34 protein-coding genes are annotated in these 41,525 nt (G+C 52.9%); 28 read left to right on the top strand and 6 right to left on the bottom strand.

The features are described from left to right. Nucleotides 1–239 precede the first annotated feature (239 nt). The 5 genes from mnmA to recD2 all read left to right on the top strand — a co-directional run bounded on the left by mnmA (nucleotide 240) and on the right by recD2 (nucleotide 8,368). A complete protein-coding gene (mnmA, locus tag EKN00_RS08205; RefSeq protein ID WP_277749633.1) occupies nucleotides 240–1,361 on the top strand; it encodes a tRNA 2-thiouridine(34) synthase MnmA in 1,122 nt (373 codons plus the stop codon). 278 nt (nucleotides 1,362–1,639) lie between these two features. Then, nucleotides 1,640–4,369: an HAD-IC family P-type ATPase gene (locus EKN00_RS08200; RefSeq protein ID WP_127849651.1), complete on the top strand. Its 2,730-nt coding sequence runs from the start codon at nucleotides 1,640–1,642 to the stop codon at nucleotides 4,367–4,369. Nucleotides 4,370–4,506: 137 nt separating this feature from the next. Beyond that, the gene (locus tag EKN00_RS08195) at nucleotides 4,507–5,172 is read left to right on the top strand and encodes a histidine phosphatase family protein (protein ID WP_127849650.1); all 666 of its coding nucleotides are present in this window, start codon (nucleotides 4,507–4,509) and stop codon (nucleotides 5,170–5,172) included. A gap of 69 nt (nucleotides 5,173–5,241) precedes the next feature. Then, nucleotides 5,242–5,901, top strand: coding sequence for a tetratricopeptide repeat protein (locus EKN00_RS08190; protein WP_127849649.1), 660 nt, complete (start codon nucleotides 5,242–5,244; stop codon nucleotides 5,899–5,901). Further along, complete coding sequence (recD2, locus tag EKN00_RS08185; RefSeq protein ID WP_127849648.1) at nucleotides 5,891–8,368, top strand: SF1B family DNA helicase RecD2; 2,478 nt, start codon at nucleotides 5,891–5,893, stop codon at nucleotides 8,366–8,368. The genes EKN00_RS08190 and recD2 overlap by 11 nt, the downstream gene beginning before the upstream one ends. 892 nt (nucleotides 8,369–9,260) lie before the next feature. Here recD2 and EKN00_RS08180 read toward each other — a convergent pair. The 3 genes from EKN00_RS08180 to EKN00_RS08170 all read right to left on the bottom strand — a co-directional run bounded on the left by EKN00_RS08180 (nucleotide 9,261) and on the right by EKN00_RS08170 (nucleotide 12,319). Continuing rightward, complete coding sequence (locus EKN00_RS08180; RefSeq protein WP_127849647.1) at nucleotides 9,261–10,190, bottom strand: diacylglycerol/lipid kinase family protein; 930 nt, start codon at nucleotides 10,188–10,190, stop codon at nucleotides 9,261–9,263. Between the two features lie 230 nt (nucleotides 10,191–10,420). After that, entirely contained in the window at nucleotides 10,421–12,103 is a 1,683-nt protein-coding gene (gene rnjA / locus EKN00_RS08175; RefSeq protein ID WP_127849646.1) for a ribonuclease J1, read from the bottom strand. Nucleotides 12,104–12,106: 3 nt separating this feature from the next. After that, the gene (locus EKN00_RS08170; protein ID WP_127849645.1) at nucleotides 12,107–12,319 is read right to left on the bottom strand and encodes a DNA-directed RNA polymerase subunit epsilon; all 213 of its coding nucleotides are present in this window, start codon (nucleotides 12,317–12,319) and stop codon (nucleotides 12,107–12,109) included. Nucleotides 12,320–12,594: 275 nt separating this feature from the next. On the opposite strand from EKN00_RS08170, the gene EKN00_RS08165 reads away from it, so the two are divergent. Continuing rightward, nucleotides 12,595–12,990 (top strand): hypothetical protein, encoded by a 396-nt coding sequence (locus tag EKN00_RS08165; RefSeq protein WP_127849644.1) that lies wholly within the window; start codon nucleotides 12,595–12,597, stop codon nucleotides 12,988–12,990. A gap of 66 nt (nucleotides 12,991–13,056) precedes the next feature. On the opposite strand, the gene def is transcribed toward EKN00_RS08165, so the two are convergent. Next, nucleotides 13,057–13,614 (bottom strand): peptide deformylase, encoded by a 558-nt coding sequence (def, locus tag EKN00_RS08160; protein WP_127849643.1) that lies wholly within the window; start codon nucleotides 13,612–13,614, stop codon nucleotides 13,057–13,059. Between the two features lie 379 nt (nucleotides 13,615–13,993). Between def and EKN00_RS08155 the strand changes: the two genes are divergently transcribed. The 12 genes from EKN00_RS08155 to holA all read left to right on the top strand — a co-directional run bounded on the left by EKN00_RS08155 (nucleotide 13,994) and on the right by holA (nucleotide 28,602). Then, a complete protein-coding gene (locus tag EKN00_RS08155; protein ID WP_127849642.1) occupies nucleotides 13,994–14,740 on the top strand; it encodes a P-type ATPase actuator domain-containing protein in 747 nt (248 codons plus the stop codon). Between the two features lie 129 nt (nucleotides 14,741–14,869). Beyond that, a complete protein-coding gene (locus EKN00_RS08150) occupies nucleotides 14,870–15,157 on the top strand; it encodes a UPF0223 family protein (protein ID WP_127849641.1) in 288 nt (95 codons plus the stop codon). 152 nt (nucleotides 15,158–15,309) lie between these two features. Continuing rightward, entirely contained in the window at nucleotides 15,310–17,157 is a 1,848-nt protein-coding gene (gene typA, locus EKN00_RS08145) for a translational GTPase TypA (protein ID WP_127849640.1), read from the top strand. A gap of 220 nt (nucleotides 17,158–17,377) precedes the next feature. Further along, a complete protein-coding gene (locus EKN00_RS08140) occupies nucleotides 17,378–18,559 on the top strand; it encodes an FtsW/RodA/SpoVE family cell cycle protein (protein WP_241559480.1) in 1,182 nt (393 codons plus the stop codon). After that, on the top strand, nucleotides 18,559–21,981 hold the full coding sequence (locus tag EKN00_RS08135) for a pyruvate carboxylase (protein WP_127849638.1): 3,423 nt from the start codon (nucleotides 18,559–18,561) through the stop codon (nucleotides 21,979–21,981). The genes EKN00_RS08140 and EKN00_RS08135 overlap by 1 nt, the downstream gene beginning before the upstream one ends. Before the next feature lie 62 nt (nucleotides 21,982–22,043). Further along, nucleotides 22,044–22,331 (top strand): YlbG family protein, encoded by a 288-nt coding sequence (locus EKN00_RS08130; protein WP_241559479.1) that lies wholly within the window; start codon nucleotides 22,044–22,046, stop codon nucleotides 22,329–22,331. An 18-nt stretch (nucleotides 22,332–22,349) separates the two neighbouring features. Next, entirely contained in the window at nucleotides 22,350–22,919 is a 570-nt protein-coding gene (gene rsmD / locus EKN00_RS08125) for a 16S rRNA (guanine(966)-N(2))-methyltransferase RsmD (protein WP_277749632.1), read from the top strand. Continuing rightward, nucleotides 22,916–23,407: a pantetheine-phosphate adenylyltransferase gene (gene coaD / locus EKN00_RS08120; RefSeq protein ID WP_127849635.1), complete on the top strand. Its 492-nt coding sequence runs from the start codon at nucleotides 22,916–22,918 to the stop codon at nucleotides 23,405–23,407. Before rsmD ends, coaD begins: the two co-directional genes overlap by 4 nt. After that, nucleotides 23,404–24,465 carry a SepM family pheromone-processing serine protease gene (locus EKN00_RS08115; protein ID WP_241559478.1) on the top strand — a complete coding sequence of 354 codons (1,062 nt, stop codon included), beginning with the start codon at nucleotides 23,404–23,406 and terminating at the stop codon, nucleotides 24,463–24,465. Before coaD ends, EKN00_RS08115 begins: the two co-directional genes overlap by 4 nt. Before the next feature lie 256 nt (nucleotides 24,466–24,721). Next, entirely contained in the window at nucleotides 24,722–25,393 is a 672-nt protein-coding gene (locus EKN00_RS08110) for a helix-hairpin-helix domain-containing protein (RefSeq protein WP_127849634.1), read from the top strand. Next, the gene (locus tag EKN00_RS08105) at nucleotides 25,390–27,555 is read left to right on the top strand and encodes a DNA internalization-related competence protein ComEC/Rec2 (protein ID WP_127849633.1); all 2,166 of its coding nucleotides are present in this window, start codon (nucleotides 25,390–25,392) and stop codon (nucleotides 27,553–27,555) included. Before EKN00_RS08110 ends, EKN00_RS08105 begins: the two co-directional genes overlap by 4 nt. Before the next feature lie 24 nt (nucleotides 27,556–27,579). Beyond that, the gene (gene holA / locus EKN00_RS08100; protein WP_421825670.1) at nucleotides 27,580–28,602 is read left to right on the top strand and encodes a DNA polymerase III subunit delta; all 1,023 of its coding nucleotides are present in this window, start codon (nucleotides 27,580–27,582) and stop codon (nucleotides 28,600–28,602) included. Nucleotides 28,603–28,683: 81 nt separating this feature from the next. Here the strand turns inward: holA and rpsO are convergent, their stop codons facing one another. Continuing rightward, a complete protein-coding gene (rpsO, locus tag EKN00_RS08095) occupies nucleotides 28,684–28,953 on the bottom strand; it encodes a 30S ribosomal protein S15 (RefSeq protein ID WP_127849632.1) in 270 nt (89 codons plus the stop codon). 246 nt (nucleotides 28,954–29,199) lie between these two features. On the opposite strand from rpsO, the gene rpsT reads away from it, so the two are divergent. The 8 genes from rpsT to EKN00_RS08055 all read left to right on the top strand — a co-directional run bounded on the left by rpsT (nucleotide 29,200) and on the right by EKN00_RS08055 (nucleotide 38,706). After that, complete coding sequence (gene rpsT / locus EKN00_RS08090) at nucleotides 29,200–29,454, top strand: 30S ribosomal protein S20 (RefSeq protein WP_127849631.1); 255 nt, start codon at nucleotides 29,200–29,202, stop codon at nucleotides 29,452–29,454. A gap of 263 nt (nucleotides 29,455–29,717) precedes the next feature. Beyond that, entirely contained in the window at nucleotides 29,718–31,400 is a 1,683-nt protein-coding gene (locus EKN00_RS08085) for a ribonuclease J (protein WP_127849630.1), read from the top strand. An 81-nt stretch (nucleotides 31,401–31,481) separates the two neighbouring features. Further along, nucleotides 31,482–32,411, top strand: a complete 930-nt coding sequence (locus EKN00_RS08080; protein WP_127849629.1) for a hypothetical protein — start codon at nucleotides 31,482–31,484, stop codon at nucleotides 32,409–32,411. A gap of 199 nt (nucleotides 32,412–32,610) precedes the next feature. Further along, the gene (gene tuf, locus EKN00_RS08075) at nucleotides 32,611–33,801 is read left to right on the top strand and encodes an elongation factor Tu (protein ID WP_127849628.1); all 1,191 of its coding nucleotides are present in this window, start codon (nucleotides 32,611–32,613) and stop codon (nucleotides 33,799–33,801) included. Between the two features lie 1,070 nt (nucleotides 33,802–34,871). Further along, nucleotides 34,872–36,152, top strand: a complete 1,281-nt coding sequence (gene tig / locus EKN00_RS08070) for a trigger factor (protein ID WP_127849627.1) — start codon at nucleotides 34,872–34,874, stop codon at nucleotides 36,150–36,152. 221 nt (nucleotides 36,153–36,373) lie between these two features. Next, nucleotides 36,374–37,609 carry an ATP-dependent Clp protease ATP-binding subunit ClpX gene (gene clpX, locus EKN00_RS08065; protein WP_127849626.1) on the top strand — a complete coding sequence of 412 codons (1,236 nt, stop codon included), beginning with the start codon at nucleotides 36,374–36,376 and terminating at the stop codon, nucleotides 37,607–37,609. A gap of 159 nt (nucleotides 37,610–37,768) precedes the next feature. Then, on the top strand, nucleotides 37,769–38,365 hold the full coding sequence (yihA, locus tag EKN00_RS08060; protein WP_127849625.1) for a ribosome biogenesis GTP-binding protein YihA/YsxC: 597 nt from the start codon (nucleotides 37,769–37,771) through the stop codon (nucleotides 38,363–38,365). 50 nt (nucleotides 38,366–38,415) lie between these two features. Then, complete coding sequence (locus EKN00_RS08055) at nucleotides 38,416–38,706, top strand: nucleoside triphosphate pyrophosphohydrolase family protein (protein WP_127849624.1); 291 nt, start codon at nucleotides 38,416–38,418, stop codon at nucleotides 38,704–38,706. 67 nt (nucleotides 38,707–38,773) lie between these two features. On the opposite strand, the gene EKN00_RS10855 is transcribed toward EKN00_RS08055, so the two are convergent. Then, nucleotides 38,774–38,950, bottom strand: a complete 177-nt coding sequence (locus EKN00_RS10855; protein WP_164848075.1) for an SPJ_0845 family protein — start codon at nucleotides 38,948–38,950, stop codon at nucleotides 38,774–38,776. 211 nt (nucleotides 38,951–39,161) lie between these two features. On the opposite strand from EKN00_RS10855, the gene EKN00_RS08050 reads away from it, so the two are divergent. Both EKN00_RS08050 and EKN00_RS08045 read left to right on the top strand, forming a co-directional pair. Next, a complete protein-coding gene (locus EKN00_RS08050; RefSeq protein WP_127849623.1) occupies nucleotides 39,162–40,631 on the top strand; it encodes an ABC transporter substrate-binding protein/permease in 1,470 nt (489 codons plus the stop codon). Continuing rightward, nucleotides 40,621–41,367: an amino acid ABC transporter ATP-binding protein gene (locus EKN00_RS08045; protein WP_127849622.1), complete on the top strand. Its 747-nt coding sequence runs from the start codon at nucleotides 40,621–40,623 to the stop codon at nucleotides 41,365–41,367. The genes EKN00_RS08050 and EKN00_RS08045 overlap by 11 nt, the downstream gene beginning before the upstream one ends. Nucleotides 41,368–41,525: the final 158 nt, after the last annotated feature.

Raw genomic sequence — 41,525 nt, 5'->3', positions numbered from 1 at the left:
TTGGGGCTTCAACCGGCCGCACGGAAAATCCCAGCCGCACGGAACGCGCACCGGCCCCGCCCAGTCGCGGCCCCTATGCCACTCAGTACCTATTACCACCAAAACAACTGAAGCTGCCGGACAACGACAATTTGCTTACTAATGGTAGGCAAAATTGGCAATGACTGCTATACTAGAATTTACTGGAATTCCGACCTTCAAATCGGTGATTTTAGAATCTAATTGAAATGATGGTGATTATTGTGGACAATTCCAACATCCGCGTTGTTGTCGGCATGTCTGGCGGGGTGGACAGTTCCGTTTCGGCACTGCTACTCAAGCAGCAAGGCTACGACGTGGTCGGTGTGTTCATGAAGAACTGGGATGATACGAACGATGACGGTGTTTGTACCGCCACCGAAGATTACGATGACGTCGCTAAGGTAGCTGACGAAATCGGTATTCCGTATTACGGCATTAACTTCGAGAAGGAGTACTGGGACCGCGTGTTCACATACTTCCTCGACGAGTACAAGGCCGGCCGGACCCCCAACCCTGATGTAATGTGCAACAAGGAAATCAAGTTCAAGGCTTTCCTCGACTACGCAGAGCAGCTTGACGCTGATTACATCGCGATGGGCCACTACGCACAGGTAACCACCGACGAGAATGGTGTAACCCACATGCTTCGTGGTGCTGATCAGGGTAAGGATCAGACCTACTTCCTCAGCCAGCTGTCTCAGGACCAGCTGAAGAAGTCGATGTTCCCAATTGGCCACTTGCAGAAGAAGCAAGTTCGGGCAATTGCTGAGGCGGCTGGTTTGGCCACCGCCAAGAAGAAGGACTCCACTGGTATTTGCTTTATCGGTGAGCGCAACTTCAAGCACTTCCTGAGCGAGTTCCTGCCAGCACAGCCAGGGACCATGATGACGCGCGACGGTCAGGTGATGGGTGAGCACAGTGGGCTCATGTACTACACCATCGGCCAGCGTTCCGGCCTTGGGATTGGTGGGAGCAGCGAGAACTCCGAGCCATGGTTTGTTACCGGCAAGGACATCAAGAAGAACATTCTTTACGTCGGCCAAGGCTTCAACAACCCTGACCTGATGGCGACCAGTTTGGATTGCTCCGGCATTTCCTTTGCAACTGGCACGTGCCCAGGCGACGAGTTCCACATTACCGCCAAGTTCCGTTACCGCCAGCCAGATACCGGCGTGACGGTGAAGATGACTGGTGCAGACACCGCAACGGTTACGTTTGACGAGCCCGTTCGCGCAATCACGCCTGGCCAGGCCGTTGTTTTTTACGACGGTGAGGAGTGCCTCGGTGGCGGGACAATCAATCACGCCTACAGTGAGGTCCAGGAGCTTCAGTACGTTTAATTATAAAACGATTAGATAAATGATGATGTGGATTTACGTAGAATCTGCGCGCCGTCATTTTTTGCAAAAGGCTTGACGATATTCGTCGAGTTATGCTACCACAATCGCCCGTATTTGGGTGGTTGTGGCTTTTTTTGTTTCTGCAAAATATTTTAAATGGTAGGCCTAACGAACTATCTCGCGGTGGCATTAGTATGATAGAATTAAATTAAGCAGGTAAAGGTGATTAGTTAAAGCAACTAATCACCACCAAAAATAAATTATTAGAGGGTGATTGAATGGACTCTTCTGAGTCAAAGTCCGGAAGACCGGACGGGAAACAACAATCTGCTAAACCGCCGTTATGGCAATTAAGTAGTGACGAATTAGCCGCGCAGTACAAGACGGATATGGATAACGGGTTAAGCTCAACCGAGGCGCAAAAGCGTCTGCGCGAGTACGGACCCAATGCCTTGGTGGCGAAGAAACAGTCAAAGATTTTGCGCTTTTTCAAGCAGTTTAACGACAGCATCAACTACATTCTAGCTGCCGCTGCGATTTTGACCTTCTTCATGCACCATTACTCCGACTCAGCGGTTATCGCGCTCGTAATCATTGCGAACGCATTTATCGGTTATTTCCAGGAGGAGTCAGCCGACAACGCGCTTGCGAAGATTTCGGAGCTGCTTGTTGCCAGCAATTATGTCTACCGTGATGGGGACAAACTTGAATTATCCTCGCATGATTTGGTCCCAGGGGATCTCGTTCAGCTGGAAGCCGGTGACGCGGTGCCCGCTGACATGCGGTTAATCGAGGCGGATAACCTCAGTGTGCAGGAATCTGTGCTGACGGGGGAAACCAATTCGGTTGAAAAGACGGAAGATCCGCTTGGTGCGGCATCAATTCCGCTGGCCGAACGGACGAACATGGTCTTCGCGTCCACCGCGGTGACTACCGGTTCTGGCCTCGGGGTGGTTGTTGCCACTGGGGCGGACACCGAAATCGGGCACATCCAGGACAGCGTCAAGACGATTAAGCCAAAGCCAACACCATTGGTCCGCAACCTGAATAAGCTTGGGTTGCAGTTATCCCTTGCGATTGTTGCCGTGGCGATTTTGCTGTTCATCGTTGGGCTGTGGACGAAGGTTTACAGTCTGCCAACTCTGACGATTGCCGTCATCACGATGGTCGTTGGGTCCATGCCTGAAGGGCTACCAGCCAGCACGTCAGTTGTGCTTGCGATGGGGACGCGCAAGCTAACCAAGCAAAACGCGATTGTGAAGACCTTGCCGGCCGTTGAAACCTTGGGTGCCGTCGATATCATTAACAGTGATAAGACGGGGACACTCACGAAGAACGAAATGACGGTTACCGACATTGTCATTGGGACGAAGCAGTACACCGTTGATGGGGTCGGTTATGCCGCCGCTGGGCACATCATGGACGCGCGCGGCGCAACGGTTGATTGGCAAAATAACCAGGACCTGAAGTGGCTTGTCCGGATTGCGGGGGAAACCTCCGATGCGGAATTCCACGATGAAGATGGTCAGTGGGTGCTTACCGGTGAACCAACCGATGGCGCACTCACCTCGCTTTACCACAAGCTGACCGGCAAGGACCCAGATCCGGACGAAATTGACTCACTGCCATTTGACTCGCAGTTTCGTTACTCCGCCCGCATGGCGATGGTTGACGGACAAAAGGTCCTGATGGTGAAGGGGGCTCCACAAACCTTGGCGCGCTTGGCCAACTCGCACGGTACCCCAGTTGATGATGCCGAAATAGAGCGCCAGGTAACCCGCCTTGCCAGCGATGGTAAGCGGCTGGTGGCGGTCGGCTATCAGGTTGTTCCAGACGGCGTGGATGAAATCGACCAGGACGTAATCGGTGAAGGCTTGCACTTCGTCGGTCTTGTCGGGATTATTGACCCGCCACGGCCAGAGGTTGCCACCGCGATCTCGGAACTGCGGATTGCCGGCGTGAAGGTTAAGATGATTACCGGTGATGACCCGCGGACTGCCAGTGCAATTGCTAAGCAGCTGAACATGGGTGAATCCATTGAGGCCATTACCGGTCCGGAACTGGAGAAACTCAGTGATGAGCAGCTCGAGGACCAAATTGACCGGTACACCGTTTTTGCCCGGGCCACTCCAGAGGACAAGCTCCGAATTGTGCGCGCTCAGCAGGCACAAGGCCACGTTGTCGGTATGACCGGTGACGGGGTGAACGATGCGCCAGCGCTGAAGCAAGCTGATATCGGGATTGCCATGGGGATTAAGGGGACCGAAGTCGCGAAGGGTGCAGCCGACATGGTTCTGGCTGACGACAACTTCACAACGATTCTGACATCGGTGCGTGAAGGGCGCCACGTCTTCGACAACATTCGGAAGACGATTCGCTACCTGCTCCCAACCAGTTTTGCTGAAGGGCTGGTTGTTGTGCTCAGTATCGCGCTTCAGCAAGACATGCCACTGTTTCCAACCCAGCTGCTCTGGATTAACATGGTGTCGGCGCTGACCATTCAGTTTGCCTTCATCTTCGAACCACCAGAAACAGGCATCATGGCGCGGGGACCACGGAACGTTAACGAAGGGATTTTGACCAAGTGGCACGGGGTCGAAATTGCGTACGTTGCGCTGCTCATTGCCGGTATGGGGATATTCATCTTCGACTGGCTGCACGGCCAGGGGATGAGCACCGTTGTTGGTTCTACAGTTACCCTGCAGATTGTGATCTTCGGGAAGATTTTCTACCTGTTCAATCTGCGTAACAGCCACCCGGTCATCTCGAAGTACTTCTTCCAAAACAAGATGGCCTTCTGGATCATCGGCATCCTGCTGCTGCTCCAGTGCGGGATTATCTACCTGCCGTTCATGAACGGTATTTTCCACACCACACCGGTTAACTTCTTTGTGGGCTGGATTATTCCAACACTGGCAGGGCTGGTTGTACTGATTATTACGGAAGCCGTTAAGTTTGGTCGCTTGGCCATTCAAAAGCGGATTGCTGATAACTCCAACAAGATTTAAGCAACGCCCCGGAACGCTGACGGATTTGCCGTCCAGCACATTCCGGGGTTTTTTTGTCCAAGCAAAATTGCCTGCAAGGGATGCGAAAACAGCATTACCGTGGGATAATGGAGGTTATCTAGGTAGGGGGAAAGATTTTGACGCGTTTATATTTTATTCGTCACGGTAAAACACAGTGGAACCTCGAGGGCCGGTACCAGGGCGCCGCGGGGGATTCACCACTGCTTCCAGAAAGTTTCGTGCAGATTGCGGCTCTGGCCAAGTATCTCGATGGCACCAAATTTGCGCACGCGTATGTAAGTCCCCTGCAACGGACCCGCACAACGGCCCAGACACTGCTGAAGGCACTGAACCACAAAGTACCACTAACGGTGATGCCGGCTTTGCGTGAATTCAATTTGGGTCTCATGGAAGGCCAGACGTTCGTCGACGTTGAGGCAAAGTGGCCCAAGGAGCTTCACGCATTCCGGCACGACCCGGCCAATTATGACCCGCGCGCCCTGCACGGTGAAAGCTTTCCGCAGCTGCTGGAGCGCATGACGCCGGCAATTCAGGCCGCGGTGGCAGCTGATGACACGGGGAAGGCCAATCTGCTCTTCATCGGGCACGGGGCCTCACTCGCCGCGCTCATTCAGCACCTGGTGGGCACACCGATTGCGGACCTGCGCAAGGACGGTGGCCTCACCAACAGCAGTCTCACCATTATTGAGACCGTGGAAGGACCAAAGCTGCCGTATAAGATGGTGAAGTGGAATGACACCCACTTCCTGCCGGGCAAGCGGGACGCAACTGACACAATTTAAACCGGCGTATGGCGCAAGCAAGTAGATATTTTGCTTGCGCTTTGCAATTGAACATGGTGGAGGTAAATCATGCAAGAAATCATTGATCAGTTCAATGGGGGCGATAAGGAAGCCGCAATCAGTGCCGCGGTGCATTACATTGACGAGCACCCACGCGAGGTGGACGCATACCGCATGCTGGCGGCGATGCTGATTAACATGAAGGCGTTCGACCAGGCAGATGAGCTCATCGTTAAAGCCCTCGGCCTCTTTCGCGATGACCCTGAGTTGCGCTACAACTGGGGTTTGTCGGCTTACCAGCAGGGCAGCTTTAAGGACGCACTCGCACGCCTGCTGCCACTGACGGGCAAGGAGATTACGCCGTCACTGCGGGCCGATGCCGCGTACATGGTTGCACTGTCCTACCAGGAGCTCGGGGATGACGTGCGGGCGGTCGCCTTTGCGATGACGGCCCACGATTTGTTCCCCGAAGCGATTGATGCGGCAGTGCTTACGGCCAACTTGCTGCTGGGTCAGGGTGTCAATGAGCCAGTTAAGCCAATCTTGGCGCCACTGCTGAAGACAGGGAACGCTCAGGTGTTGCTCGCATACGGCATGGCCGTGAGCGCGACGGGTGAGGACGGCTCGCAATATCTGGATGAGGCAAAGAAGGCGGACCCTGATTCATACCAGCGTGCCCGGGAACTCGTGCACTTTTTAAGCGAGCAGGAGCAGCACGATGAACAATGATGAGGCGACCGTCAGCGGCAAGCTGAAGAGCATCTTCTTCACCAGTCCGAACAGTCTGTTCAAAATTTTGCTCATTCAAATCACCGCTATTTCCGTCAAGTGGACCGAACCCGAAATTGTTGTGAAGGGTGATTTTGCCGATATGAAGGAAGACGAAACATACACCTTCACCGGCCACATGGAAAACCATCCCAAGTACGGACAGCAATTTGCCGCCACTAGCTACAAAAGTGACCAACCGACTAGTCGCGAGGGATTAATCAATTACCTGGCGAGCTCTCGGTTCCCAGGCATCGGGGCGAAAACGGCCACGAAGATTGTTGACGTGCTCGGCATGGACGCAATTGACCAAATCCTGAAGAACCCGAAGAAGCTGGATCAGGTTGGCCTACGCGCGGAAAAGGCGACGCTGCTCATTGCCGCACTGAAGGAAAACCTGGGGATGGAGCAAATCGTCATTGGCCTGGCCCAGTACGGCATCAGTGGGAACTTGGCGGGGAAGGTTTTTAACCAGTACCACGAGGACGCACTGGAAATCATCAAGACCAACCCGTACCAGCTGGTCAGCGATATCGTCGGCATTGGCTTTGTGACGGCCGACCGCATTGCGGCTGGACTTGGGTTTGCGTTGGATGCGCCCGAGCGGATTGCTGGTGCGTTGCTCGCTGCCCTTGAGGAGCGCACTGAAAGCGAGGGGGACACGTACGTCGAACCCGATGACCTGTTCAATGCGGCGCGCCAGCTGCTTGGTAATCGCGGCGTCTCCGATGAGGTGCTGCTTCAGGCCATTGCGGAGTTAGTGCAGCAGCGCCGGCTGGTGACCCACGATGGGCATTTGTTCCCCAAGCGGTTGTACGACGCGGAAGTCCAAATTGCGCGGCAGCTCGCCGGTCTTGCCAGCGTCAAGGAGAATGTACCCAGCGAAAAGGCGGTGGCCAAGGCGATTGACCACGCTGAGGACACGCTGGGCATTGAGTATGACGGCACGCAGATTGAGGCAATCAAGGAAGCTTTGACCAGTTCAGTCTTTGTTTTGACTGGGGGCCCAGGCACCGGGAAGACCACAATTATCAACGCGGTCGTCCACGGCTTTGCCGAGTTGCACGATATCGACCTGGATCCGAACAAGTACCGCGGGACCGAAACGTTCCCGATTATGCTTGCCGCCCCAACCGGACGTGCGGCCAAGCGCATTGCCGAGACCACGAATTTGCCCTCCAGCACGATTCACCGACTGCTCGGGATGGGCATTGACGATGCCAGTTACGAGGAGCGCGACCTGCCGGATGGGCTGCTGATTGTGGATGAGGTGTCCATGGTGGATACGTACCTGCTGCGGACGTTGTTAAACGCAGCGCATCCGGGTGTGACCATCGTTTTGGTTGGGGATAAGGACCAGCTGCCATCGGTTGGTCCGGGCCAGGTTTTCGCCGATATTCTGAGCAGTCACGCGCTGCCGAGTGTCGAGCTCACGCACATTCACCGGCAGGACGATAATTCGTCCATCGTGCCTCTTGCCCACGCAATCAACGAGGGTGAATTGCCGCCTGACCTGTTAACGCAAAAACCGGACCGCAGCTTCTTTGCGTGCAGTCCGGAACAGGTGCCACAGGTGGTTGAACAGGTGGTCGCGGCGGCGGTGCGCAAGGGCTTTGACCCGCTGCAGGTGCAGGTGCTTGCGCCAATGTATCGGGGTAGTGCCGGCGTTGACCGCTTAAACCCATTAGTTCAGGAAATCTTCAACCCGGCCGGCGCCCACAGCAAGCAGGTTGAGACCGCTAGCGGGATGATATTCCGCATTGGCGACAAGGTTCTGCAGCTGGTGAATAATCCCGAAAACAACGTGTACAACGGTGAAATCGGCAAGGTCGTTGGGATTACCAAGGCCGAAAAGGGTCACGGCGATTCGCTCACCATTGATTTTGACGGTAATGAGCTTCAGTACGACCGCGGTGATTGGTCCAAAATCACACTGGCGTACGCGACCAGCATCCACAAGGCGCAGGGGAGCGAGTTCGACATGGTCATTTTGCCGCTCACACTCCAAAGCCGCCGCATGCTCAAGCGGAACCTTGTGTACACGGCCATCACGCGGGCAAAACGATTCCTCATCCTCATTGGTGAGCCAAGTGCGTTCAGCTTAGCGGCAACCACACTGGCGGCAAATCGCAAAACCGGCCTCGTCGCCCAGCTGCGCGCCGCGTTCGGCCTAAAGGATGCGGGTGGTGCAACCCCTGATGATGGCAAACCAGCAGCAGAAGATTTGCAAGCCGCTGATCGACAGGTTGAGGTTAATCAGTCCTCAAGCGTTCATGATTCCGGAGTCGCGGAGGAGCCAGAAGCAGTCGAAGCTGAGCAACGGAAGCTTCCAGAGTTCTTGACGAACGAGATGGTGGCAAACAATACGGTTGATCCACTAATCGGGATGGACGGCATCACGCCCGCCTCATTCATGAAGCAGGCTTAGCTGACGCGTCCGGCAGCGTAAGTCATTGGTGAAGTTCTGGGCATGGTAGTGGTCTAGGGCCGCGCCTGAGCGGGGCCGGTGCGCGTTCCGTGCGGCTGGGATTTTCCGTGCGGCCGGTTGAAGCCCCAAAAACCGGGTCTTCAACCTAAAAATTGAGCCCCGCCTCGCCGTTCTTCGGGTTACGAACTTAATACGTATTGTTAGGACCTGCTGGGAAATCTTTTTCTCCTGGCGGGTCTTAATTTTTGCCGGCTATGGTGTGGAGAAGCCCGGCGCAAAAACCGCACCGGTCTTCTCTCACCATAGCTTTCACAGGAAAATCCCAACCGCACTACACGCGCACCGACCCCGCCCAGTCGCTACAGCGTTGGTTAAAAAATAAATCTTTCGACGGCACCATATAAAACAGAAATAACTGTCGTACCGGAATCAGTCACGCTTCATGGACGTTATGTCTCCTAGCAATACGAGGCAACTGAGATTTCACTTACTATCCAGCGGAGCGTTGTGGGGTTTGGCCGGAGGGTCCGGGCTGGGTCTCGGGTGTGCCGCCCAACTGTGGCAACAGTAAAACCTGGGATGACTGGCGGGTTTTGCCAGGCATCTCAGGTTTTACTGAGGGAAAAATTTAGATTTGTGTGAGGAGCATTGGGGATTTGGGTACGAGATAGAACATGCGATTAAATGCCAAACATCGTACGAGTTAGACGTTAACCGCGACGATGCAAAGCTAAATTTTTAGTCTGGAGACGGCGGTTTTCCGGCTCCAGACGACCGCCACAGCGACCACGGCGAAGCACACCCGAGGCCCAGCCCGGACCCGGAGGCCAAACCCCACAACGCGGAGCCTCCCACTGGTATACCTCCACAAAACTACTTAAGCCGGACAGAGTTATTGCCACAGTAGTTGTGGTACCGTGCTGAGTTCGAGGTCGAAGAGGCGGCTGCCAAGTTCGTGGCCGTCGACGTGGCCGAACTCCAGCGTGTTTGTAGTCATGCGGAGGTGGTTACCGTAGTAGTGGTGAATTGCGCTCGTTTCTTTCGGCTTGCCGATTATCAGCATGAACAGCAGGAACAATAGGTGGAAGATGTTCACGTCCCGCACCGCAAGTAAGTCGATGCCGGGCGTTTCTAGCGTGTTCTTTGTGTCCAGCTTCATGCCCGCATAGTAGGGGTGAACCAGCGCGGTGCAGATTAACAGGTCGCCGATTAACTCGTTCTTCCCGTTGTGGTGAATCGCTGCACCAAATGGCTGACGGTTCACAAATGCGGACAGCAGCTGGGCAATGCGGACGCCCCGGTTAACGCGTCGATGCCGCAGCACGGGCAAGCTCGTGGTCCCGCCACTTGCGTAAACCACCGCTGCGTCGAGGCCAACGCCAAGTGTGCTGACAAAATAGCCAGATGACTTGTAGGTCAACTCCTTGTAATGCCCGATGTGGATGGTGCGCGGCTTTTCGGTATCGAGAATCTGGTTGATTGCCGTGAGCGGATCGGTGCTGATTCCCGCTGCCGAGGCGAAGTCCACGTCATTGCCCGCCGGAACGTAGGCGAGGGGCATCGTTGTGTTCCCCGAAGCGCGGAGACCGTTGACCGCCTGGTTGAGCGTGCCATCCCCGCCAATGACGACCATGACCCCATCCTTATGTGCCGCAAACTCACCTACCTGATGGGCCAGTTGTTCAGTGTGCCCGTGATGCTGGACAACGCGTACCGCAAATTCTGTGTTAGTCTCGGCTAACCGCTGCTTAACTACCTGCCAGGCTGCCCCCGCAGTTCGTGAACCAGCACCTGGATTGAAAATGATGTACAGGTAGGGCATAACGAACCTCCGAAAAATTTACTCTACATAAAAGTATACCGGTCTGCCCATTGAAACACAACTGTAACGGGGCTGCCATCGTTAGGTAATGAACAATAAGTGGCAATTCGTCTCATTATCAGCGGGAAAGTCCGACGTTGTGCGCCTGCCAATCATGGGAAAAGATCCAGTTACGCGTTGAAATTTTGCCACAAAAAATGCGTTCGACCTGAGCCGAACGCATTGATTGGTTAGAGCGTAATCAACATTGGAATAATAATTGGTCGGCGCTCTGTCCGCTTGAACAGGAATTCTGACAACGCATTAGTGATGGCGTCCTTGAGCATTGCCTCGGATACCTTCTCGTTATCGTTAAAAGTCGTCTTGATGGTCTTATAAATCTGGCGCTGGGCCTGATTAATCAGCTCGCCGGATTCACGCATGTAGACAAATCCGCGGGAGAGCAGGTCAGGACCGGCAAGAACCGTGTGCTTTTGCATGTTGATGGTCGCAACGACCACAACTAGGCCTTCTTCAGAGAGCATCCGCCGATCACGAATGACGGCATTACCGATGTCCCCAATTCCGCTACCGTCGATGTAAACATCACCAGCAGGGAAGTGGCCGGCACGGCGCGCTGAGTTCTCAGTGAGGGCGAGGACGTCACCATTTTCCATGATGAACGTGTTTTCCTCGGGAACCCCACAGAGCTGCGCCAGTTCGGTGTGAATCTTCTGCATCCGGTATTCACCGTGGCATGGCATGAAGAACTTAGGCTTCATCAGCCGAAGCATCAGCTTTTGTTCTTCCTGACCACCGTGACCAGACGTGTGGATGTTGTTAATCTTACCGTGGATGACGTTGGCGCCGGCTGCTTCCAGTTGGTTGATGACGGCGTTCACGCTGGTCGTGTTCCCAGGAATTGGGTTACTTGAGAAGACGACCGTGTCGCCGGGCTGGATACTAATCTGCCGGTGGGTACCGTTAGCAATCCGCGAAAGGGCGGCCATTGGTTCACCTTGCGACCCGGTACACAGAATCATGACCTTGTCGGCTGGCAGGCGGTTGAGTTCGTGGGCGTCAACGAGGACGTCGTCTGGAATATCAAGGTAGCCAAGTTCACGGCCATTCACGATTGCGGTTTCCATTGACCGTCCGAACACGGCAATCTTGCGGCCATTGTTCATGGCTGCCTCAGCTGCCTGGGCCACACGGGAAATGTTGGAGGCGAAGGTGGCAAAGATGATGCGGCCCTCGATGCCTTCAAAAATGTGGCGAATGGAATGACCAACAAACCGCTCCGACTTGGTGAAGTTCGGGATTTCGGCGTTCGTACTGTCGGACATGAGGAGCAAGACGCCTTCCTCACCGAGACGGGCCATCCGCTGCAGGTTAGGCGAAGGCTGATCACCAACTGGGGTCAGGTCGAACTTGAAGTCCCCGGTTTCCACAATTACACCATTTGGCGTGTGCACCGCAATCCCGAGGGTGTCAGGAATACTGTGGGTCGTGCGGAAGAAGTCGACGGACATGTTGTCGAACTTGAGGACACTGTCTTCGTCGATTTCGACAAGCTTGGTTGACCGCAGAATCCCGTGTTCTTCCAGCTTACCCCGAATGAGGGCGGCCGCAAGCGGTGGGGCGTATACCGGCACGTCAGGCAGGGCCTTCAGGAAGTAAGGAATACCCCCGATGTGGTCTTCGTGACCGTGCGTGATAACGAGGGCCTTAATCTTGTCCTTGTTCTGCACCAGGTAGGAGTAATCAGGAATAACGTAATCAATCCCGAGCAGGTCGTCTTCGGGGAACTTAATTCCGGCGTCGATTACGACAATTTCGTCTTGGTACTGAATGCCATACGTGTTTTTACCAATTTCACCCAAACCACCGACGGCAAACGCCGCGGTTTCATTTTTCTTGATGTTGAGCTTCATAGACTATAACTCCGTAATTTTGAATTCAGGAGACTGCTGTTCGTAGGCAAGGAAGTCGCCGCTCAGTTCCTGAATAAGTTCAATGTTGTAGTCGGTCTTGTTTTCAACGAGCGCACGTGCTGCAACAGCAGAATCGGCCTCAATGTAAATTGAGCGCGTGTTTTCGCGACGTGGGTTCTCAATTTTGTTAGGCTGGAAAAGTACTTTGTAAATCATAAAAATGGTTCTCCTTTCAAGTACACAAAAAGTGGTCCTCACGCTGAGGATTTTTGTGTTTATACCCGCACATTGTTGGCAAAAAGCCAAACGTTACTAACATTCTAGCATAATGTGTTGGGTGAGGGAAGAAAAGTGCCAATAAGCGCGTGGTTTCTTCCATATAGAAGGCCTCGGTCAATCCGCGGATAAGCATTCATTAAAGTATTATCAATATCTTGGGGCACAGTTCGTTAATGTGCGATAATTAGGGTGGCAGAAAAGAGGGGTGAGCCATGGATCCGAAAATCATCTTCATTGTTTGTTTGATTATTATTATCTTAGTGATTATTGCGGGAATCCGGTTGGTTGAACGGCGGCGGGAAACACGCTGGTTAGATTCAACGAACAAACTGGTTAAGCCCGTATTGAAGGAACTTGGGCTGAATCCTGTTAATGGTCACCCCGTGGACAAGGTCTGGGGGCGCAATCTTGCCCTCACGAATTTCCGGGTGCCAGTCAAGGGTGACTTGACGGTGGAGCAGGTGCGCACAGCATTCAGCCAGATTCCCCGCGACCTACTTGAACTAACCGACGTGTGGATTCGAAACGGTGAACTTAACGTCGATGTCACACTGATGGTGAACATGAGCACTAGGGGTTACGTCAACGATTTGCGCAAGCTAAACTAACTTGGCGAGCCGACAAAAAAAGAGCACGTATCCGGCCACTGTGGCTGAACACGTGCTCTTTTTAGGTTAGCTGAGGAGAATGCCTTGTGGGTCTTCCAGTTCGAACGGCTTGTCCTTGCGAATGTGATCGTAGAACAAGATGCCATTCAGGTGGTCGATTTCGTGCTGAACGACGATTGCGGGGTAGTGCTTGAGCCGCAACTTCTTTTCCTCACCGTCAAGCGTGTTGTACTTAATGGTGACACGGTCGTGACGGGGAACATAACCAGGGTGGGGGTCGTCAACTGACAGGCAACCTTCACCTTCAGCAAGCGCCGCACTCTGAACGGAGTGGCTGACAACGCGGGGGTTGACGAGCACGTCCTGCAAGAAGATGCCGCCATCGTCATCTGGAATCAAAACGGCGGTCATGGCAACAGAGCGATCCACTTGGGGTGCGGCCAGGCCAACACCCGGACGTAATTTATATTTTTTGTTTTCTTCCTCGTCCTGACTGATGACCAGGTATTCCATTAGGTCGTGGGCAAGTTGCTTGTCCGCATCACTAAGCGGAAAAGTGAGTTGTTTGGCGGTGGCACGCAACACAGGGTTGGGGTCGCGAACGATATCTTTCATTAAAAACACGGTATGTGCCTCCTGCTATCTATTTCTGTAAACAGCGTAGCATAAAAAGGCCGATAATGCTAACGATTCGCGCTAGCAAAGTGCTGATTTAATGCAGGTTAGCCACGATTTTTTGCGCAAGTTACTTACAAATAGTTTGACCCAGCTTGTTATTTGGCGGTATAATAAATTCAGAAAAGTATGTGGTGCGTAGCCCTTGTCAGACTGGCACCCGAAAGGTAGGTGAGTACAATGACACACGAAACTAAACCTGGAAATAATTCGGACAACGCAGATCCCGGAAGTCGTGACGTTGTACCGCCTGCCTTAAGGTGGTAGTAGTTTAATATTTTAGGGTAGCGGTCATCGTCACGCCTCCGGTATAAGGAGGGTAAGGACGATGCTGAAATTTGTAAACAGCGGACTTTCCCAGACAGAAGTTCGGCGCCTGCGTGCAATGCGGAGCACCGAACCAATGGTCACCCGCGCATGGAACGTGTTGTTGCCACTGGCAGCGACGGTTCTTGCAGCAGGCGTGTTGGCCGAATTGGTCTTGGGGATTTACGCGATTGTTGTAGTGAGCATTCTTGGCGGAATGCTTGTAGTTTGGGCTATGTTGCGGTTGCGCGCAGCAGTTGCGGTTGTTAATGATCAGCACGAGCGCGTTCAAGTAGTTCGTGAAGGTCTCATTCGCCGCGTGTCTGTCGCTGATTTGGTTGCTGGCGATGTACTGGTTCTCGGAAGTGGTGCAATTGCTCCGGTTGATGTGCGGGTGAATCAGCACGTCATTGGCGCCGGTGAGACGGTAACAGACGACGTGGTCGCAATTGTTGTGGCAGTGGGGACCGACCGGAAGCTGGCACGGGAAATGAACGTGACCAGCAAGGCGTTCACAATTGAGGATTTACTTGATTTTGTGCGTGCTCTGGCGGCGATTCGCCCTGCTGGTGTTATTTTGCCGAGAATTCAGTACTTCGCGGACGTTGCTTTGACCAGCGCCGCACGGGTACTAATCGCGACGATGATGAAGGTGAGCAAGCTTGCCGGCACGATGGCCCATATGGTCAGTCGAGAGCGTGCGATAGCTTTCCGGCACAACCAGGGACCAGTCTCGTGGTTGCAGACTCAATATGCTCAATCAATATAATTCAAGGATTTAACCAGCAGGGGGTCGCTCGCAAAGTGCGACCCTTTGTTCTGGAAAAAATTCCCGCTCGGCAAATGTGGGGCGGGTGAGCACCATAAAAAAGCGTTATAATAAGAGGAGCGTTAATTAGTGAAACCAAACTACACTTACCCACTTGATCTTGACTGGACCAAGGATGAAATGATTGCGGTCACGACGTTTTACACCCAGGTCGAGGATGCGTACGAGCGTGGGGTTAATCGGGAAAACCTGCTCGCAGCGTACAGTGGGTTTAAGCAGGTTGTGCCCGATAAGGCAACGGAAAAGCAGTACGACCGTGAGTTTGCAGAGCTAACTGACTATTCAACCTACCGCACGGTGCAAGCTGCGCGGAAGGCGGCACCGGGAAGTACGGTGCGGATGAAACCGGTAAATTGAACTAAATAGTGAAAGTTTCAAGTGAATTTGAAAGTTTATTTTCAGTAAACAGTACATTTCACCGAGACTGTGCTATACTGCTAATTTGTATGTTGGGGTCAAAGACGACCCCATAATCACGGAAAAATAGATACGCGAGAGGAAGGCCACCATTGAAAACACGCGACGACATTCGTAACATTGCGATTATTGCCCACGTTGACCACGGGAAGACAACCCTGGTTAACGAAATGCTAAAGCAGTCTGATACACTTGACCAGCACACCCAGATCGGGGACCGTGCCATGGATACTAACCCAATTGAAAAGGAACGCGGGATTACCATCCTGAGTAAGAACACGGCGGTCAAGTACAAAGACACGACCATCAACATCCTGGACACACCAGGGCACGCCGACTTCGGTGGTGAAGTTGAACGTATTATGAAGATGGTTGACGGGGTTTTACTCGTCGTTGACGCTTTCGAAGGGACCATGCCTCAGACACGTTTCGTTCTGAAGAAGGCACTTGAACAGCACCTGACCCCAATCGTTGTTATTAACAAGATTGACCGTCCAGGCGCTCGTCCTGAAGAAGTTGTTGATGAAGTACTTGAACTCTTCATCGAACTCGGTGCTGACGATGATCAGCTCGAATTCCCAATCGTTTACGCTTCTGCTATCAACGGGACGACGAGTCTTGATGAAGACCTGTCCACCCAGAAGCACACGATGGACCCACTGTTTGACACAATCGTTAAGACGATTCCAGCCCCAATTGATAACTCCGACGAACCTTTGCAGTTCCAAGTTTCCATGCTTGACTACAACGATTACCTCGGTCGTATCGGGATTGGCCGTGTCTTCCGCGGTAAGATCAAGATTGGTGATTCCGTTACCGTTATGAAGCTTGACGGCTCAACCAAGAACTTCCGTGTCACCAAGCTCTTTGGTTTCTTCGGTTTGCACCGTGTTGAAATCAACGAAGCAAAGGCCGGCGATTTGATTGCCGTTTCTGGGATGGATGATATCTTTGTTGGGGAAACCGTTGCGGCAACCGACCACGAAGAAGCACTTCCTATCTTGCGGATTGACGAACCTACGCTGCAGATGCTCTTCCTTGCTAACGACAGTCCTTTTGCTGGTCGTGAAGGTAAGAACGTTACCGCACGTAAGCTCGAAGACCGTCTCCGTCAGCAGCTCCAGACCGACGTTTCCCTCCGCGTTGAAAACACGGATACTGCCGGTATGTGGGAAGTTTCCGGTCGTGGTGAATTGCACTTGTCCATCCTTGTTGAAGAACTTCGCCGTGAAGGCTTTGAACTTCAGCTTGGTCGCCCACAAGTTATCTACCGCGAAGTTGATGGTGTGATGTGCGAACCTTACGAAATGGTTCAAATTGACACACCTGAACAGTACACTGGGACCGTTATTGACGCTATGTCCCAGCGTAAGGGTGAAATGCAGAACATGGAAAACGAAGGTAACGGCCAGACACGTCTGTCCTTCCTCGTTCCTTCCCGTGGTCTGATCGGTTACTCAACCGAATTCCTTTCCGCTACTGGTGGTTATGGGATCATGAACCACACCTTCGAAAAGTACGCTCCAGTGATTAAGAACTGGGAACCAGGCCGTAGCAACGGTGCCCTGGTTTCCATCAATGCTGGGACCGCAACGACTTACTCCCTCCAGAGTGTTGAAGACCGTGGTGTCCTCTTCATTGATGCCGGGACCGAAGTCTACGAAGGGATGATTGTTGGGCAGAACTCCCGTGAAAGCGACATCGCTGTCAACGTCACGAAGGGTAAGAACCTGACCAACACCCGTGCTTCTGGTAAGGACCACGCTGCTGCTATCAAGACCCCTAAGCAGATGACCCTCGAATCTTCCATCGAATTCTTGAACGACGATGAATACTGTGAAGTAACTCCGCAGAGCATCCGTCTCCGTAAGAAGATTTTGAACACCGGTGAACGGACCAAGTCTGACAAGCGTCGCAAGATGAACGCTGCTAAGGCATAATAATAATTCAGGAAAACTCTCACGTTTATGCGTGGGAGTTTTTTTGTCGCAGTCTGCCAATTGTGACGAAATATTGGGAAATGGGAAACAAAGGCGAACGTTCGGCACCAATTTCTTAAAATTAATAGACAAGAAGCGGATTGGGACGCGGTCATTGCGGCCGAAATGCTTGTGCCTATGATATAATAGTCGCAATTGTATGCTGAAAGGACGGATTCCTGTGAGTTGGAAAATCCGCTATATTGACTACTACGTGCTCGTGCCGTACCTAGCTTTATGTCTCATTAGTGCCATCATGGTCTTTTCCGCGAGTGGTTTGCGTGGTAAAGGGGTCGATACGAACACGACAATCCTGATTAAACAACTGATTTTTATCGTTGCTGGATTTGCCGTGTGTGCATTCGTCTATTTTTCGAAACTGAAGATATGGAAGAGCCCGGGGATTTTGGCCATCGCAATCATCGCGGATATCATCATGTTGCTGTACCTGCTGCTCTTTGGCCGGTCAGTCAACGGGGCGAGCGCGTGGATTTCGGTTGCCGGATTTAACATCCAGCCCTCCGAAATTGCCAAATTAGTAATTATTTTGTATCTGGCCCGCATCTTGGACCGGCGGCAGCACGTTATCGGGCGCAATCCGGTCGTTAAGGCGATTAAACAGCTTGCGTGGCCACTCGGGCTGACGGTCTTCATTGCCATGCTGGTGCTGCTGCAGCCCGATACCGGGGGCCTCATGATCATCATGACCATCGTTGTGGTCATGGTGGTTGCTAGTGGCTTTCGCATCACGCTCGGGCTGGGAATTTTTGGCTTCGGGGCTGCCTTTGCGGGTGGCGCCTACTATCTGGCCATCACCAAGCTGAGCGGCTTTCTCAGCCATTCGTACCAGGGCAAGCGGCTGCTGGCTGCGGCCAACCCGTTTGCCATGCAGCGTGGCGCCGGCAAGCAGCTCGTGAACTCGATGTACGCCATCAACCACGGCGGGCTGTTCGGGGTCGGGCTCGGGAACAGCCAGATGAAGCTGGGTTACCTGCCCGAACCATACACCGACTTTATCCTGTCGGTCATCAGCGAAGAGCTAGGGATGATTGGTGGACTGGTCGTGATTGGCCTGCTGGTATTTCTAATCTGGCGGATTCTGCGGATTGGCATTCGGTCCCGCAGTGCGTACAGGACGATGCTGATGTACGGGATTGCCACAATGATTTTTGTTCAGATGAGTTTCAATGTTGGTGCGGTGCTAGGTTTACTGCCCATCACGGGTGTGACCTTACCGTTCATCAGTTATGGTGGTAGTAGTATGATCATTCTCGCTGCGTCTATGGGCATTGTGCTGAATGTTTCCGCGGCGGAAGCGCATGATCGGGATTTAAACAAAGAAGCGAAGGAGTTAAACAACTGATGCAAAAAGTTCTCGTTGCTAACCGTGGCGAAATTGCCATTCGCATTTTCCGTGCTTGTGAGGAATTGGGTCTCAAAACAGTTGGGATTTACGCAAAAGAAGATAGCCTGTCCATTCACCGCTTCAAGGCTCAAGAATCATACCAAGTGGGGGCGGGACGGCAGCCCATCGCCGCATACCTCGACATGGATGACATTATTCGCATCGCCAAGCAAAGTGGTGCGGATGCAATTCACCCTGGGTATGGACTCTTAAGTGAAAACGCCGAATTCGCGGCAAAGGTCCGGGCGGCCGGGTTAACGTTCGTTGGGCCAAGCACGGAATTGCTCAAGGTCTTTGGTGACAAGGTGGCCGCAAAGAACGCTGCCGTTGCTAGTGGTCTGCAGACAATTCCCGGAACGCCGGAGCCAACCCGCGATTTTGCCGAAATCCAGGCGTTCGCGGATCAGTACGGCTTCCCACTGATGCTGAAGTCCGCCAGTGGTGGTGGTGGTCGCGGGATGCGGGTTGTGCGCAACCAGACTGAACTCGAGCACGTCTACCCACTGGCTAAGTCCGAAGCGCTGACCAGTTTTGGTGACGACCGGATGTACATTGAGCGCTACATCGAACACGCCAAGCACATCGAAGTACAGGTGATGGGTGACAGTCACGGCCACCTGTTGCACCTGTTCGAGCGCGACTGCTCCGTGCAGCGGCGGAACCAGAAGGTGGTTGAAATTGCACCGGCTGTGGGGCTGCCCCTGACGCTGCGGAACGAGATTTGCACGGCGGCGGCGAAGTTCATGCACAAGATGGGCTACGAGAACGCGGGGACCATTGAATTCCTGGTTGAAAACGGGAAGTTCTACTTCATTGAAGTTAATCCCCGCATCCAGGTTGAACACACGGTTACTGAAGCAATTACGGGTCTGGATATCGTTCAGGCGCAGTTGCAGGTTGCCGCTGGTGCCGACCTGTTTGCCGACCTCGGCTGGCCGCATCAGGACGAACTGACGGTGCACGGTGCCGCCATTCAGTGCCGGATTACCACTGAAGACCCGCTGAACAACTTCATGCCGGACACCGGGACGATTACGACATACCGTTCACCAGGTGGTCTCGGGGTGCGTCTGGACGTTGGTAATGCCTACGCCGGTGCCGTTGTCAGTCCGTTCTTCGATTCCCTGCTCGTTAAGGCCAGCGTGACCGGATTTAACTTTGCGGCCGCGTGCGCCAAGATGGACCGCGTGCTGCACGAATTCCGGATTATTGGGGTCAAAACGAACCTGCCATTCCTCGAGACCGTCATTAGCCACCCAACTTTCCGGAGCGGGAAGGCCGAGACACGTTTCATCGACAACAGTCCCGAGTTGTTCACCTTCAAGCCCCAAACCAGCCAGTCCAACGAGGTGCTGACTTACATTGGGGACGTCACGGTCAACGGTTTCCAGGGCAAGGAGCCTAAAAAGCCGCACGTGTACCCGGAACTCGTCTTCAAGGATGAGTTGCCGGAGCGGAAGCCAGACACTGATTTGGTGCAGCTGCTGCACGATAGTGGCGCTAAGGCGGTCACGGACTGGGTGCTGCACCAGCCAAAACTGCTACTGACGGACACCAGTTTTCGTGACGCCCACCAGAGCCTGTTTGCGACGCGCATGCGCACACACGACATGCTCCGAGTTGCAGGCGAGTACAGCAACGCACTGCCGAACCTTTTTTCCGCAGAGATGTGGGGCGGGGCGACCTTTGACGTTGCCTACCGCTTCTTGAATGAGGACCCATGGCAGCGACTCGCATATCTGCGCAAGGCCTTGCCGCACACGCTGCTGCAGATGCTCTTCCGTGGCAGTAACGCCGTTGGTTACAAGAACTATCCAGACAACGTGATTAAGCAGTTCATTCGGGAGGCCGCGAAAACTGGGATTGACGTTTTCCGCATCTTTGACAGCCTGAACTGGCTGCAGCAATTGGAACCAAGTATCGCCGCAGTTAAGGAAACCGGCAAGATTGCCGAGGCGACGATTTGCTACACCGGCGATATTTTGAGCGATGCCCACCCGCACTACACACTGAAGTACTACGTGGACCTAGCCAAGAATCTGGAGGCCGCTGGTGCTGATATGCTGGCCGTGAAGGATATGGCCGCGTTGCTCACACCGGAAGCCGCACGGGTACTAATCAGCGCACTCAAGGATGCGGTGACGATTCCCGTTCATCTGCACACGCACGACACCACGGGCACCGGGCTGGCAACGTACATGGCCGCGGCGGAATCCGGGGTCGATGTTGTTGACGTTGCCCAGTCGAGTTTTTCCGGCACCACCAGTCAGCCGAGTTTGGAGAGCCTCTACCACGCGCTGAGTGGTAACAAGCGCCAGCCAAATCTTGACGTCGAGGCGGCGGAACACGTTAATGATTACTTCCGGCAGATTCGGCCGTACTACACCGATTTTGCCAACAATGTCTCGGGCCCAATCACGCGTATTTACGACGTGGAGATGCCCGGTGGCCAGTACACCAACCTGCAGCAACAGGCTCAGGGGGTTGGGGTCAAGGACTTCAACGAGGTCATGGATAAATACGCCGAGGTGAACAAACTGTTCGGCGACATCATCAAGGTCACACCAAGTTCCAAGGTGGTCGGCGATATGGCGTTGTTCATGGTTCAAAACAAGCTCAGTGCCAAGGACGTTCTGGAACGGGGCGAGGACCTTGACTTCCCTGAATCCGTAGTCAACTTCTTCAAGGGCGAACTGGGCCAGCCACCATTTGGCTTCCCCGCCAAACTGCAGAAGCTGGTGCTGAAGGGCGCCAAGCCGCTGACGAGTCGGCCGGGTGAGGTGCTTGAACCAGCCGATTTTGATGAAGTGGCGGTTGAACTAGAGAAGATTGGCGTGCTCGACCCATCGATGAAGGACATCCTGAGCGCGATTTTGTACCCCGATGTGTTCAAGACCTACCTGAAAAACCAGCGTAAGTTTGGCCGTGTTGCCGCGCTTGATACGCCAACTTACTTCCAGGGAATGCGGATTGGCCAGCAGATTAGCTTGGCGGTTGCCCCCGGGCGCGAGTACGTGATTCGTCTGGACGCAATTGGTGAGGCCGATGCGACCGGACTGCGGAATTTGTACTTCACGGTCAACGGCCAGAAGCGCCAGATTGAAGTGATTGATCGTGGCAGCAAGCACAGTAGCGGCACCCACCAGCTCGCGGAACCAAATGATCCCGCACAAGTTGGTGCACCAATGGCCGGCCGGGTCTTGACCGTCATGGTTAAGCCGGGGCAGGCCGTTAAACGGGGCGACGAGCTTTTCGTCTCTGAGGCTATGAAGATGGAAACCACCGTGCACGCCCAGATTGATGGGACCGTGAGTCACGTTTACGTCGAAGCCGGGGCGCTGGTTGCGTCGGGCGAGTTGCTGGCGGAAATCAAGGAATAGACTAGTCAAGCGGGCCGCGGCTCGCTTGCATACATAGTTAGTAATGAATGGAGGTCACCATAGTGGAAATTCAGCCGAGACAGGAACTGGTCGTTTGGGTGCACAGTTTGCGCCAGGTTCGACAGCTGCGGCGCTATGGCAGCGTCCTGTACACGTCGCGCCGGATGAAGTATGTCCTAATCTACGTCGATGCGGAAGAGGTCGACGACGTAACCGAAAAAATCAGCCGGTTGCGATTTGTGCGCAGTGTGGAACCATCACACCGCAACGAATTGGACCCCGAGGCGGGTAAGGCCATCGAGCGGGGAACTCTGGTCAAGCCGCGCGTTGGGGCTGACGATGACGATTAACAATGATTGAGAAAGGACGTGCCTGCTTTGCGCGTAATTAGTGGAGAATTCAGGGGCCGACGTCTGGCAATGGTGCCAGGAACCACAACCCGGCCAACCGCGGACAAGGTGAAGGAATCAATGTTTAACATGCTTGGCCCTTATTTTGATGGGGGCGAGGCGGTCGACTTCTATGCCGGCACGGGCGGTTTAGGCATTGAGGCAGTTTCGCGGGGGATGGACCACGCAGTTCTAGTCGACTCCGCGTTTGCGGCGATTAAAACCATCAAGGCCAACGTGGAATTGACCAAGGCGCCCGAGCGGTTCACCGTCAAGAAGATGCCGGTCCAGCGCGCACTCGATGAATTCGCCGCTGAGGGCAAGCAGTTCGACCTAATCATGATGGACCCGCCGTACGCCAAGCAGCACGCATTGGCGCAGCTTGACCAAATTCGGGATGCACACATGCTGGCACCGGGTGGCAAAATTATGATTGAAACCGGCCAGGACGTTGACTATCCAGAAACCATCCCCGGCTACACCATCCTGCGCGAACAGACTTACGGGGTCGCGCAAGTAATCATTTTGACGGGAGCGGATGCGAAATGACACGTATTGGTATTTTTCCAGGGAGCTTTGATCCGTTCACACTCGGGCACCTGGCCACGGTTCGGCAGGGCTTGCGGCTGGTCGACGAGCTGGTCGTTGCGGTGATGACCAACACCGGCAAGACCTCGCTGTTCACCGCAGAAGAGCGCGTGGCCCAGATCAAGGTCGCCACGGCGGACCTGACGGGGGTGCGCGTCGTGGCGGCACCGCAAATGCTCACCGTTGCTTTTGCCAAGCAGGTGGGGGCCCAGGTCATTATCCGCGGACTGCGCGATGCGGCCGACTACACCTTTGAGAATTCGATTGCGGTCGCCAATGCTAAGATGGCGCCCGACATCACCACCGTGCTGTTACCAGCAGATGCCAATAACGTGGGCACCTCATCCAGCATCGTCAAGGAAATCGCCGCATTCGGTGGGGACCTCACGCCGTTTGTTCCGGCGAACGTTAGCGCCGCACTCCGGCAGAAATTTGGTGATGGAATGTGACTCTAAAGAGCAAGAAGACTAATTCGAGGCTGCGGCGGTGGCTGATTGCCCTTACCGCCATCGTCGTGGTTGCCGCACTTGCACTGTGGCCAACCAAATACTACGTGGAAGTTCCTGGTGGCGCGGACAAGCTCAGCAAGTTCGTGCAAGTTGACGGCAAACGGGATCAGCAAAGTGGTAGCTACCGGCTCATGACCGTGGGCATTATTGGCCCGGCCTCGCCGCTCGTGCTCGCGTGGGGAAAGACCCAGCCATTTGCCGATTTTGTTAGTAAATCCGAGCTGATGGGCGACTCCAGTTCCGCCGAGTACACCGAGCTGCAGATCTACTACATCAAGAGTGCCGCCAACGCCGCGGTTGTGTCCGCGATGCACGCTGCCAAAAAACCGGTGACGATTCAGTACAAGGGTATCTACGTGATGTCCATCATGAAGAACTCGCATTTCGGCCGGGATTTGCACCTAGGCGACACGATTACCGCAATTAACGGGAAGCATTACGCGAAATCGGCGGATTACATCAACGCGATTAAGGCGCATCCGGCCGGAACTAAGGTGACCATCACCTATGTGCACAAGGGCCACACTTATCACGCCACGCAGCCGCTGGTGCCCCTTAAAGGAACGTCACGGGCAGGTCTCGGGATTTCGCTCACCGATCATACGGTGATCAAGAGTCAGCCCAAGGTAAAAATTAACGCGGGCGCAATTGGTGGGCCGAGCGCCGGATTGATGTTCACGCTCCAGGTGTACGACCAGGTTACCGGGAGTAACTTACGCCGGGGCCGGACCGTTGCCGGCACGGGGACGATGGACGATGCGGGTAATGTCGGCGTAATTGGCGGCATTGACAAGAAGGTCTACGCGGCGGCGAAGGCCGGTGCGACCATCTTTTTCGCCCCCGATGTTCCCGCCACGAAGCAGATGCGGCGCGAAGACCCAACGTACGTCAATAATTACGTTGAGGCAAAACGGGCGGCGAAGAAGATGGGCACGAAGATGAAAATTGTGCCGGTCAGAAATCTTGCCGACGCGATTGATTATCTGCAGCGTAATTAGCAGCAGGAAGTGGCGGTTCAACCGTCGTTTTCCGGCCGACCAAGATTAACTTTGTGGGTCAATAATGGCGATGTGTCAACCGGAAGTAACCGGTGGCGCATCGCCATTTTTTGTGTGGTGAAATTGTGCTGCGGTCGTTTGATTATCGACGAGCAGGTGCAGAAAACGCAGGTCAGGCGGTCTTTAACAAATCTTAACTATTGCCGTGATGTCTGGGCATTTTTCCTTGGCGTAATCACTCTATGAGGTGATAATAATGCCGAGATTGAAAGAGCTGAAGGAACTGGTCGTAAGTTATTGGCAATACGGTGCCTTGGCGTTGCTCGCACTGACGGCCGGCATTATCTGGCTTTCGGGGCGCAATACGCCAGATGAGACGTCTGTGGCAGTCAGTGACAGCCTGCAGACAACCAGCAGTGTCTCGTCCAGTGCGACCGTGGACAATTCGAGTAGCGCACCCAGTAGTGGCTACGTCTACATTGCCGGTGCGGTTAAGCATCCCGGCCTCTACCACGTTAAAGAAACGACGCGCTGGGCGGATGTGGTGCAGGCTGCGGGAGGCTTAACCAAGGACGCGGACCCGGGGGCGGTGAACTTAGCCAAAATTGCACGTGACCAGGAGAACCTGGCCGTTCCCGTGAAGGACGAGGTGGCCAGTGGTGCAGCTAGTGGCACTGCTGGCGGTGCGACGGGGAGTAGCACTGCGACTGCGGGCGCAACGAGCAGTAGTGCCGCAATCAACCTGAACACAGCAACCGTCACGGATTTACAGACCATCTCGGGGGTGGGCCCCAAGCGCGCACAAGACATCATTGACTACCGCGATCAGCATGGTGGCTTCAAGTCGGTGGAGGAGCTGAAGGATATTAGTGGCATTGGGGATAAAATTTTTGCTGATATCCAGCCCAGCGTGACGGTGGGCCCATGATTTGGCTGTTGCCCGCGACGGTGTGTTTGTTGGGTGCCCAGTTAATCGTGCTGGGTCCGTGGTGGCTTGGCGGCTTACTCATTGTGTTCGGTCTGCGTAAGGGGTGGCGCGGTCCCAAAGTGTTTTTGATTGTTGCCATCTTGATTGGGCTGGCAAGCGCGTGGCATGAGCGACAGCTAACGCTTAGCCCGCCCATCCCGACAGGCACAATTCGGGTGCAGCCAACTGCCTGGAAGGTCACGGATGGCTTTGCCACGTACACGGGAACGGCAAGTAACGGGGTGCCCGTCACCGGTGGCGGGCGCGTCGATGCGCAGGGAGAAAACACAATTAAGCACCTGAATACGCCGGTATTGTTGGCCAATCCGGGTGCAAAGGAGCGGATTGCGGGGCCACGGAACCTGTATGAATTTGATTACGCGAAGTACGCGTGGGCGCAGTACCATCAGGCTTACCGCTTCACCGGCAAAACACTGGCGTTGCAGGCGGTGCCCGTCAGCGGGATTGTCGACCGACTGTACACGCTGCGGCTCTGGCTACTTCGGCGGATGGATAATTTGCCCAAACAGGTTGCGCTGTACGCGAAGGCGCTGCTTCTCGGGGTGCTCGATGATGATGGTCAGATGCGGGAGACCTTCAGCAAGCTCGGCATCATCCATTTGTTTTCCGTGTCGGGCCTGCATATTTTCGCCATCGTGGGGATGTTATACGCACTCACCAACCGCCTTCGCATCCCCAAGGAGATAACTGATGTGGCCTTGCTGTGTATCTTGCCAGCGATGCTCATCATTATTCCGCCCGGTGCCGGTATTGTTCGCGCGGTGTGGCTGCGCTTGACCCAACTGGTTGGACAAAAATGCAAGCTGCCGCTAACCACGTTTGATTATTTATGTATTGTCTTTGCGGTTAACCTGGTTGTGCAGCCGCGAATGTTGTGGACCCTCGGGGGGCAGATGACGTATCTGCTGACCTTTGTCTTGATCACCGCACCGAGCGTGAATTCGCTGCGGCAGAGTCTGCGGATGGCATTGGTGAGCGCGCCACCCCTGCTGCACGCGGTGTTTGGTTTGCACCTGTTGACCTTCGTCTTTAACTGGCTCCTCATGCCATTGTTTGAGTCGATTTTGATGCCGGCGCTGCTGTTTGCCGTTGTTTGGCCGAGTTGCCCGCTAGTTGCGGGGTTAAACCAGCTGATTATTGCTGCGCAGCGCGGGCTGGCGGGCATGGCCAAATTACCTGGGTACCTGAATTTTGGGGCGTTGCCGTTTCTCCTCACCGTGATTTTGACGGTGCTGGTTGTGCGGACGGTGGCCGTGAATAAGTGGCGCATGCTGTTGTTGGGCGTCTGCATTGCCTATTTAGTGGTTAACGTCCACCCGCAGTGGCGCGTGGTGGTGGTTGATGTTGGTCAGGGGGATTCCATCATCATTGAGGCACCGTTTAAAAGCGCAACCGTGCTGATTGATACCGGTGGGCGTGGGTTTGGTCAGTCACGCAATCCGCCGGCCAAGCGTACCACCCTAAATTACTTGGCGGCGCGCGGGGTTAACCACCTTGATGCGCTGGTCCTCACGCACCCGGATGCCGATCATGTTGGCGATTCGTCCGTGATCACCAAGGGCATTAGGGTACGCGAAATTGTGACCGCACCAATTTCCGCCAATGACGAGACCATCAGGCAGGCGCAGGCGGATGGCCACACAAAGATGCACACCGTGATGGCGGGGAGTAATCTGCAATATGGTCCGTTGCGTCTGCGCGTGGTCGCCCCGGATCGCATAAATACCGAGGATACCAATCCGAATTCGGTAATTCTGTATGGTACAATTGGGGACAGTAATTGGCTGTTTACGGGGGATGCCGACCAGACGGTTGAGAAAGAACAATTGATGCCGCAAAACTTAGCGGTTGATTTTTTGAAGGTCGGCCATCATGGCTCCAAAACGGCATCAGCACCGGAGTTCATCCAGCAGATTCACCCACAAGTTGGCTTGATCTCGGCTGGCGTGGCTAACCGTTACGGACACCCAAATGTAGAAACGCTGCGGACGTTTAGCGCTGCGAATGTGCCACTGGTGATGACGAATCAGTCGGGAATGATTTGGGTGGATGCTTCTAGCAAAAAGCACCGCTTGCACACATTTTTGGGGCAGACTGAGTAAATTAAGGAAGTGGTTATTGTGTTTTTGGACCAACTAAAACAGGATTTGCGGGCAGGGAAGATTGCCCCGGTGTACGTAATTCAGGGGGTGGAGTCCGCAATTGTGACGGAAGCCCAGGCCGCGCTGCGCAAAGTGATTCCGGATGATATGCAGTCCATGAATTTTGCCCAGTACGATTTGCACGAGGTTAGCTTGGGTAATGCGTTGAATGAGCTGGCCGAACCACCTTTTTTTGGTGATTATCGCGAAATCATGATTTCCAACCCAGATTTTCTGACCGGAAGTGGCAAAGCGGACAGCGACGTGGACGCACTCACGAACTACCTGAAGGCGCCGGCTGATTCGACGGTGTTGGTGTTCATTGCGACCTACCCCAAACTTGACGCCCGCAAGAAGGTGGTTAAGGCGCTCAAAAAGGTGGCAACGTTCATCGATGCCGCGCCGCTGAACGAGGGGCAGGCGCGCAGTGCAATCAAGCAGCAACTGCGCGGGGCCAAAGTGGACATTGAATCCGCTGGGCTCGACGTGTTGTTTAGCCGCACGCAGGGTGATTACTCGGCGATGGTGGCGGCCGTGCCGATTCTGGCAACATACGCGTTAACGACCGGTAAGCTAGATGCTGAGGATGTCGCCCTGCTGGTGCCGAAGCAATTAACTGACAGTGTTTTTGACCTGGTGAGTGCCGTGCTCAAGCGCAACGTGACTGAGGCCCTGAGCCTTTACCGGGATTTACTTGCCCAAAAGGAGGAGCCGCTGCGGCTAATCAGTCTGCTGGAGAGCCAGTTCCGGTTGTTGCTCCAGGTTGAGACCTACGTTGCGCGTGGGTACACCCAGGGGGCCGCGGCCGATCAGCTCAGCGTCCACCCGTACAGAATCAAGTTAGCGTGGGGCGAGGTGCGACGTTTGCGGCGAACGGATTTGGACGCGGCCTACATCATGCTGGTGAATACCGAAGCGGCCATGAAGCGGGGGACCGTGGACAAGGTGCTCGGTTTTGAACTTTTTGTCCTGCAGTTTGCGGGACAGGGGAAGAACTACCGCAAATGATGGCCGGTTGGTTCAGCAATTAATCAAAAAGTGCAACAAAAAAAGGCAAGGACAATGTCCCTGCCTTTTCAATATCACGTTTTAGTGACGCAGACCCAAGCTGTTGATGAGGTCGCGGTAACGAACGACGTCGTTGCTACGCAGGTAGCGAAGCAAGTTACGACGCTGACCAATCTTCTTCATCAGACCAACGTAGGAGTGGTGGTCCTTCTTGTGAACGGCGAGGTGGTCGTTAAGTGCCAGGATGTCAGCAGTTAAAACTGCAACCTGAACTTCAACGGAACCGGTGTCGCCTTCGTGACGAGCGTACTTTGCAATAATTTCGTTCTTTTGTGTCTGAGAAATAGCCATTGTGCTATTACCACCTTACTTATTTTGTTATTGCCCGAGACTGAGTAATGCGCCGGTGGAGCGTAAAACTAATTGAGGGTTCGCAATACAGATGTTAGTTTACATGAATTCTGGCATTCTTGCAAGGAAAGCTGATTAAATCACGGGATAAGCGTTGCAAGTGAGTCAATCGTTAGGTATAATGGCGTATGTTGAAACTTGGCAGTTTGCAACTTAATAAAAACCACCAGTGTGGAGGTGAATCACATGCCACAAATTAAATCCGCTAAGAAGCGTGTTTTGACTCAGGAAGCTGCACGCCAGCGTAACGCTGCTCAGCGTAACGCAATGCGTTCCGCAGTTAAGAGCTACAAGGCCGCAAAAGCTAGCGATGCTGAAAACGCAGGCGACCTGTACAAGGCTGCTACCCGCGCAATCGACATGGCTAAGAGCAAGGGTCTTATCCACGCCAACAAGGCTGGCCGCGACAAGAGCCGTCTCGCAGCAATTAACAACAAGTAATTAAAAAGCGTCCTCGTGACGTTTCTAATACCTTGTACCGTAATGGTGCAGAAGAGGGTGGGACAATTGTTCTACCCTCTTTTTGTATGCCCAACTGTCTGGTTCCACACTTGCTGATTACTCGCCGCCTGTTGCACGACCAGATGGCGTTTGCCCGGCAGCCAAAGTTTATTCCCGCTAATGTATGCCTTGTGGTACACTAGTCGTAAGTGAAATTGCTACGATCCCAAAACAGTGGGAATAATTATCTCTGAGGTGAAACAATGACTAAGATTAATCTGGTCGCCCTCGGGGGGGTACGTGAGAACGGAAAAAACATGTACGCCGTCGAGGTTGACGACCAAATTTTTGTATGTGATTTTGGGTTGAAATACCCAGATAACGATTTAATGGGAATTGATATTGTGATTCCCGACACGACTTACCTAGTTGACAACATCGACAAGGTTGCGGGGATTTTCCTGACGCACGGTCACGCCGATGCGATTGGGGCACTGCCATACTTCTTGAGCGAACACAACGTGCCCGTCTATGGTAGTGAATTAACCATCGCCCTGGCCCGCATTATGACCAAGCAGGCGCCAAAGACCCGTAAGTTTAAGAACTTCCACGTGGTCGATGCCAAGTCGACTTTGAAGTTCGGCAAGACGACCGTTAGCTTCTTCAGGACCACGCACTCGATTCCTGGTTCAATGGGGATTGTGATTGGCACCCAGGCTGGTCAGATTGTGTACACTGGTGACTTCAAGTTTGACCAGAGTGCTAGCGAAATGTATAAGACTGACTTTGGGCGCATTGCCCATGTCGGCGACAAGAAGGTGCTAGCGCTGCTTTCTGATTCGGCCAATGCGGAATCACCATACCAGATGGCGACCGAACGTGAGATTGCCGACAGTATCAACGAATCCTTCAAGTACCACACTGGCCGCATCATTGTGGCCACCGTTGCCAGCAACATCATGCGTGTGCAGCAGGTACTGAATGCAGCCGCCGCAACCAACCGGCGCGTTGTTTTGACCGGGCGCGACGTCGAGAAGATTGTGCGGACCGCGCTTGACCTGAAGTACCTGGTATTGCCAAACCCTGATATTTTGGCAACGACCAAGGAACTCAAGACGCTCGCACCAGAAGCGACGGTGATCCTGGAAAACGGGCGCATCGGTGAACCACTCAAGTCACTGCAAAAGATGGCTAGTTCCCGCCACCGCCTGGTCCACATTGGTCAAGGAGACCTAGTTTACATCGTCTCCACGCCGTCCCACGCTATGGAAACACAGCTGGCACGGACCAAGGACATGATTTACCGCGCCGGTGGTGAAGTTAAGGCGGTCTTTGACGATAAGCACGTTTCTGGCCATGGTGCCCGGATGGATCTGCAGCTCATGATTAACCTGTTGCACCCAGAGTACCTGATTCCAGTTCAGGGTGAATACCGTCAGCTCAACGCCCACGCAGAGATTGCCGAGGAAGTTGGCATTCCAGCCGACCACGTAATCATTCCCCAGATGGGTGACATCATCAGCTACACCAAGGGGCAGATGCACGTTTCGGGTACGGCTCCTGCCGGTAACACCATGATTGATGGGATTGGCGTTGGTGATATTGGGAACATCGTCCTGCGTGACCGGAAGATGCTTTCCGAAGATGGGATTATGATTGCGGTTGTTACCATTGACCGGAAGAAGAAGCGCATCGTTTCCCGGCCGAAGATTCAAAGCCGTGGGTTCGTCTACATGAAGACCAGCAAGGATCTCCTTGCAGAATGCGGGAAGATTGTTGCGGATACCGTGCAAAAGAATCTCGACAACAAGGAATTCGACTGGAGTCACCTGAAGCAGGATGTTCGCGATGGACTCGCACACTACTTGTTTGACCAGACGAAGCGCCGGCCGGTTATTCTGCCAGTGATTATGGAAGTAAACCAAAATAGTGCTAAACGTCAGTAATTCATGAACGTTGACAATTGAGACTTTGACAGCCGTCGAAGTCTCTTTTTTTGTTCACGATTCAGGCAATGGAGGATAAAAATGGGTAAGGTAATTAATTTTCCCCAGCAACCGGAACAAACACGTGTATTTCGCGAGCGGGCATTTGCGGCGTTTGCGGCGGGCAATTATACACTCGCTGCCGAGCAGTTTGAAGAATATTTCACGGCTGCTGAGAATAATAATGAACATATTGATTCGGCCTCGATTATTCAGTTCGGTCAGTCCTACTTGGAATTAAAGCAAATTCCGGATGCGGTGGACATTGCTGCCGACTATTTGGACCAGCTTAGTGATGGCGAGGCGGGGCGTGAATTTATTCTGCGTGTGGGGATGGCGGCACCGGATTTCACGTTGATTACACTAGCGCTGCAGGCGGCGGACGGTGAACCCGAATTCGACCGGATGCGCAAGCGCGCCGATGAGTTCGAGGCCCAGTACGTCAGCGACAATCGGCAAAAGATTGAGGATGGGGTCAAGCAGCTGGCACACATGGGCGGGGCCACTCTGGTTGACCAGGAGCGGCTAATCAATGATTTGCTGCCGCAACTGCCGGTCAAACAAACCACGGTGGCAATCAAGCGGGCACTGGTGGATCCAGACCTACTCCCAGTCATGCGGACGGCACTTGCGACGTGGCTTCAGCGTCAGAAGATAGATGAAGAGATGAATGTTTTTGTTTTTGACGGAATTTATCAATTTAATCCGAAAATGATTAAAGCTCCATTTGCAGACCCAACGGCGATTAAAATTCTGAACGCGCTGGGCGAGCAAACGGGGGGAATGCAGGAGATGCAGGAGATGATGTTTGTCCGCATATCAATGCTTTATCCCGTTATTGGCCAAATAATTCAGCGCCCAGAGGAGTTTGTGACGCAAACCCTAAATCCAGATGCAAAGACTAAATATGCACATTTGCAGCAATGGATGGATGAGCAATTGATGATAATGGGCAATTTGGTGAACAAATAGCCTGAAAATCGTGTGAAATCGGCTATGCGTAGGTTTACATGCGGTCGAAAAATAGTTATAATCTTTTTCGGAAACTGATTCCAGCACAGGATTTACACTTTGTATTTCCGCTCATGTGTAGTAAACTAGAATGTAAAGAATTCTCGGGATAGACGACTGTCCTGGTTTCTTACAAAATACTCAGGAGGTTCGTTTTTTCATGGCTGAAAAAGAACACTACGACCGTACCAAGCCACACGTTAACATTGGTACTATCGGTCACGTTGACCACGGTAAGACCACTCTGACCGCTGCAATTTCTAAGGTACTTGCTGACAAGGGGCTTTCCAAGGCTACCGACTTCGCAAGCATCGATGCTGCGCCAGAAGAAAAGGAACGTGGTATCACCATTAACACCGCCCACGTTGAATACGAAACGGAAAAGCGTCACTACGCACATATCGATGCGCCAGGACACGCTGACTACGTTAAGAACATGATCACCGGTGCAGCTCAGATGGATGGTGCCATCCTTGTTGTTGCTGCTACTGATGGTCCTATGCCTCAGACTCGCGAACACATTCTGCTCGCTCGTCAGGTTGGTGTTGACTACATTGTTGTCTTCCTTAACAAGACTGACCTTGTTGACGATGACGAATTGATTGACCTCGTTGAGATGGAAGTTCGCGACCTTCTCTCCGAATACGACTTCCCTGGTGATGACATTCCTGTTATCAAGGGTTCCGCTCTCAAGGCTCTTGAAGGCGACCCAGAACAGGTTAAGGTTATTGAAGAACTCATGGACACGGTTGACGAATACATCCCAACCCCAGTTCGTGACACTGACAAGCCTTTCCTGATGCCTGTTGAAGACGTATTCACCATCACCGGTCGTGGTACCGTTGCTTCTGGTCGTATCGACCGTGGTACCGTTCACGTTGGTGACGAAGTTGAAATCGTTGGTCTGAAGCCAGACGTTCTTAAGTCCACCGTTACCGGTCTTGAAATGTTCCGTAAGACCCTTGATATCGGTGAAGCCGGCGATAACGTCGGTGTTCTGCTTCGTGGTATCAGCCGCGATCAGGTTGAACGTGGGCAGGTCCTGGCAAAGCCAGGTTCCATCCAGACGCACAACAAGTTCAAGGGTGAAGTCTACATCTTGACCAAGGAAGAAGGTGGCCGTCACACGCCATTCTTCTCCAACTACCGTCCTCAGTTCTACTTCCACACCACTGACGTAACCGGTGTCATCGCCCTCCCAGACGGCGTTGAAATGGTTATGCCTGGTGACCGTGTGACCTTCGAAGTCGACTTGATTGCACCAGTTGCTATCGAACTCGGTACGAAGTTCACCGTTCGTGAAGGTGGCCGTACGGTCGGTGCCGGTGTTGTTACCGAAATCCTCGACTAATAACATTTGCACTTTAGAAAAGAGCATCCGCTTGCGGGTGCTCTTTTTGTTTACGCTGTCCGGCAGCGTCAGCTCTTGGTGAAGATATACCGGTAGGGGGGCTCCGCGTTGTGGGGTTTGGCCTCCGGGTCCGGGCTGGGCCTCGGGTGTGCTTCGCCGGGTCGCTGTGGCGGTCGTCTGGAGCCGGAAAAGCGCCGTCTCCAGACTAAAAATTTAGCTTTGCATCGTCGCAACCTGAGTCTAACTCGTTCGCTACGTAGCGTTTAAATTTTCGGTCTGTCTCGTAATCAACATTCCGACAGCTCCTCAATGCAAATCTAAATTTTTCCCACAAAGAAAAGGGGTGTGCCAACCGCAAAAACCGCGGTCGTCACACCTCTTTTCTTTGTTGCCACGGCTGGGCGGCACACCCGAGACCCAGGCCGGACCCTACGGCCAAACCCCGGAGCGCTCCGCTGGATAGCGGTATAAATCCAGACTCGGCACTAGCTTCAAAAAGGAAAACTAAACAGGTCTGAGGTAATTACCTTGGTTGTAAATTTCTCAGTTGTACTTAGAAATTGCGAGTAAGGACTTTATCCACGATGTAGCGACTGGGCGGGGTCGGTGTGCGTGGAGTGCGGCTGGGATTTTCCTGTGAAAGCTATGGTGAGAGAAGACCGATGCGGGTTTTGCATCGGGCTTCTCCACACCATAGCCGGCAAAAATTAAGACCCGTCAGGAAGAACAAAGCTTCCCTACAGGTCCTAACAATACGTATTAAGTTCGTAACCCGAAGAACAGGCATACGGGGCTCAATTTTTAGGTTGAAGACCCCGCTTTTGGGGCTTCAACCGGCCGCACGGAAAATCCCAGCCGCACGGAACGCGCACCGGCCCCGCCCAGTCGCGGCCCTATACCACTCAGTACCTATTACCACCGAAACAACTTACGCTGCCGGACAGCGTGAATGTGGACTTTTTAGGCTAACTATTTTACAAAACCACTGAAGTCAGGTATCATAGTACGGTATGCAAAGCAACGTTTCCGTTATGCGGGGACGTTGACAACACCCATGTCGGAGGAAAATCATGACTGCAAAGTGGAACAAGACGGACGCCATTACCGGCGACCTGACTTTTGAAATTGACGAAGCAACGATCAAGGAAGGCTTGGACAAGGCTTTCGCTAAGGTACGTGGGAACATCACCGTTCCTGGATTCCGGAAGGGCAAGATTACCCGTGCAATCTTCAACAAGATGTACGGCGAATCCTCTCTTTACGAAGATGCACTGAACATTGTACTGCCTGACGCTTACGATGCCGCTGTTGACGAAGCAGGGATTGAACCTGTTGACCAGCCAAAGATTGACATCGAAAGCATGGACGCTGGCAAGCCTTGGGCAATCAAGGCAACCGTAACGGTTAAGCCAGAAGTTAAGCTTGGCGAATACAAGGGTGTAACCGTTCCTAAGCAGGATGTCTCCGTTGCTGACGAAGACGTTGACAAGGAACTCGAAAGCAAGCGTCAGGAACTCGCCGAAATGGTTGTTAGCGAAGATGCTGCTAAGAAGGGCGACACCGTTGTTATCGACTACACCGGTACCGTTGACGGCAAGGAATTCGATGGCGGCTCTGCTAAGAACTACAGCCTCGAACTTGGCTCAGGTTCCTTCATCCCTGGCTTTGAAGACCAGCTCATTGGCCACAAGTCCGGTGAAGATGTAACTGTTAAGGTTACCTTCCCTGAAGACTACAACGCTAAGGAATTGGCTGGCAAGGATGCAGAATTTGCAACCACAATCCACGAAGTTAAGGTTAAGGAACTTCCTGACCTTGACGACGAATTTGCCAAGGATGCTGACGAAGACGTTGACACGCTCGACGAACTGAAAGCTAAGATTCGCAAGGACCTCGAAGACAAGAAGGCTGACGACGCTCAGGCTGCTAAGGAAGAGGACGCACTCAAGGCCGCTGTTGAAAACGCTGAAATCGAAAAGGTTCCAGAAGCAATGGTTGACACCGATGTTCAGCAGCAGATGGATCAGTACATGGGCAACATGCAGCGTCAGGGTATCAGTCCTGACATGTACTTCAAGTTGACCGGTACCAGCGAAGACAGCCTTCGCGACCAGTTCAAGACTAACGCTGAAACCCGCGTTAAGACCAACCTGGTTCTCGAAGCAATCGTTGCGGCTGAAAAGATTACTGCTGACCAGGAAGAACTCGATGCAGAAATCGACCACCTTGCAAGCGACTACGGTATGGAAAAGGACGCTGTGCGTTCCGCTCTGACCGATGACATGCTTGAACACGACATCACCATGCAGAAGGCTATTGCCCTCGTGCGTGACTCTGCTGTCGAAAAGTAATCAGTTTAGCGTAAAAAAAACGGCGTAACCCATTGGCGGTTGCGTCGCTTTTTTTGTCATTTTATGTGGCTTATGCGGCCGTTTAAGCTTGCAGAAAACAACGCCAGGCAGGACAGACCAAATCCCGTGTCCGTTGGCGATGGTAGGTTATTTATGGTAGCATTGGTTGACAATGGGAGCATAGGAAAAAGTGCGCCGATTAATTTGAGGGGTGAAACTAAATGTATGACGATGTAGATACCAAGGAAACTGTGACGTGTTCTTTTTGTGGTAAGTCACAAGACCAGGTAAAGCGAATCGTTGCGGGCCCTGGAGTATATATTTGTAATGAATGTATTGACTTGTGCAAGCAAATCGTAGACGAAGAATTCAAAGAAGAGTCAATTAAAAACCTGACTGAAGTGCCAAAGCCACTGCAAATCATGAAGATTCTGAATGATTACGTTATTGGTCAGGATGCGGCGAAGAAGGCTCTATCCGTTGCCGTGTACAACCATTACAAGCGTATCAACCAGATGGCGGTCGCAAAAGACGACGAAACCGAGCTGCAGAAGAGTAACATTGCGCTCATCGGTCCTACTGGTAGCGGGAAGACCTTCCTCGCGCAGAGTCTGGCCCGTATCTTGCAGGTGCCATTTGCAATTGCGGACGCCACGACGCTGACTGAAGCCGGATATGTTGGTGAGGACGTTGAAAACATTCTGCTGAAGCTACTGCAAAACGCCGACTTTGACGTTGAACGCGCGCAGAAGGGGATTATTTACATCGACGAAATCGACAAGATCGCCAAGAAGAGCGAAAATGTCTCGATTACCCGTGATGTTTCCGGTGAAGGGGTTCAGCAGGCCTTGCTGAAGATTCTCGAGGGAACGATTGCCTCTGTTCCACCGCAGGGCGGCCGTAAGCACCCCCAGCAGGAACTCATTCAGATTGACACGACCAACATCTTGTTCATCGTCGGTGGTGCCTTTGACGGAATCGAATCGATTGTAAAGAACCGGATTGGTGAAAAGACAATCGGCTTTGGGACCGACAGTAACCAGGAAATCGACGAGAGCACGAGCCTGATGCAGCAGATTATTCCTGAAGACCTGATGAAGTTCGGGATTATCCCCGAATTTATTGGGCGGATTCCAATCATGGCGGCACTCGAGAAGCTGACCGAAGACGACTTGGTCCGGATTCTGACCGAGCCTAAGAACGCGCTGGTTAAGCAGTACACCAAGTTGATGGAGATGGACGGCACAAAGCTGGAATTCACCCCGGATGCATTGCGGGCAATTGCCCACGAAGCCATCGAGCGCGATACTGGTGCCCGTGGTCTGCGGTCAATCATCGAAAAAGTCATGCAGGACATCATGTTCGAACTCCCGAGTCGCACGGATGTGGCGAAGGCCGTTATCACCAAGGATACGGTCGAAGGCAGCGGCGAGGCCAAGCTCGTCATGGCTTCTTAAGCCGGCGTGATTTAGCCAAATTGGCGAGGATTTACGTCAGTTGCGTTACTAATTAAACAGCACGAAGAAGACCCGAGTAAAAAGTGGGGCGGTTATTTTTGCCCAGCTTTTTGCGCGGGTCTTGTGTTAAGATATAACCACAGAGAAGGGACGGAAACTATGCAAGTCAACGATGTCGAAATTATCATTAGCGCCGTGCGCGCAGAGCAGTACCCCGAAACCGATTTGCCCGAGATTGCCTTTGTTGGCCGGTCAAACGTGGGGAAGAGTTCACTAATCAACACCCTTTTGAAACGCAACAAGGTTGCCCGGACATCTTCTGTGCCCGGCAAGACGCAGACCATTAATTTCTACCGCTTGAATCAGGACATGCATTTTGTCGATGTCCCTGGATTTGGGTACGCGAAGGTCAGCAAGGCGGACCGGGCCAAGTTTGCTACGATGATTGAGCAATATCTGCAAAACCGCAAGCAATTGGTCGGCGTCGTTCAACTGGTCGATGCCCGGCACGAACCAACCGAACTTGATCAATCTATGTACGAGTACCTTAAGTACTATGAGGTACCAACCCTGGTGGTGGGGACCAAGATTGATAAGGTGAAGAAGAATCAGTGGAACAAGTCTGAGTCCCAGATGCGTAAGGGTCTGCACCTAGACGGCGACACCCCATGGTTACCATTCTCCGCGCAAACGAAGGTCGGTTACGACGAGGTTTGGCGGTGGATTGAGCAGCACTGTGGATTTGATCAGCAATAAATCTGACCAACAGGTAGAAGGAGGAGCCGGAATTATTCTGGCGTGAACACATGGAATTTAACGAATACCAGCATCTTGCAAACCGTACACTTGAAGGTAATGAACACGTGTTAACTAATTTGTCACTCGGTTTAGCTAGCGAATCAGGCGAAGCAATCGATTTGATCAAGAAGTACACGTTTCAGGGCGCCGAATTGAACAAGGATGAGCTCAAGCACGAAATGGGTGACGTTCTGTGGTACCTGAGTCAGATTGCGCTGTGGGCGGATATCGACTTTGATGATGTTGCCAAGGATAACATTGCCGGGCTCGAGAAAAAATATCCAAAACTAAAGCGCTAAATATACATTATCTTATGTATATATACAAAAAGAGCGAGACATAATGTCTCGCTCTTTTCATTTGTTTTTACTTCTTTTCTTCGGTTTCTTTCTGCTTCAAACGTGCGTAAGCGGCATCGCGTTCCTTTTCCCGCTCCTTCTTGCGTGGATCCACGTCAAGCTTGTTGTTTTTGTCATCAGGCAGTGACGCGAACTGGTCGAACAGCTTGTCCATGTCGGTCTGACGGTTAACTTTTAATCCCATTAATGAACTCCTTTCCCAAGGCATAACCTCGATAAACTTTTCTTGTCTGTATTATAGCACGACAGTTGAGCAAATCAGGAATGAAAGCGGACACCTGTGACGCAAAAAAATCAGTTTACTGAATATCATGAATTTTTTTACATTATTTGTTGCATAAATAATGATTTCTGTGTATAGTAGTCACATACACAAATCGAAGGGGATTTTGTTCATGAAGAAGATTAAACAAATCGTCCTCGCGTTCTTGCTTGGATTAGTTGCGGTAATGAGCTTCACCGCACCAAACTACACAAACGCGGCGACAGACGACAGCCTGCAGAAGATTAAGGACAAGGGCACCATCATCATGGGGACCAGTCCTGACTACGCGCCATACGAATTCCTGGTGAATGTTGGGGGCAAGAGCCAGGTTGAAGGGATGGACGTCGAGGTTGGTAAGCAAATTGCTAAGGACCTGAACGTTAAGCTCAAGATCAAGCAAATGGACTTTGACCAACTGCTCGTTGCCCTTGAGACCGGCAAAGTTGACATGGTTATCTCCGGGATGAGCCCAACCAACGAACGTGCTAAGAGTGTTGACTTCTCGCACGTTTACTACCAGGGCGGCCAGGATATCCTGGTTAACAAGGCGGATGCTAAGCTTTACGCTAAGGGCCACATCGCACTGCAGGGCAAGAACATCGGGGCACAAACCGGTAGTCTGCAGTACGACCTCGCCAAGAAGCAGGTTAAGGACGCCAAAGTTAAGGGCCTGTCCAAGGTGACCGACTTGATTCTTGCGCTTAAGAGTCACAAGGTTGACGCGGTCAACGTTGAAAAGCCTGTAGCTGAAGCATACGCTGCTAACGACAATCAGCTCGTTGCGATTAACGGTAAGTACGAACTGGGCGATGATATGCAGGGGACCGCAATTGGGTTCAAGAAGGGCTCCAAGACGCTGGTCACTGCGGTTAACAAGACCCTCGATAAGATTAAGAAAGATAACAAGACCAAAGACTACTTGAAGACCGCCGGGAACTACATGGCGGGGAACACCGCGGACACATCCATGTTCCACTACTGGAAGTACTTCGCTTTGGGTGTTGGTTACACCTTACTGATTACCGCCGTCGCGGTTATCTTCGGGATCTTGCTTGGTGTACTGTTTGCGCTGATGCGTCTTGGCAAGAACAAGGTGCTCCACGCCATTGCCGTTGCGTACATTGAATTCATTCGTGGGACACCACTGATGGTTCAGATCATGTTCGTTTACTTCGGGATTGGGATGATTGTTCAGATTCCAGCGCTTGTTTCTGGGATTATTGCGGTTGGGATTAACTCCTCCGCTTACGTTGCCGAAATCATCCGTGGTGGGATCAACAGTATCCCAGTTGGGCAGACCGAAGCGGCTCGTTCACTCGGCCTTTCCCAGAGCCAGACCATGAAGAGCGTTATTTTGCCCCAAGCGGTGAAGAACATCTGGCCTGCACTTGGTAACGAATTTATCTCACTGATTAAGGAAAGCTCCATTGTTTCCATCATTGGGGTTACGGATCTCATCTATCAGCTCAAAGTCGTGCAGACGAACACTTACCGTGGGATTGCACCAATCGCCGTGGCAATGGTTCTGTACTTTGTCATGACCTTCACGCTGAGCAAGATTCTGTCATACTTCGAAGGGAAGATGAAACATGAAGGATAATGCATTGCTAGAAATTAAGGACCTAAAGAAGTCCTTTGGTGATAACGAAGTCTTGACTGGGATTACGGAAACCATTCATCAGGGTGACGTGATTGTTGTCATTGGTGCTTCTGGTGGTGGTAAGAGTACCTTCCTGCGCAGTTTGAACGGGTTGGGCGAACCAACCTCCGGACAGATTCTCTTCGAAGGGACCAACCTTGTGGGTCTTGGCGAAAAAGAACTCGATAAGGTTCGGGAAAAGATGGGGATGGTGTTCCAGCAGTTCAACCTGTTCCCCCACATGACCGTGCTCGACAACATCACCCTCGCCCCAATTAAGGTCAAGGGCATGAGTGAGGCAGACGCGCAGACCAAGGCCAAGCAGCTTCTGGACCAGGTCGGTTTGGGTGATAAGGCTGATGCCTACCCAGCAAGCCTTTCCGGTGGTCAGCAGCAACGTGTTGCCATCGCGCGTGCGTTAGCCATGGAACCTGACGTGATGTTGTTTGACGAACCGACTTCCGCGCTTGACCCCGAAATGGTTGGCGAAGTGCTGAAGGTTATGCAGGACCTTGCTAGTTCCGGCATGACGATGGTCGTTGTTACCCACGAAATGGGTTTTGCCCACAAGGTGGCCGACCAGGTATGGTTTATGGATGGCGGACAGATTATTGAAAAGGGTACCCCTGATCAAGTGTTTGAACACCCTAAGGAAGAACGGACCAAGGATTTCTTGAGCAAAGTTCTCGTTCAGTAGCATCAAAAAGCCGGCGCAATGCCGGCTTTTTGTTTGCTTATGCTGTTCGGCAGCGTGAACTCTTGGTGTAGGTATACCAGTGGGGGCTCCGCGCTCCGGGGTTTGGCCTCCGGGTCCGGGCTGGGCCTCGGGTGTGCTTCGCCGTGGTCGCTGTGGCG

Source organism: Lacticaseibacillus hulanensis, from assembly GCF_004010095.1.
Taxonomy (GTDB): domain Bacteria; phylum Bacillota; class Bacilli; order Lactobacillales; family Lactobacillaceae; genus Lacticaseibacillus; species Lacticaseibacillus hulanensis.
Note: the sequence above shows the minus strand (reverse complement) of the source record. Positions and strands in the feature narration are given on the sequence as shown.

Coding starts and splice junctions, on each gene's coding strand:
- EKN00_RS08200 (WP_127849651.1), top strand. CDS start 1,640: ATGGACTCTTCTGAGTCAAAGTCCGGAAGACCGGACGGGAAACAACAA.
- EKN00_RS08190 (WP_127849649.1), top strand. CDS start 5,242: ATGCAAGAAATCATTGATCAGTTCAATGGGGGCGATAAGGAAGCCGCA.
- recD2 (WP_127849648.1), top strand. CDS start 5,891: ATGAACAATGATGAGGCGACCGTCAGCGGCAAGCTGAAGAGCATCTTC.
- EKN00_RS08180 (WP_127849647.1), bottom strand. CDS start 10,190: ATGCCCTACCTGTACATCATTTTCAATCCAGGTGCTGGTTCACGAACT.
- rnjA (WP_127849646.1), bottom strand. CDS start 12,103: ATGAAGCTCAACATCAAGAAAAATGAAACCGCGGCGTTTGCCGTCGGT.
- EKN00_RS08170 (WP_127849645.1), bottom strand. CDS start 12,319: ATGATTTACAAAGTACTTTTCCAGCCTAACAAAATTGAGAACCCACGT.
- EKN00_RS08165 (WP_127849644.1), top strand. CDS start 12,595: ATGGATCCGAAAATCATCTTCATTGTTTGTTTGATTATTATTATCTTA.
- EKN00_RS08155 (WP_127849642.1), top strand. CDS start 13,994: ATGCTGAAATTTGTAAACAGCGGACTTTCCCAGACAGAAGTTCGGCGC.
- EKN00_RS08135 (WP_127849638.1), top strand. CDS start 18,559: ATGCAAAAAGTTCTCGTTGCTAACCGTGGCGAAATTGCCATTCGCATT.
- coaD (WP_127849635.1), top strand. CDS start 22,916: ATGACACGTATTGGTATTTTTCCAGGGAGCTTTGATCCGTTCACACTC.
- EKN00_RS08110 (WP_127849634.1), top strand. CDS start 24,722: ATGCCGAGATTGAAAGAGCTGAAGGAACTGGTCGTAAGTTATTGGCAA.
- EKN00_RS08105 (WP_127849633.1), top strand. CDS start 25,390: ATGATTTGGCTGTTGCCCGCGACGGTGTGTTTGTTGGGTGCCCAGTTA.
- rpsO (WP_127849632.1), bottom strand. CDS start 28,953: ATGGCTATTTCTCAGACACAAAAGAACGAAATTATTGCAAAGTACGCT.
- rpsT (WP_127849631.1), top strand. CDS start 29,200: ATGCCACAAATTAAATCCGCTAAGAAGCGTGTTTTGACTCAGGAAGCT.
- EKN00_RS08085 (WP_127849630.1), top strand. CDS start 29,718: ATGACTAAGATTAATCTGGTCGCCCTCGGGGGGGTACGTGAGAACGGA.
- EKN00_RS08080 (WP_127849629.1), top strand. CDS start 31,482: ATGGGTAAGGTAATTAATTTTCCCCAGCAACCGGAACAAACACGTGTA.
- tuf (WP_127849628.1), top strand. CDS start 32,611: ATGGCTGAAAAAGAACACTACGACCGTACCAAGCCACACGTTAACATT.
- tig (WP_127849627.1), top strand. CDS start 34,872: ATGACTGCAAAGTGGAACAAGACGGACGCCATTACCGGCGACCTGACT.
- clpX (WP_127849626.1), top strand. CDS start 36,374: ATGTATGACGATGTAGATACCAAGGAAACTGTGACGTGTTCTTTTTGT.
- yihA (WP_127849625.1), top strand. CDS start 37,769: ATGCAAGTCAACGATGTCGAAATTATCATTAGCGCCGTGCGCGCAGAG.
- EKN00_RS08055 (WP_127849624.1), top strand. CDS start 38,416: ATGGAATTTAACGAATACCAGCATCTTGCAAACCGTACACTTGAAGGT.
- EKN00_RS10855 (WP_164848075.1), bottom strand. CDS start 38,950: ATGGGATTAAAAGTTAACCGTCAGACCGACATGGACAAGCTGTTCGAC.
- EKN00_RS08050 (WP_127849623.1), top strand. CDS start 39,162: ATGAAGAAGATTAAACAAATCGTCCTCGCGTTCTTGCTTGGATTAGTT.
- EKN00_RS08045 (WP_127849622.1), top strand. CDS start 40,621: ATGAAGGATAATGCATTGCTAGAAATTAAGGACCTAAAGAAGTCCTTT.